This window comes from Burkholderia sp. PU8-34 (assembly GCF_053427725.1).
In genome coordinates this window covers 57,356-100,140 of sequence record NZ_JBSAXC010000021.1, presented here as the reverse complement: position 1 = coordinate 100,140, position 42,785 = coordinate 57,356, and the positions used below count along the sequence as shown (strand labels likewise).

The window sequence follows — 42,785 nt, the reverse complement described above, 5'->3', positions numbered from 1 at the left end:
TGACCGGCCAGATGACCGAGTACGCGAAGTTCAACGCCAACGGCTTCAAGACGCTGGACATCTTCTACGGTGCGAACGGCAAGGCCACGCAGCAGTACAACTTCAACCTCGACAAGAGCTACACGAAGTACGACTTCGCCGCCGATGGCTCCCAGACCGCAACGCTGTACGGCACGACCGGTCAGATGACCGAGTACGCGAAGTTCAACGCCAACGGCTTCAAGACGCTGGACATCTTCTACGGTGCGAATGGCAAGGCCACACAGCAATACAACTTCAACCTCGACAAGAGCTACACGAAGTACGACCTCGCCGCCGATGGTTCCCAGACCGCGACGCTGTATGGCACGACTGGTCAGATGACCGAGTACGCGAAGTTCAACGCCAACGGCTTTAAGACGCTGGACATTTTCTACGGCGCGAATGGCAAGGCCACGCAGCAGTACAACTTCAACCTCGACAAGAGTTACACGAAATACGACTTCAACGCAGATGGTTCGCAATCTGCGACACTTTTCGGCGTCAATGGTCAGGTGACCGAGTATGCGAAATTCAATGCGGCCGGTGCCAAGACGCAGGATATCTTTTTTGGTGCGGACGGTAAGGCAACCAAGCAGATTGACTTCAATCTCGACGGCAGCTATGCCTCTCACGTCTTTAATGGCGACGGCTCGCAATTTGCGGCTCTCTTTGGAACAAACGGGTTGATGACCGAATACGCGACCTTCAACGCCAACGGGTTCAAGACCCAGAATATCTTTTATTCGAACGGGAAGGCGACGAAACTGTACGACTTCTCCCTTGACAATAGCTTTATCGCTCACACGTTCACCGGGTCACAGGAAATGGTCGCGCTTTTTGGTGTCAACCATATCATCTACGACTACTACCAGTACTCGTCAGGCAAGCTCTTTGAGCGTGATCTCTTTGATGGCTTTGGGCGTCAGATCGAGGCTGATCGCTTTAGCACTAAAACGGGCAACCTTACCGGGTTCTCAAAATTCTCATATAACAGTGATGGTACGTACAATGCCAGCAACTATGATGCGTCGGGGCACTTGACAGCGAGTTCCAAATACACCGGCGACGGACACTTGATTCAAAACAATACCATCTATATTCCCGGCGGTAGCGGCTTCCCCTACGCCCAATGGTCCTTTGGTTTCCAGGTCTGATTGATTCAATGCGCCCGCAATAGGCATGTCTCGTGCAGGACATGCCTATTGCGTCCACCGACTTGGGGAGGGCCAGGAGCTTGTACCCCTCAAAAGATAGGCTGCCCGGCCGCTTACGCCCACATATGGCGTAAGCGGCCTTATCGCGACAGCTGCGCAGGTGGCGACCGCCAGATTTCGCACGAATTCCCCCATCGGGGCTTGGCGAAAAGGTGTTGGGAGAGAATGAAAAGACCAGTCAGAAAGTGTTTGATTCAATTAATAATTATTTTGGGGCAGAGCGCTAATCCTTGTCGCGGTTAGACCTATCTCCCCCCTGTAAAGGGCACTAAAATCAAGGCCCCCTGTCTGGGACGGACAGGTGCGCCTTTCGATCGCGGGGTACCAGGACAAGCTGCAAGTGCTGGTGGAGGGGGAGCGCATCTCGCTGGTCGACGGCGCCCTCAGTTCCACGCACATCCTGAAGCCCGAAGCGCACAATTCGCGCACGCCGTTCATGGTCGCGAACGAGCATTTCTGCATGCGGCTCGCGACCAAGATGGGTTTGTCCGTGGCGCCGGTGACGATACGCCGTATCCCCGAGCCGATTCTGCTCATCGAGCGCTTCGACCGCGCGGTCACGCCGGACGCCGGCAATCCGGAGTGCATCCGGTCGGTGCGTCGCCGGCATGTCATCGACGGGTGCCAGGCGCTTGACCTGCCAGCGCCGTTCAAGTACGAACGCAACCTTGGCAACAATCAGGACGTGCGCAATATCCGTGAAGGGGCAAGCTTCGAAAAGCTCTTCGCGCTGACGCCGCACCTTGAAAACCCTGCGGCCGCGCGAACCTTCATGATCCGATGGGCGTTGCTCCAGTTGCTGATCGGCAATAGCGATGCGCACGCTAAGAACATTTCCTTCTTCGTGAGAAGCGATGGCCTCACGCTCGCGCCAATTAATGACCTGGCTTGCGTCCAGGCGTACGGAGACGCGTACGTTCAGGATATTGCGATGGCCTACGGCGACGTTTTCCGGCTCGAGGAAATCACTACATTCGCGCTGGCCGACTTCGCGCACCGGACCGGCACCCGGCGTGCGTTTCTCGTCCGCGAACTGACACGCATGGCAGCGGCTGCTGCGCTGGCCGCGCCCCAACTGGCCGAATCCGCCGAATACACGGATGACGAGCGGGGCATGGTGCGCCAGATAGCCGGGTTCGTGCATGCGCAATCGGCACGTCTTCTGAAGCTTGCGCCGATGGTGTCCGAGGTCGACGCAAAGCTTCTTTGAAGCGTTCCGTCCGCCACGACGACAGTGCCGGGCGCTGACGACGGCACGCGCTGCAGTATCCCCTTCGCCGCGACCATCGGCCACGCACACCACCGCCATCACCGCCCGATCTGCACCGCCTGCATGTCGTCGAACGCGGTCGCTTCGCCGCGCGCCCGCCATGCATCGATGTCGTCGATGCGCTCGTCGATCGTCTTGTCCCACAGCGCATACGCATCGGCGCCGAGCATCAGCCGCAGCGGCGGCGTGTCGCTGTCGATCGCGTCGAGCATCACCGCGACGGCCTTGACCGGATCGCCCATCTGCTTGCCCGCGTTGCTGACGAGGTAGTCCTCGAACGGCCCGACCACAGTCCGATAGACATCGAGTCGATGCGCGGCCCGCTGCAGCGCGTCGCCCGCGAACTCGGTGCGGAACGCGCCGGGCTCGACCAGCGTCACGCGGATGCCGAGCGACGCGACTTCCTTCGCGAGCGTCTCGGTCCAGCACTCGAGTGCGAACTTCGCCGCGCAGTACGCGCCCGCGCCGGCCACCGTCACGAGCCCGCCGACGCTCGTCAGCGTCAGCACGCGTCCCGCACCCTGCGCGCGCATCTGCGGCAGGATCGCGCGCGTCATCTCGACCGCCGAGAAGAAGTTGATCTCGAACTGGTCGCGCAACTCGTCGGGCGAGAATTCCTCGACCGCGCCGATCGAGCCGCGCCCCGCGATGTTCGCGAGCACGTCGATCCGTCCGAACCGTGCAATCGCCTGCTCGACCGCGTGCTGGCGCGCGGCCGCATCGGTGACGTCCATCTGGATTGCCAGCGCCTGGTCCTCATGACCCTGGACGACAGCCTGCAGCCGCTCGAGCCGCCGTGCGGTGAGCACCGCATGATCGCCGCGCGCGAGCACGGCCTGGGCAAGCGCGCGGCCGAAACCGGACGACGCGCCGGTGATGAACCAGACTTTCTTCACGTGTGACATCGAACATTCTCCCGGGACGAGGTGGACGCATCGACAGACCACGAACATTCAGGCGCAGGCAATGCGCATTGTTCGATCGGACCACGCCAATCGAACGGGATGGAACGCTGCGACAGCGGTGATGCCGGATGCGGCTTCGAGACTGCTCCGGCGACGCGAGCAGGTGTGGCGAGCGGTTCATCGTCTGCCACGCGGCGGGTTTCGTCAAGGCTCGGGCGAGCAGCGCGCGTTCGAATCCCGATGGTGCGGCAGCCATCACGCGACGGCCTGCCTGTCGCGCACATCGCGCGACCTTTACGCAGACACCCGGCCGGACATACACTCGTCGGCAATCCGCGGCCGGCACGCCTTACAACGCTTTCAAGCGCCGGCCATGCAGCCCGGCGAGCCGGCTGTCCATCGAATGACGGAAGGAGGCGCCATGAGTGCAGACGCAGCGGCCGCATCAACGTCAGTCCCGTCGCCCATTCAGCATGTCTTCGTGCTGATGCTCGAAAACCGGTCGTTCGACCATCTGTTCGGGCTGTCGGGCATTCCCGGCATCGTTGCCGCGACGCCGTCGAACGGCAACGCATACGGCGGCAGCGTCTATCGGTTCGGCGGCGGCGCGCCCGCGCAGATGCCGACCGATCCCGGCCACGAGTTCACCGACGTTGTCGAACAGCTGTGCGGCGCGGGCGTCCGCTTCCGGAAGGGGGAACCGTATCCGACGATCGACAATTCCGGCTTCGTGTCGAACTACGCGACGACCCACACCGAAGGCACACCGCCGCAGCCCGCCGACGTCGGCAAGATCATGCAGGCCGTCGATACGCGAACCCAGTCACCATCGCTGTACCAGCTCGCGACCAGCTTCGTGCTGTGCGACGGCTGGCATGCGTCGCTACCGGGCCCGACCTGGCCGAACCGCTTTTTTGTGCACGGCGCGTCGTCGGCCGGCCTCGATCATTCGCCGACCAGGGAGGAAATGGCGGGATGGGAGGAGGTCAAGGGCTTCACATACCCGCACGGCTCGATCTTCGACTCGCTCGGCGACGACAGCTACCGGCTCTACCAGGACCAGTCAGGCACGCCGCTCGGACACGTGCCGCTGGTCGCGTCGCTGAAGGGCATCAGCTTCTTCGACGTTCACGACCTCGCGCATTTCGAAGCCGATCTCGCGTCCAGCTACACGGCCCGCTACACGTTCATCGAGCCCGCCTACGGCGACATCGTGCACGACACGTACAAGAACGGCACGTCTCAGCATCCGATGGACGGCCTCGCCGGCGGCGACCAGCTCGCGGCGCGCGTCTACAACGCGATCCGCAACTCGCCGCTGTGGGAGCGCAGCCTGCTCGTGATCCTGTACGACGAACACGGCGGCTTCTACGATTCGGTGAAGCCCGGCGCCGCGCCGCCGCCGAATGATGGCGCAGCCCCTACGCTGAATACGAACGGTTTCGGCTTCGACGTGTACGGCGTGCGCGTGCCCGCGATCGTCGTGTCGCCGTGGGTCGCGCGCGGCCAGGTCGACCACACGACGTACGACCACAGTTCGGTGCCCGCGACCCTCGAACGCCTGTTCGGCCTGCCGCCGCTCACCGACCGCGACCGCCACGCGAACGACCTGCTGTCGCTGATCACCGCGACGTGCCGTACCGACTGCCCGCAGAGGATCGGACCATGACCCAGCCCGCCACCCGAGACCCGCGCGACGACGAACCGCTGCGCGACGGCACGAGCCTGATGGCTTTCCTGCACATCCTGAAGAAGGCGCACGCCGAGCTTGCCGGGCACGACACCGCGCATCAGCTGTACAGCCAGTTGCATACCCATGGCCAGGCGAGACAGTACATCGAGACATTGATGCCGCAGTTGCTGGCGGAGCGGACGAAACGCCGCGACAAGCGGCACGGCGGCCGGCACAAGCGCTGACCGGCCCGGCCGCCTTGCTCGCTCAGACCCTCAGACCCTCAGACCGTTACGCCCCGCATCCGCGCCATCGTCAGCGCCGCATCCTCGATCATGTCCTCCTGCCCGCCGACGAGCCGCTGCCGGCCCAGCTCGACGAGGATGTCGCGCGCGGGGATTTTGTACTTCGCCTCCGCGCGCTTCGCGAACAGCAGGAACGACGAATAGACGCCCGCATAGCCGAGCGTCAGCGCATCGCGGTCGATGCGGATCGGCGCGTCCATGATCGGCACGACCAGATCCTCGGCGACGTCGGAAATCGCGAATACGTCGACGCCGGTTTCGATGCCCATCCGGTCGCAGACGGCGACGAACACCTCCATCGGCGTGTTGCCCGCGCCCGCCCCGAGGCCGGCCGCCGCCGCGTCGATCCGGTTCGCGCCGGCCGCGATTGCCGCGATCGAGTTCGCGACGCCCATCGCCAGGTTGTGGTGGCCGTGGAACCCGAGCTCCGTCTCCGGCTTCAGCGCGTCGCGCACCTGGGCGATCCGCGCGGTCACGTCGTCGGGCAGCATGTGGCCGGCCGAATCGGTGATGTAGATGCAGTTCGCGCCATACGACTCCATCAGCGTCGCCTGCCTGACGAGCTGCTCGGGCGCCGACATGTGCGCCATCATCAGGAAGCCGACCGTGTCGAGCCCGAGCGTGCGCGCGAGGCCGATGTGCTGCTCCGACACGTCGGCCTCGGTGCAGTGGGTCGCGACGCGGATCGTGCTCACGCCCAGTTCGTGCGCCATCCGCAGATGCTCGACGGTGCCGATGCCGGGCAGCAGCAGCGCGGAGACCTTCGCCTGCTTCAGCTCGGGAATCACGGCGCTCAGGTACGCCTCGTCGGTATGCGCGGGAAAGCCGTAGTTGACGGACGCGCCGCCGAGCCCGTCGCCGTGCGTGACCTCGATCAGCGGCACGCCGGCCGCGTCGAGCCCGCGCGCGATGCCGCGCATCTGGTCGAGCGAGATCTGGTGGCGCTTCGGGTGCATCCCGTCGCGCAGCGACATGTCGTGGACGGTAACTTTCTTGCCTGCAAGTGACATCGCGTGACTCCTCATGCGGTGGCGGCCGTGTCGGCCAGCATCTGTTCGGCGAAGCGCTCGGCTGTCGCGGCCGCGGCCGCGGTCATGATGTCGAGGTTGCCCGCATATTTCGGCAGGTAGTCGCCGAGCCCCTCGACCTCCATGAACACCGACACGCGGTTGCCGTCGAACACCGGCCCGTTCTTCAGCGTGTAGCCCGGCACGTAGCGCTGCACCTCCTTGACCATCGCATGCACGGACGCAGTGATCGCTTCGACGTCGGGCGGGCCGTCGGTCAGGCAGTGGATCGTGTCGCGCATGATCAGCGGCGGTTCGGCCGGGTTGATCACGATGATCGCCTTGCCCTTGCGGGCGCCGCCGACCTGTTCGATCGCGCCGGCCGTCGTGCGCGTGAACTCGTCGATGTTGCGGCGCGTGCCGGGGCCGACGGAGCGCGACGACACGGTCGCGACGATCTCGCCGTACGTGACCGGCTGCACGCGCGATACCGCATAGACCATCGGGATCGTCGCCTGGCCGCCGCACGTCACCATGTTGACGTTCATCTGCGCGGTGCCGAGATGCGTGTCGAGGTTCACGGGCGGCACGCAGTACGGGCCGATCGCGGCGGGCGTCAGGTCGATCATCCGCACGCCGAGCGCGGTGAGCTTGTCCGAGTTGTCGCGGTGCACGTAGGCCGACGTCGCGTCGAACGCGATCCGGATGCCGTCGGCGGCGACGTGCGGCAGCAGCCCGTCGACGCCCTGGTCGGTGGTTTTCAGGCCGAACTCGCGCGCACGCGCGAGGCCTTCGGACGCCGGATCGACGCCGACCATCCACACCGGCTCGAGCACCGGCGAGCGGCGCAGCTTGTACAGCAGGTCGGTGCCGATGTTGCCGGGCCCGATCAATGCGCATTTGATTTTCTTCATTCAGGGTTCCTTTGGATAACGCGGGTCCTTCAGGTTCGGATTCGATTCAGACTCAGACGAAGCGGACGTCGCAACTGCCGATGCCGGAGATATGCATCGACAGTGCATCGCCGGCCGTGACCGGAATCAGCTTCGCGAGCGAGCCGGACAGCACGATCTCGCCGGCGAGCAGCGGCACGTCGAATTCGGCGAGCGTGTTCGCGAGCCACGCGACCGCGTCGGCCGGGTGGCCGAGCGCCGCGTCGCCGCGGCCGTGCGCGACCGGCTCGCCGTTCTTCTCGATCGTCATCTCGCACGCGGCGAGGTCGAGCGTGCGCGGGTCGACGCGCGCGTCGCCGAGCACATAGACGCCGCAGGACGCGTTGTCGGCAACCGTGTCCTCGATCCGGATCGCCCAGTCGCGGATCCGCGAATCGACGATCTCGAAGCACGGCGCGACGGCGGCGGTCGCGGCGATCACGTCGGTGCGGTCGATGCCGGGGCCGCGCAGGTCGCGCGCGAGCAGGAACGCGATCTCGCCTTCGGCGCGCGGCGCGATCAGCGAGTCGGCGGGAATCGCTTCACCCGCCGCGTAATGCATGCCGGACAGCAGGATGCCGAAGTCGGGCTGGCGCACGTTCAGCATGTCCTGCACGGCCTGGCTCGTCACGCCGATCTTCTTGCCGACGACGGATTCGCCTTGCGTGACGCGCCGTTCGATGAAGCGCTGCTGGATCCGGTATGCGTCGTCGAGCGACAGCCGGCGCGGGCGGCCCGACAGCGGCGTGACGGGCGCGCGGGTGCGCCACGCGGCGTACAGCTCGTCGCCGAGCGCCGTATGCAAGCGGGAAGACATGAAAGGGCCCTCGAATGGAAAAGGCCGCCGTCGCGGGCGGCGTGGTGCGCCGGAGCGGAGCCCCGGCGCTTCGGTACGGATCGTTCGATCGTCAGTTGCCCGAACTGCGGATCGCGTCCGGCGAGAAGTACGCCTCGGTGAACTGCGGGCTGTTGTCGAGCTTCGGCATCGGGCCTTCGTTGGTCAGGCGGTCGGCCATGTACGCGCCCGATACGAGGTCGTGGTAGAACACGACGCCCGGATAGAACGTCTTCGCGTCATAGGCGTAGAGCGTCGTCGCGACGTTGGTGCGCCAGAGCTGGCCGCGTGCGTCGTAATTGTCGGCGAGAGGCGTCATCCACGAATCCTCGTCGAGATACAGCACGCGTTTCGCGTACTGGTGGCGGTAGCCGTTCTTCAGCGTCGCCTGGAGCACCCATACGCGATGCAGTTCATAGCGGATGTACGACGGGTTCTCGTGGCCCTTGCCCAGCAGGTCGCCGTACTTGACCGAGCTGTCCATCGCCTTGTAGTTGTCGTACGGCACGTAGATTTCGCGCTTGCCGAGGATCTTCCAGTCGTAGCGCTCGCCTGAGCCATTGAAGAGACGGTCGTCGTCGACGGTTCGGAAGCCGCCCGGGCCCATCGGCTGGTCGTAGCCGTATTCGGGCGCCTGCCGCACGCGCCGCGTGCCGGGGTTGTACATCCACGTGCGCGACGCGTTGTCCGCGCCAGCCTTGTCCCAGTTCGTGAACGAGAGGATCAGCGAGCCGCGGTCGGCCAATGGCAACTCCGTGGCGACGCGCGCGTAGGTCCGGTTGTTCAGGTCGCTCTTCACGTCGTACTTGCCGACGTTGCGCGGCGAGTAGATGTCGTAGCGCACCTTGCCCCACGCAATGTTGCCGTCGGAATAGACGACCGCCTGGTCATAGGTCGCCTGTTCGGTTCCGATTGCCGACGACATGCGCTGATTCCACAGCAGTTCGGCGGCGGTCTTCGGAATCGGATAGGGGACCTGCGGCGGCGCATTCGTGAGCCCGTTCGCGTCCGACGTCATCGTCGAATCGGGCGCGTACGTGCGGATGTCCTTGTAGACCGAATCGGTATAGCGGAAATCGCGATGGCTCGGATAGACGACGATCTTGAAGGTCGCCGGATAGCGCTTGAACATCGCCTTCTGGCCGTCGGTCAGGTGCTCCGCGTACTGCGCCATGTTCTCCGCGGTGATCGTGAACAGCGGCTTCTCGTTCGCGAACGGATCGGGGTAGCGCCCGCCGCGCTTGTACTGGACGTCCGGCGGCATGCCGAGCCATTTGCCGGTCCACTCGGGAATGCCGCTGTCCTTGCTCGCGGCGCGCACCGCGCCCATCGGCGTCAGCGTGCTGTCGAGCGACTTCAGGTCGTCCGGCGTGATCTTCGAGAACGATGTCGTCGTGACGGTCGCGCACGCGGCGAGCACCGACGCGCGCAGGAGGGGGAGAGCAATTCGCTTCATGACAAATCCTCTTGCTGGAAAACGAGCGGCCGGGCCGCTCAGAAGTGATAGGTCGCCGTCGCCAGCACGTAGTCGCGATCGGCGAGCGGACGCGTGACGGGGTTCGGCGAGCCGAGGAACTTCGCGTAGACGAGCGACAGCGACAGGTTGCTGAGCCGCGTGAAGGTGACGCCCGCGGTCACGCGGTGGTCCCCCTGGCCGGTCAGCGAACCGAGGCCGCCGGCGAGCGGCGACGTGCCCGTCAGGTCGTGGGTGTAGGTGAGCGGCACGTCGAGATCCCAGCCGTTGAACACATTCTTGTAGCTGAGCGTCCAGGCCACTTCGAGCGCGAGCGCGTTGCGCGAGTTCGTGAGCGTGTTCGAGCCGTCGACGGCCGAGATGCCGCCCGCGTGCACGTACGTGATTTCACCGATCAGCGACTGCGAATTCGCGAGGAAGCTCGGCCCGATCGAGTAGATGCCGGACAGGTTCACCTGCGTGACGTTCGCGCGCGTCGCCTGCGCGCCGGTCGGCGTGTTGACGAGCACGGCCGCGCCTTGTCGGTACGACGCTTCGCCCGCGACGTTGACGGGGCCGACCTGCGTCGAGAAGCTCGCGCCGGTCAGCTTGATGTTGTTGAAATAGGTCTGCTGGTACTGGAGCACCGGATAGAACGACGTGACGACACTTGGGTTCATGTCGTTGTAGTGCAGGTGATACAGGCCGAGCTCGGTGTCGCCGAACACGCGGAAGCGTGCGCCGATACCCCACTGGTTGCGCGCACTCGGCTTCTCGTCGGCGCCGCGCGGGATCAGCATCCCGCCCGGGCCGATGATGAACTGCGCGCCGGGGCCCACGACGTCCGAATAGCTCCAGTAGGTGCCGGGCGCGGTCAGGCGGTTCTCCTTGAACGCGAACTGGTAGTACGCGAGCAGGCTGAAGTTCGGCGTGATCTGCCACTGCGTCGAGATCTGCGGCACCGGCAGCAGGATGTCCTTCACCTCGGCGCCTGCCACATACGACTTCGTCGCGTCGGCAGGGCCCTGCGCGCCCGCGATGTTCGGGAAGAACAGGCTTTCGCCCCACGCGACCACCTGGTCGCCGACCTTCACGTTCAGGCTCGTCGCGCCGATCTTGAACGTGTTGTACGCATACGCGGCGAGCAGCGTCGTGTGGCCGCCCGACCAGTAGCGCGCGTCGCTCGTGAAGTTGTTGAACTGGCCCGTGTGGTTGACCGTGTCGGGCGCGTCGTTGTAGTTCGGGCGGTGGTACGCCTGGTCGTAGAACGTATCCGCGCGCACGAACACGCCCCAGTCGTCATGCTTCAGGTTCACTTCGCCGAGCAGGCTGACCTGGTTCTCGATCAGCTTGTTCTTCGCGAAGTTGCGGTCGCCGTCGTCGCCGTTGATGTTCGCGGGCGTCAGCAGATTGCCGCTCGGCGCGCGCGTGCGCATGCCGAGCCCGTAGCTGAGCTGGAACATGTAGTCCAGCGTCGTGTCGGCGCCAAGCTCGATCGTGGTGCCCGCGTGCGCCGTGGGGGCGCATGCGAGCAGCGCGGCGGCCAGCGTCGACAGCGTGGCGGTTGCCCGCTTGTCGGTACGGCGCGATTTCCGTTGATGCATGGTGTCTCCTCTGGGGGTATCGACGACGGTCGACTCGTTGTGTTGTCGTGAGTGGCAGAGTAGGGAGATCGCGGTAGCAGGGAATCGTCAAAATGAACTAGATGACTTCCCTAAGGGCTGCTGACGGTGGCCGCGGGACGACGCGCGAGCGCCACGCCGGCCGCGCGTCGCACGACCGTTCACCGCGATTTGGCCTGTACTGCGACCTGTGCCGCGGCGAGGAATGCGGGCCGTTCGCCGCCACCGTCGAGCCGAAGGTTCGTGCCGGACGCGTAGGAAGCATCGGGCGACGCGAGAAACAGGCACGCTGACGCGACGTCATCCGGCGTCGCGAGGCGGCCGGCCGGAATCGTCGCGCAGATCGCGGCGAGCGCGTCGGTGTCGCCGTAGTGGCCGTCGGTGGCCGCGTCGGTCTGCACGAGGCTCGGGCTGATCGCGCACACGCGCACGCGCGGCGCCCATTCGACCGCGAGCGAGCTCACCGCGTTGACAAGGCCCGCTTTCGCGGCGCCGTAGGCCGCCGTGCCCGGCGACGGCCGCGATGCGCTGACGCTCGCGATGAACAACATCACGCCGCCGTCCGGCTGCGGCTGCATGATCGCGTTCACGCGCTGCGCGAGCTGCAGCGGCGCGATCAGGTTCAGGCGCACGATCGATTCGGTGAAGCGCGGCGACGCGTCGGCCGCGAGTGCGAACGGCGAGCCGCCCGCGTTGTTGACGAGCACGTCGAGGCCGCCGGCCGCCGCGCGGATCGTGTCGAGCATCGCGTCGACCTGCTCGATGTCGCGCAGGTCGGCCGCGATGAAGGCGGCTTCGCGGCCGCCGGCCGCCGGTGGCGCGTCAGGCGCGCTACGTCCGCAGACGAATACCCGCGCACCCGCCGCGAGGAAGCGTTCGGCGATGCGCCGCCCAATGCCCTTGGTGCCGCCCGTCACGAGCACCGTCTTGCCGCTGTAGTCGAATCCGTTCATCGGTGGGTCTCCATCTCAAGTGGAGCCGATGATAGGAAGATCCGCGCGCGGCTTCGTAGTCTGAAAGGATGATGCCGGCCGTGGCGCACGGCGCAATCATCCGGAAACGCATCCTGCGACCGACGAAGGAGACAACCAGCCATGACCACCCCAACGACCGTGCCGGGCGGCACCTTCACCGACGCGCCCGGCGGTTTGCGGCTCCACCATTTCGAGGCGGGCGCGGGCCGGCCCGTGGTGTTCATCCACGGCAGCGGCCCCGGCGCGAGCGGCTTCAGCAACTTCAAGCACAATTACCCGGCGTTCGCGGCGGCCGGCCACCGCGCGATCGTCGTCGACCTGCCGGGCTACGGCCAGTCGTCGAAGCCGTCAGACGTCGCGTATACGCTCGATTTCTTCGTCGGCGCGCTGCGCGCGCAGCTCGATGCGCTCGGCATCGGGCCGGCCGTGCTGCTCGGCAACTCGCTCGGGGGCGCGATCGCGCTGAAATACTCGCTCGACTATCCGGACAGCGTCGCCGGGCTGATCATGATGGCGCCCGGCGGCGTCGAGGACCGCGACACCTATTTCCGGATGGAAGGGATCCAGCGGATGGTGCAGCTGTTCACCAATCGGCAGATGAATCGCGACACGATGCGCGAGCTGCTGACGCTGCTCGTCCACGATCCGGCACTCGTCACCGATGCGCTCGTCGACGAGCGGATGAAGGTGTGCGTCGAGCAGCCGACCGAGGTGCTGTCGACGATGAGCGTGCCGAACCTGACCGGCGCGCTGGCCGACGTGCGCTGCCCCGTGCTCGGTTTCTGGGGCACGGACGACCGGTTCAATCCCGTCACCGGTGCGCTCAAGTTCCTCGAGCGCTGCCGCGACGCGCGCTTCACGCTGATGAACCGGTGCGGTCACTGGGTGATGGTCGAGCACGCCGAATACTTCAATCGGGAATGCCTCGATTTTCTTGCGACCCTCGATGCGCGGTAATGCGGGTTGCGCAACGGATAACTGATGCAAACGGAGACGTGATGAAACTCATCGAAGAACTGTTCGACCTGCGCGGCAAGGTTGCGGCCATCACCGGCGGGGCACGGGGGATCGGCGCGGAAACGGCGCGCACGCTGGCCGCCGCGGGCGCGGCGGTCGCGATCCTCGACGTGCTGTCGCAGGAAGCCGAGGCGCTGGTCGAAGAGATCCGCGCACGAGGCGGGCAAGCCGTGTACTGGTGGCTCGACGTGACCCGCGAGGCGGACGTCGCGCGCGTGTTCGGCGAGATCGCGACGCGCTTCGGCCGGCTCGACGTGCTCGTCAACAACGCCGGCATCGACGGCCCGAACGTGCCGACGCACGAACTCACGCTCGAGCAGTGGCAGCGCGTGCAGGACGTGAACGTGAACGGCGTGTTCCTGTGCACGCGCGCCGCGATTCCGCATCTCGAGGCGGCGGGCGGCGGGTCGGTCGTCAACCTGTCGTCGATGTACGGGATCGTCGGCGGCCCCGACGTGCCCGCGTACCACGCGTCGAAGGCCGCGGTGCGGATGATGGCGAAGGTCGACGCGATGCTGTATGCCGCGAAGAACATCCGCGCGAACTCGGTGCACCCCGGCTACATCCGCACACCGATGCTCGAGGAAGCGTTCCGCCACATGGGGCAGGACCCGGACGCCGCGTTCGGCTACATGCAGTCGAACGTGCCGCTCGGCAAGATCGGCAGCCCCCGCGACATCGCGGCCGGCATCCTGTACCTCGTGTCGCCGGCAGGCCGTTACGTGACGGGCGCGGAGCTCGTGATCGACGGCGGGTACACGGCGCGCTGATGCGGCGCGGCCACGCAACGGAACAGGAGACACGCAGTTGAAAGTGCTGGTGGCGGTGAAGCGCGTCGTCGACGCGAACGTGAAGGTCGGCGTGAAATCCGATCAGTCGGGTGTCGAGATCGCGAACGTGAAGATGTCGATGAATCCGTTCGATGAAATCGCGGTGGAAGAGGCGGTGCGGTTGAAGGAGGCGGGCGTCGCGACCGAGGTGGTCGCGGTGTCGGTTGGCGTCGCGCAGGCGCAGGAAACGCTGCGCACGGCGCTGGCGATCGGCGCGGATCGCGCGATTCTTGTCGAGGCGAATGCGAGCGTCGAACCGCTCGCCGTCGCCAAGGTGTTGAAAGCGCTGGTCGACAAGGAACAGCCGCAGCTCGTGATCCTCGGCAAGCAGGCGATCGACGACGATTCGAACCAGACGGGGCAGATGCTGGCTGCGATGGCGCGGCTGCCGCAGGCGACGTTCGCGTCGAAGGTTGCGCTGGCCAATGGGAAGGCAACGGTCGCGCGTGAAGTCGACGGTGGCGCGGAAACGCTGTCGCTGACGCTGCCGGCGGTCGTGACGACCGATCTGCGCCTGAACGAGCCGCGCTACGTGACGCTGCCGAACATCATGAAGGCGAAGAAGAAGCCGCTTGAGACCGTGAAGCCGGAAGAGCTTGGCGTGAACGTCACGCCGCGTCTGAAGACACTGAAAGTGGCGGAGCCCCCGAAGCGCGCGGCCGGCGTGAAGGTGCCGGACGTGAAGACGCTGGTCGAGAAGCTGAAGACCGAAGCCAAGGTGCTGTAAGAGGGAGCGGAAAGAAAATGACGATACTTGTAATTGCCGAACACGCCCCCTCGAAGGAAGCCCTCGCCGAGGGCGGCACGTCGATCAAGGCCGCGACGTTGAATACCGTGGCGGCAGCGCGCGCCATTGCTGCGTTCGGCGGCGGCGACATTCACGTGCTGGTCGCGGGTCACAATGCGCAAGCGGCTGCGGATGCGGCGGCGAAGATTGCTGGCGTCAGCAAGGTCCTGCTGGCCGACGCGCCGCAACTGGCCGCGGGCCTCGCGGAAAACGTCGAGGCAACCGCGCTGAACATCGCAAAGGACTATTCGCACATCCTGGCGCCGGCGACGGCCTACGGCAAGAACATCGCGCCGCGCATCGCTGCGAAGCTGGACGTTGCGCAGATCTCGGACATCACGGCGGTCGATTCGGCCGACACGTTCGAGCGCCCGATCTACGCGGGCAATGCGATTGCGACGGTGCAGTCGAGCGACGCGATCAAGGTGATCACGGTGCGTTCGACGGGCTTCGATCCGGTTGCAGCGGAAGGCGGCAGCGCAGCGGTCGAGAAGATCGAAGCGGCGGCAGATGCCGGCATTTCGCAGTTCGTGAGCCGCGAAGTGACGAAGCTGGACCGTCCGGAACTCACCAGCGCGAGCATCATCGTGTCGGGTGGTCGTGGCCTGGGCAGCGGCGAGAACTACACGAAGGTGCTGGAGCCGCTGGCAGACAAGCTGCAAGCCGCACTCGGCGCATCGCGCGCGGCCGTCGACGCCGGTTACGTGCCGAACGACTATCAAGTGGGCCAGACCGGCAAGATCGTCGCGCCGCAGCTGTACATCGCGGTCGGCATCTCGGGTGCGATCCAGCACCTGGCCGGCATGAAGGATTCGAAAGTGATCGTCGCGATCAACAAGGATCCCGAAGCACCGATCTTCGGCGTCGCCGACTACGGTCTCGTCGGCGATCTGTTCACGCTCGTGCCCGAAGCCGCGGCCGCGCTCTGATCCGCATCGATCAGACGCTCTACCAACCTCGCATACGGGCCGACACGATGGCGCTCTTCGAATTCAACGGGATGCAACCGCGCGTGCACGCATCCGCCTACGTGCACCCGAGCGCCGTCGTGATCGGCGACGTGACGATCGGCGCGCGCTGCTACATCGGCCCGCACGCGAGCCTGCGCGGCGATTTCGGTGCGATCGTCGTCGAGGACGGCAGCAACGTGCAGGACGGCTGCACGTTGCACGTCGGCATCGGCGAAACCTGCCGGCTTGGCGTGAACAGTCACGTCGGCCACGGCGCGATCGTGCACGGCGCGACGCTGCTGCCGGACACGATGATCGGGATGAACGCCGTCGTGATGGACGGCGCGACGATCGGCGAAAGGACCATCGTCGCCGCGTGTGCGTTCGTGAAGGCCGGTCTCGACGTGCCGCCCGGTGTGCTGCTCGCCGGCGTGCCGGGGCGGGTGGTGCGCCGGCTGAGCGACGCCGAGGTCGAAGCTAAGGCGCACGGCACGAGGATCTATCAGCAGCTCGCGGCCGACTGCCTGCGTACGCTCAGGCCGATCGACGGTTGAGCAGGGTGTCGTACCCGTCGAATGCTGCAACGGGACGCCAAGCGGTTTCGCATCACGAGTGCGGGAACGCCCTATGATGTCTGGTCCACGCCCATCACGGTTGATGATGACGGCTTGCCACAGGGCCACGGCTTGCCTGCCATCGCGGCGCAGCAAGATGGCACCGTCTGGAATCCCTGGCGGTGGGACGCCGTAGCAAGTCGCGACCCTCTCTCGACCGCTCTGAGCGCACGGCCGTAAGCGACCCGGGAAGGCGGTTCTCGACGGCTCCTCGATATGGTTGGTCGTTTCTTGGCGGTAGACACCTAGTGGCCGCCGGCGATCAGTGCCCCGCGTGCCGCGTGTGTCGCAGGCCTGCCCGACGCCTTCGCGTCGTCCTGGTTGGACAGCGCCGTCGACGATGCCGCCGGCTGCCATTGCGTGTTTCTTCTCCGAAACAAAGCGGGGCGTCTTCGCCGACGCGATGCGGTTTTCCCCCGTCAAGCATCCCGAGGATGCCGCCGCGGTCGGGGCCTGGCATGTTGGTTGCTTGAGTCGTGGGATTCGCGCCTTGGCGCGCATGTGATGTCGCGCTGGGTGCACCGCGCGTCGGCGCTCGGCTGAGAGCGGAGGAGCCATGGTCTACCGGTCCCGTGACAGAGCGCCTGCTTCGACCATGCCTTCGTCGGGGCGCGGGCGTTCGGAACCGGCGGTGCGCGGGGAGGGCTTCGCCCTTGCCAAACTCGCCCCGCCTCGACTCGCCACGGTCCATCCGCGCGAGCGCTTGTTCGGGCTGCTGGACGGCGCTCGCAGTCATCCGGTCGTATGGATCTGCGGCTCGCCCGGCATTGGCAAGACGACGCTCGCCGCCAGCTACCTCGAGGCGCGCACGCTGCCCGGCCCTTGGTACCAAGTGGACGCCGGCGACGGCGATCCGGCGGCTTTTTTCTATTACCTTCGTGAGGCCGTCCCGTCCCGGCAGCGGGCGGCACTGCCGCTGCTCACCCCGGAATACCTGCCCGATCTGGCCGGCTTTACGCGACGATTCTTTCGCGCCTTTTTCGCGCGCCTGCCAGCGCCTGCGGCAGTCGTGTTCGACAACTTTCAGGAAGCACCGGCCGCGAGCCCGCTCGGAGCAATCATCCGCGACGCAGTGGCGGAACTTCCCCGAGACACTAATCTCATCGTCATCAGCCGCGTCGAGCCACCGGCCGAATGCGCTCGCCTCCAGGCCAACCGGCACCTGGCCCTGCTGGGCTGGGACGAATTACGGCTGACCCTGGCGGAATCCGAAGCCATCGTTGCCCTTCATCACAAGGGCCGCGTCGAGGAAGCCGCGACCCTGCACGAATGCGCCGGTGGCTGGGCAGCCGGGCTCACCTTGCTCCTCGAAAGCGAGGCGCTACCCGCCGCGGTGCACGAGCGTAGCAGCGCCGATGGAACGCGGGTGGTGTTCGATTACTTCGCCACCGAGGTTTTCGACCGGGCTCCCGAGGAGTTGCGCGCGCTGTGGTCGAGCACGGCCTGGCTGCCTCGCTTCACCGCAAGCATGGCGACGGAGTTGAGCGGCATCGACGGCGCGGCGCGCTTGCTCGAGCAGCTGTGCCGTGAGCGTTACTTCACCTATCAGCAAGCTGGCACGCCACCCAGCTACCAGTATCACGCGCTTTTCCAGGAGTTCCTCTGCAAGCGAGTGGGTTCCTGTCAGGGAGCGGCCGGACAGCGCGACCTCGCTCGCCGCTCAGCAGCCCTCCTCGAGCGCCATGGCGACTTCGATGCGGCTCTCGCCGCCTACCGCCAAGCGGGGGACTGGGAACACGCGCAACGCGTCATCCTCACGCAGGCACCGCGCTTGTTCGCCGTGGGCCGGGTCGCCACCATCAAAGAGTGGATCGGGACCATGCCGGCAACGATGGCGGAAGCCTCCCCCTGGCTCAAGTTCTGGATGGGCTCCTGCCTGGCCCAATCCGGCGCCAGCGCTGCCGGCCGCCAGGCGCTGGAGCAGGCCTACGACTGCTTCAGTCTGAGCGGCGATCTTGTGGGCCAGGCTCAAGCCGCGGCTGCGGTCATCGACACCTACTTCATGGAACTTAACGAACACGTCCCGTTGGATCGTTGGATCGATGTCCTCGAGGCGCTGTTCGCCCAAGATCCGGTCTTTCCGTCGCCGGGGATGGAGCTACGGGTTCGTGCCAGCCTGCTTGTCGCGTTGGCTTACCGCCGCCCGCAAAACTGTCAGGCGGCGCGTACGGTCGAGCGGGTCTGGCAACTTTGTCGCTCCGAGGTGAGCGCTGCAGAGAAGCTGCAAGCAGCGACCCAGCTGGTCAACTACCTGGCCGTAGCCGACAGCGCCGAGCGCACACGGGAGGCCGTGATTGAATTCAGCCCCCTGGGCCGCTCCCCGGAAACGACCCCGATGCAACGGATAACATGGGCCTACGCCGTCGCTTTGTCCCACCTGAACATCGCCGACTTCGCTGCCGTGCGGCAGGTGATCAGCGAAGCCCATGAGCTAGCCAATCAGAATGGTCTCGTCTTTATCCTGGATTTCCTGCGTATGTTCAGGCTCTGGGGGGAACTGCCCGCCGGTGACGTCGACTCGGCATCACAAGCACTCGATGACATCGGCGGACGCATCGACCACGCGAGGCACAGCGATGTCGGCCTCTATCATTTCATGCGCTCGTGGGTGGCCTTCCTGCAGCGGCGTCACGACGCGGCGCTCGACCACGCGCAGATAGCCGCCACAAAGGGGCGGCATCTGGGCATGGTCGGCCCCGTCATCTGCTGTCTCGGCGGCTATGCCCAAGCCCTGGCCGAGACGGGAGCTGTTGATCGTGCGCTGGAAATCGCACGTGAGGCCACCAGCTGGGTGAATACGCCAGGCACCGGGATTTACCGGTTCAATGCGCTGCTGGTCGAAGGCGAGATGTTGCGCCGCCTGGGCAGGCAGGGGGAGTATCTCGCCACTCTGCGGGAGGCCTTGACCGTCGGCCGCGTCGGCGGTTATTTCAATTGCCCACAGTGGCGCCCGGAAATGATGTCTCCGCTTTGCGTCACCGCGCTGGAAGCCGGCATCGAAATCGACTATGTCCGGCAGCTGATCCGCCGCCGCGGCCTGGCACCGCCTAGCGTCGACATCGAGCACTGGCCCTGGCCGGTGTCCGTTCATACCCTCGGGCGCTTCGTCATCTTTATCAATGACGAGCGCCTCAAGTTCCCGGCCAAAGCACCGAAGAAGCCACTCGAGCTGCTCAAGGCGGTCATTGTTTCGCGCGGTCGCGGCGCGTCCATCGAAACGCTCTGCGCCGAACTCTGGCCGGACCTGTGCGGCGATGCCGCCGCCAACGCCTTTCACTTGGCACTGCACCGGTTGCGCAAGCTCCTCAGGGCCGAGGACGCGCTATCCGTGGAGGACGGCAAGCTCTCCTTCGATGCGCAGCTCATCTGGGTGGACGCCTGGGCCTTTGAGCGCCTGGTGGGTCAGGCGGAGACCCTCGCCCGGTCAGTCATCGGGCAGGATCCGGGCCCCGCGCAGGCGCTCGCCTCGCGCATGCTCGAGCTCTACGGCGGACATTTCTTGAGCGAGGAGCAAGCGCCCTGGGCCATCGCCCACCGCGAACGCCTGCGCAGCAAATTCCTGCGCGCCGGCTCTCACCTCGCCCTCGCCCTGGAAGAGGCTCAGCGCTTCAGCGAGGCGGCCGATCTCTACCGCCGGGGGCTCGAGCTGGACGCCTTGGCCGAGGAGTTCCACCGTGGCCTGATGCGCTGCCTGGCCGCGCTCGGGCGCGTGGCCGAGGCGGTGGACGCCTATCGCCGCTGCCGCGACATCCTCTCCGTGACGCTCGGCGTCGAACCGTCTGCCGAAACGAAGGCTGTCTATCGCGCCCTGAAGGGCTGAAGTTCAAGCCGCGCGCACCGCTTCCTTCCCACCTGACTTCCACCGCACCGCCCGGCGCGAATTTTTTTGCAATCGGAAAGTGATCCGACAGTCGCGTCTTGCCATCCTGCATTCCACGCAAGCAGTGCGTTCGACTCAACCAGCACGGGGCGACATGCAACCGGAAAGCTACGTGGTGCGGCTCTATCGGCGGACGAAAGCCGACCCGGCGGAAATCGTGGGCGTTGTGGAATGGCCGGCAACTGGCCGCCAAGCAGCCTTCCGCGGCCTCGCGGAACTCTGCGCCATTCTCGCCGCACCCCACCGGCATCTTCGCCGCTACGGTGCGAGCCCCAAGCCGATCGTCGGCCCGCGCGGCCCGCGCGAGCCATGACCAACAGAGGAGGTGGGCATGCCGGTAGCAAACGCGATCTCGAGCGCTCGCCCCCTCACGGGCCTCGGCGATTTGTTGGGCATACAGGCTGCGCCAACTGTAGTCGTCGCCCCGAAGGAAGCTCACCTCGTTGTCGCGCTTCACGCTCAGGCGATGAACAACTCGTCACGTTTCTCCTTTCATGGAGCTCGCTATGAACGATTTCGTCACGCTCGTCAGAACAGCATTGCAGTCTTCGGCAATCGCCATCTTGCTTGTAACGGCATTAAGCGGATGCGGCGGAGGTGGCGACAGTGGCGGTGCGGCCGGTTCTCCAGCCAACCATGATTCTGGTTGGCCGGCACCGGCAACCGCGGGATAGTGACCGCCGACTCCCATCCCTGCCAAGCAGTCCATGTGGCCACCTCAGCAGGCACCCTATCGAATGGAGGCATCAAATGATTGCAAGTAATCTTGTCTCTTCGCGCTGCGGATCTTTGCGTACACAACGTCGGTCGAGTTATCGGAACGTTTTGCGTTCTCTCCTGCTTTTCGCGGCGTTGGCGATCAGTGTGTGGTCACTCGGCCAGACCGCACGGGCGCAGGAGCTCTTCATTGGCGACGCCATAGACAATTCAGTCAAGCATTTCGATGTCTCGAGCGGGACATTTCTTGGTGATTTTGTGCCTAGGAGCGCCGGGCTGCTCGGGCCCATGGGGATGATTTTTGCAGGTAACGAACTCGTAGTCGTCAATCAAAATGCGGGCACTAACGTAAACGGCGAGATTTGGCGCTTCGAAGCCAAGACCGGAACTTTTGTCGCGAAACTCGTCGCCGCGAGCAACCTGAACGCGCCTTTCGTTCCGCAGGGCATGGTGCGCGGGGGACCGCTCAATCACTTTTATGTGGCCGATGAGGGTACACAGGGGAATACTTGTGACAATCAAGGCAACGTTAAGGAATATGATGCTGCGGGTGCCGTCTCCAGTAATCTCGACCGCCACAATTTCAGTGCGGCGTTCTATCCACGCGGAGTAGTTTTCGGGCCCGACGGTCTGCTATACGTCTCTGCGAGAGGCTGCCCCCTCTCGACAGACCCGAGCGCTCCCCTTATCGGTTACGTCTTGCGTTTCAACCCGCACACCAAGGCGTTTGTCGACGTGTTCGTATCCAACGCCACTGTTGCAGACTTGCACCGCCCCGAGGGCCTGGTCTTCGACAAAGATGGCAATCTGTGGGTCACGAGCTTCCGTGCAAGTTCCAGCGACACCGATAAAATCCTGAAACTCGATGGAAAGACCGGCAATCTGCTCGACAAGCTCGAGCTGGATACAGCCGGCGCGCCCAGGTCATTTGCGCAGGCAATCATCTTCGGGCCGAATGGCAAACTGTTCATTCCCATCACGGGCAACGACCCCAACACAACAGGTGAAGTACGGCGTTGCGACACTCAGACAAAGGAATGCCTCGTCGTTGTCCGGGCTGGCATACTTCAGCAACCGTGGTTCTTGATCTTTAGGGACAGTGACCCGGCAACGCTCAGCTACCACGACTAAAACTGTGCGAGAGCCCAACGACCCTGGCGTTCATTTCATGCGTTTCCTGGCGTGCCGCCGCGTCGATGCCGTACGCCATAAGAAATGACGCCGCTGACGGTGGCGGTCACAAAAAGCAGGCCACCGCCGGAGGACGTGTGGGGCGCGGCGAGGGCACTGGCCCAGACTGAACACGTTCTGTGGCGGTGTTTCCGGACCGACTTGCCTGCTTGGCGCTCGCTATCCTTCAGTCCTTTGCGTGCGGGTGGAAGTACTCGATGTCTTCCACCCGGGCAGGGCCCTTCGCCAAGCCTAAACGCTCAGGGGGAGCTTCGCGTCCTTACTGTCCTTAGGCGGAAGCAGTCGTTCCAATAGTGGCCTTCAAGAAACTAAGGACTACGCTACACAAGTGTGTCCCATAGTGATTTGCTGCGAGTCCACGCCGATCCGACGGGGCACCATTTCGGCCATCGAACGGAAAATCGGCGTGCGTTCCGCGATGCAACCGCAGTCCAGAGAGATGCGAGGAATACCATGTTGAAGGCTTTCTTCATACTGCTTGGATTCCTGTGTGCCGGAGAATTGTTCGCGTCGGGATCGGCAGCAGCTGAGCCGGAACGCGTACGTGCGGCATACGCGCCGATGTTGATTGCGCAGCTCGACGGGCACGATGGCCCGGTCAATTCCGCCGCCTTCAGCCCGGACGGCCGGCGAGTGGTCACCGCGTCCGATGACAGGACTGCGCGGGTCTGGGACGCGTCGACCGGCAAGGAAATTGCGAAGCTCACCGGTCATCGGCGCAATGTCGTGTCTGCCGCCTTCAGCCCGGACGGTCAGCGGGTTGTGACTGCGTCCAGTGACCAAACCGCGCGGGTGTGGGAAGCGGCGACCGGCAAGCAGATCGCACAGCTCATCGGGCATCGTGGCGAGGTTTTCTCCGCCGCTTTCAGCCCGGACGGCCAGCGCGTGGTGACTGCGTCCGAGGACAAGACCGCGCGGATCTGGGACGCGGCGACCGGCCAGCCAATCGCTCAGCTCACCGGACACAATTGGGCAGTCTTCTCCGCCGCCTTCAGCCCGGACGGCCGGCGGGTGGTGACTGCATCGGCGGACCAGACCGCGCGGGTGTGGGACGCGGCGACCGGCCAGCCGATCGCGCAGCTCAACGGACACGGGCAAGCGGTTATCTGCGCCGCCTTCAGCCCGGACGGTCAACGGGTGGTGACTGCATCCTTCGACCGGACCGCGCGGGTCTGGGACGCGACGACCGGCCAGCCAATCGCTCAGTTCACCGGACATAAGTGGGCAGTCTTCTCCGCCGCCTTCAGCCCGGACGGTCAGCGGGTGGTGAGCGCGTCCGTTGACCCGACGGTGCGGGTGTGGGACGCGGCGACGGGCAACGAGGTCGCGCAGCTCAACGGGCATCAGAGCAGCGTTCGCTCCGCCGCCTTCAGCCCGGACGGCCGGCGGGTCGTGACCGCATCCTATGACCGGACCGTGCGGGTGTGGGACGCGACGACCGGCAAGGAGGTCGTGCAGTTCGACGGGCATCGGGACACGGTTTTCTCCGCCGCCTTCAGCCCGGACGGTCAGCGGGTCGTGACCGCGTCCTATGACCGCACCGCGCGGGTGTGGGACGCGATGTTCGGCAAGTGATCGCGCTGCTCACCGGCGCCCTTATCGGAGCGCTGTCGGGCCTTTCAGCGGACGCTTGCCGTCGATGATGGCCTTTGCTTCATCAATGGCAGCATCCAGCGCCCAGCTTTCGCGACGGTAGCCTTCTTCCGCAAGGCATTGAACCGGAATTTGCATGGCGGGTTGAGCAGCGGTGTCGTTCGGGACAAGCACGAAGCCATGAAACCCGAATATCTGCAAATCCGCACCGCCGATACCTTGTTTCGGGAGCGTTTGAACTGAATATTCAAAGCCGTTGTGCGTGTTCTCAGCGCGGGCCATGTTCGTCTCCAGTGTGGTCGTTCCTGGATCCTAGCACCATCGAACAGGGCACGATTGCAGCGTCGGACGAACGCGGGTCTGGCGCCATCTGCGTACCGGCCGTTCTCGCCCGAACCCGGTCCAATATGGCACCGACAAGGCGATCCGCTGCCGGTGGAGATCGCGTCCGGCACAAGTCGTCCCACGCCGGTCTTGCGACCTGTCGTTCCGGTATCGGCGGTTGCCCCCAACAACCGGCCATTCGAAATGGCCGGGTTCGCGACGATCGCTACGCCGCCCGATCGAACTTGTGTGCAAACCGCTGCATCGCCCATTCGATGAAGACGCGCAAGCGCTGGCTCATGTGCCTGTCTGGCGGATACACGAGGAAGTAAGGGTAGGGATCCGGCTGCCACGCCGACAAGAGTCCCTTCCTGCGCAGCGCTGCGGTCGCATCGGCAGACATCGGAAACACGCGCGCGGACATGATCGAGCAGCGTGTTTCAATTCCGAAACGAGGCCGATGTGTGAAAAGGCCGCATGCGCGATCGACTCGTGACTGTGAAGCCGCCTCGCTCGCCAGGCGCGCTTGGTCGCGGCAATCAACGTGGGCACGTGTATCAATGCTGAAACCCTTTCACTCGCCCAACGTGCCCATCGCCGCATTGCGCGCGTCAAGTCGGTATGTACGCCCAGAACGCATGAGTGGCACGCCATTTGCGAGGGGGGATTGCGTCCACGGGCGAGTGAACCGCATTGAGGGAAACGTTGCAAGGGCAACCGGTCGGCATCGAGGCCCCGGAATCATGACATTCACGTTCACGCTGATCGATCTCGCTGGCTCGATTGCACTGGTGCTGCTCGGCACGCAGATGCTTCAGACCGGCATGCAGCGCGCATTGGGCGCTGGCCTTCGGTCGCTGCTGGAAAGGGCACTTTCCGGACGATTTCCGGCATTCTTCGGCGGCTTGGGCGTCACGGCGGTGCTGCAGGGCAGTGCGACGACTGCAGTCATGACGGGAGAATTCACCGCGCAGGGGCGCGTCGGCCTTGTCCCGGCGCTGGCAGTCATGCTCGGCGCGAACGTGGGGACGACAGTGATCGTGCAGGCGCTTTCGTTTGAGGTCGAGAGCGTGTCGCCGGCCCTGGTCCTCGTTGGCATGCTGATGTTCCGCAAGGTATCGAGCACGCGCGCACATGAGTTGGGGCGCATGTTCATCGGGCTGGGCCTGCTGCTGCTCGCCCTGCACCATCTGCAGGAGTTGATGACAGACTACGAGGATGCGCCGAGCCTTCGGATGTTGCTGGGCGACGTATCCACGTGGCCTCTGATCAACGTCTTGCTCGCGGCTGGACTGACCTGGGCCGCCGATTCGAACGTGGCAATCGTTCTCCTGATCATGTCGCTCTGCGCACAGAACGTCGTGCCACCCGATACCGCTTTCGCACTGGTGCTCGGTGCCAACCTGGGCGCGGCAATCCACCCGATGCTGGAGGGGACGGCAACGCATGATCCAGCCGCGAGGCGCGTGCCGGTCGGCAATCTGCTCATTCTGTCGGTCGGCGTGGTGATTGCACTTGCAGCACTGACGCCGATCGGCTGCATCATGGTCAGGATCGAACCGGACAACGGGCGGGTGGTGGCCGATTTTCATACGCTGTTCAACCTGTCACTGGCCTGCCTGTTCCTGCCGCTGCTTACGCCATACGCAGATCTGTTGACCCGGCTGCTTCCTTCGCTCGTGACGGTCTCCGGCGCGCCACAGTCGCCGTACGTTGATCCGCTCGCGGGGCAGGTGCCTGAGGTAACACCCGGCCTGGCGGCCCACGATGTGCTTTCCGTCGCCGATGCGCAATACGGGATGCGCTCATGGGCCCGTGCCGTATCGATCGGTCGTGCTGGAATGCTCGTCATGGAAGACCCTCGCCACGACGACGTTCTGGATGACGTCATCCTTGCGCCCAGGACATCCGTGACATGTCCCGATACCGGGCAACTTGCCGGCTACGATGGACGGGGCCGGCATGAAGGCAATGACCGCCTGCACGAGGACACGCGAAATCGTATCGAAATCAGGGAATGCGTCGGCCATACGCTCGAGCACATCGGTGCCGACGGCAACGTGCAGACGTACTACCCGGCGAAGTCGCTGTGGCTCACGCTGCAAGACATCCAGGTCGTCAGGCGGCTGGAACCGGCGGGAGGGACAAGCTATTCGACGCTGTCGACCTATGTCCAGGGGACGGCGAGCCTGGACGATTGCTGTTTGTCGATCATGGGCGAAGCGCAGAACAACACGCGCACGGTACACATCACCTTCGCGGCGCGCGAGATCGGCGTGACTGAACGGCGAGGCCTTCGCGACTTGCAGGACGAACTGGGTATCGCGTTGTCGGACGATCCGTTGGGCACGGCAAGGCTCGGCTACAACCCAGCCGATGACGAGATGCGGGAGTCGGCACGGTGGTGGGCGTTGTGCGACGTGCCGGCAAGCAGCATGCAGGCGCTTGCCGACGGCATCGAGGCAGGACAGGTGACCGCTGTCCAGGCTGGGTTGTGCCTGCGGGGCGTCTACACTTCGATCCCGCCTGGCGCTGCGCCGACGGGTGGATTCCGCGCGTTCCTGAGGCCCGGCACTGATGGCAGTGCATTGGACGCTGCGGCAACGGCCAGCGGATATGTCGTGTATCTCGCCATCGATCTCCCGAAAGTCCGTTTGCCTGGCGATGGCCGGCTGGCGCAGGTGCCGGTACGCACGGGCGACGGGAACCCGATCGGGGCGCTGACTGAAAGGCTCGACAAAGTATTCACCGGCTTGAAGTGGCTCGTTGCACTGGTCGCGATCCTTGTTGTGGTTCTTCTGATCAAGGGTCGCTGACAACCAGCGCGCCAAGGTCTGCGGATCGGGTTACGGCGAATACTTGCGCATGAATCCCCGGTATGGGTCAGCGATCGCATCATCGTCGCGCAAGATCCGGGTGGCGGGCCAACCACGCCCGCCGCGTCACCCGCCAGCCGTTCCCGACCGCCTGAACCGGCTCGGCGCCATCCCCGTCCATCGCACGAACGCGCGCCGGAACGCTTCCTCGCCGCCAAACCCCAGATGCGCGGCGATCCGTGCGACCGGCCAGTCCGTGTCGAGCAGGCAGCGTCGCGCGGCGTCGGTCAGACAGCGCTCCCGCAACACGTGATACCCCGTGCCTTCCGCGATCAACCGTCGCCGCAGTGTCGCGTCGCTGACGCCGAGCCAGCCGGCCAGTTCCGGCAGCGCGGGCAGCGCCTGCTCGCGCGCGAGCGCCGCGTCGAGAAAACCGCGCACCCGTTGCCCCCACGACATCGCGGCAGGCGCCGCATCGATCAGACGAAACGGAAAGTCGACGAGGAAGGCGTCCAGCTCCGCCGGCTGCCGGACTACACGGCACGCGAGCTGCGCGGCATCGAATGCGAATCCGTAGGTCTTCCCGCCAACCGCGACCGGCGCGTTGAACAGCCCGAGCAACGGCACCGCATCGTCGCGGCGCGGATGGCCAAGCCAGACTTCGGTCAGGCGCACGGGCTGCCCGATCAGCCAGCCGAACAGCTGCAGGTAGCAGAACAACCCCGTCAGATCGACGAGACAGGCGGCCGTGCTGCGCGTGCGGCGCAGCGAATCCATGTCGAACGACGCGATCTCGCCGCGCATGGTCAGCGTCAGCGCACCCGCGCGCGGCAGCAGCATCTCGCAGAACTCGGCCGCGCAGCGGATCGCGTCCGCGAGCGTGCGGCAGCTCAGCAGGCAGCGGCACATCAGGTCGACCTCGCGCTTGCGCATCGGCGGGTGGCCGTCGCCGTGCGCGACTTGCGCCTCGAGCCGCTCGATCGCGTCGCGGTACAGCGCGACGAAACCGCCGGGTGTCATCCCGCGCGCATCCGGCAACGCACCAGGTACGTCAGGTGCGCCAGGTGCGCGCGGCGCGGCGCCGCTGCGCGTCAGTTCATCCAGCAGCCGCGCGCCGAGGCCGGGCAGGAGCCGGCTTCTCGCCGGCAATGTCTGTTCTCTCATGCGATTCCCGATGCGCACGCCGCGGCAGATCTCGGAGCGGCGCTGTTTTGACTGCCGCGATAGCGGTCGTTGAGCGAATGGGTAGGGGTCGACCCGCCGGCATCACGCAAGAATCGTAGCCATATCTGCCGCACGCGGCCTCGCTCGAACGGCGTAGTCGCGGCTGCACGCCTGCGCCGCTTGCCGCGATTCGGGCCACGATAGCAGAGATACCGCAACGAACGCCCTCGGGAAAACACACGAATGATCCAGATCCTCGACGAAATCACGCTCGCGCCCGAGCGCATACCTGACGTGCTCGCGCTGCTGCGCGAGCGCTACCTGCCGAGCCACGCGGCACGCGGGCTGACGGCGCTCGGCCGCTGGGTGTCGCCGCCGGTGGCGATTGCCGGACAGCCCAGCACGCTGTGGCTGTCGTGGCAGGTCGCGGACGCGCCGGCCTACTACCGGATGCGTGCGCTGACGAACGCCGACGTGGTCGCGTTCTGGGCCGGCGTCGACGCGCTCTGCGACGCACGGCGCCGGCACGTGATGACCGACGCCGATGCACCGCTGCCGTTCGTTCCGGAGGTCGGCCATGCGGCATGACACGGCTCAGGTATTTGTCGCCGCGGACACCGATGCCCGCGCGCTCGACCGCACGCTGCACGATCACGTGAACGCGCTGCCCGGCGTGCGCCGCGCGCATCTGTCGCGCAACCTCGAAGGCAGTTGGGGCGCCGGCGCCTACACGCTCGATCTGCTTCGCGAAGACGACGCGCCGGACCTCGAATCCGTATCCGCCGATCTCGCGGCGCTACCGGGCATCGCGCGCATCGATGCCGCCACGTGCCGCGCACTCGGCGGCGGCGTGCGCGAGCCGGCCCTGCGCGACGGTGTCTGGCGCACGCTGATGCTGCGCACTCGCGCACAGGCCACCGGCGCACAGGTTGCGGCGCTCGAACGCGACCTGCTGCGGATGCCGGCCTGCATGCCGGGCATCCGCAACTGGCGCCTGAGCCGGGTCGCCGCGCCCGGCGGATGGACGCACGTATGGCACCAGGAGTTCGCGCGCGTCGACGACCTGCTCGGCGAATACCTGCTGCATCCGTTCCACTGGGGCTGGGTCGACCGCTGGTTCGACGCCGAGCATCCCGACTGGACAGTCGACGCGATTTCGCATGCGTTCTGCCCGCTGGCGTCGAGCCTCCTGGCCGACGCCGGGCCGATTGCGCAGCGGAAATTATCGGACGATTAGACATACCCCGAAACAGACAACAGAAGGAGACACCACAATGCGAGCCATGCTGATCGACCGCGTCGGTCATTCGGATGCGTTGCGACTGGCCGATGTGCCGACACCCGAACCGGGCCCCGGCGACGTGCTGATCCGCGTCGCGTACGCGGGCGTCAACCCGGCCGACTGGAAATGCCGGGAAGGCTACCTCGGCGCGTTCATGCAGTACACGTTCCCGTTCGTGATCGGCTTCGACGTCGCGGGCGTCGTCGAAGCGGTCGGCGCGGGCGTCGACGGGTTCACACCCGGCATGCGCGTGTTCGCGCAGACGGACGTCGGCGCGGGGAAGTGGGGCGCGTATGCGGAATACGCGTCCGTGCGTCACGACTCGGTCGTGCGCCTGCCCGACACGCTCGGCTTCGCGGAAGCGGCGACGGTGCCGACCCCGGCGCTCGCCGCGTGGGCCGGCCTGTTCGACGACGGCGGACTGCAGCCCGGCCAGAAGGTACTGGTCCACGGCGGCGCAGGCGCGGTGGGCACGTTCGCGATCCAGCTCGCGGCCCGCGCGGGCGCCGAGGTGGCCGCGACCTGCAGCGCGGCAAACCGTCCGACGGTCGAATCGCTCGGCTGCGCATGCAGCATCGACTACCGCGCGCAGGACGTGCACGACGCGGTACGCGCGTGGGCGCCCGGCGGCGTCGATCTCGTGCTCGACGCGGTCGGCAACGGCACGCTGCCGCGCGCGCTAGACCTGCTGGCGCCGGGCGGCACGCTCGCCAGCATCATGACGCTCGCCGCCGACGACGCCGCGCGGCTCGCCGCGATTGCGGCGGAAGCGGACCGGCGCGGCCTGCGCACCGCGATGACCTTCAGCCGCATGCCGAGCGGCGAGCGGCTCGGCAAGATTGCCGCGCAGCTCGCCGATGGACGGCTGCGCGTGCCGCACTTCGAACGCCTGCCGCTCGAACAGGCCGCACGGGCGCTGGATCTCGTTCAATCGGGTGACGCGAAAAGCAAGCTGGTGCTGCACGTTGCGGATATCGCTGGCTGATCGGATCGAACCGGACCAATCGAACCCAACCCATCGACGTACACAAGGAGACAAGATGACCGACACCCGAACCCAGGCACTCGCGGGCAAAGCCGCGCTCGTCACCGGCGCGAGCCGCGGCATCGGCCGCGCGATCGCGCAGCGCCTCGCGTCCGAAGGCGCGACCGTCGTGGTGACGGCGCGCAGCCTCTCGCAATCGGCGAGCGTCGCGGGCACGCTCGCCGAAACCGTCGCGCTGATCGAACAGGCGGGCGGCCGCGCGATTCCGCTTGCGGCCGACCTGTCGAACGCTGCCGAGCGCGACACGCTCGTCGCGCGCGCGGCCGACGCCGCCGGCGGGCTCGACATCCTCGTCAACAACGCGGGCGTGGCCGACTACGAACGTGTCGAGACGATGCCGATGGCGATGTTCGACACGACGATCGAGCACTATCTGCGCATCCCGTTCGCGCTCGCGCAGGCGGCGATCCCGCTGATGCGCGCGCGCGGCGCGGGCTGGATCGTGAACGTCGGGTCGGTCACGGCGCTGCCGCCGCTGCGGCCGTTCGACGACTTCTCGCGCGCGGGCGGCGCGACCGTCTATGCGGCAGTCAAGGCCGCGCTGTCGCGCTTCACGCAGGGGCTCGCGGCCGAGCTCGAACCGGACGGGATCGCGGTGAACCTCGTCGCGCCGAGTACCGCGATCCGCACGCCGGGGGCGGCCCGCTACATCCCGGAAGGCTATCCGACCGAAGACGTCGCGTACCTGGCCGAAACCGCGCTTGCGCTGTGCCGGCTGCCCGCGCGCGAGCGCACCGGCGTGATTGCGCACAGCCTGCACTTTCCGCTCGCGCACGAACTCGCGGTGCGTTCGCTCGACGGCCGCACGCCGTTGCCGCCGCCCGCGATTCCCGCGTACGCGCATCCGCACATCAACCCCGAAGGAAACTGACCGTGACGGCATCGCTTCGCTTCGACGGCGGCACCGCCGTGATCACCGGCGCGGCCAGCGGCATCGGCAGCGGCCTCGCGCGCCATGCCGCGAAACTAGGCATGCGCGTCGTGCTGGCCGACCTCGATCCGGCCAGGCTCGACGCGTTTGCCGCGACGCTCGACACTGACGTGTTGTGCGTGCCGACCGACGTCAGCCGGCCGGACGCGGTCGACGCGCTCGCGGACGCCGCGTGGCAACGCTTCGGCGGCGTCGACCTGCTGTTCAACAACGCGGGCGTGATGGCCACCGGCTTCAGCTGGGAAATCACGCCGGAACGGTTCGAACAGTGCTTCGCGCTCAACGTGCACGGCGTGCTGAACGGCATCCGCAGCTTCGTGCCGCGCATGCTCGCGCGCAACGTGCCGGCGCGCATCGTGAACACCGCATCGGTCGGCGGGTTCCTGCCGAGCCCGCTGATGTCGCCTTACTCGGCGACCAAGTTCGCGGTGGTCGCGCTGACCGAATCGCTGTACGGGGAACTGAAGATGCTCGGGGCGCCAGTGGGCGTGTCGTTGCTCGCGCCCGGGCCGGTGCAGACCGGGATTTTCAACGATCCGTTCGGCGACGCGCACGATCGCCCGGCGGTACGCGGGTTCGTCGACACGATGCGCGGGATGCTGAACGCGCACGGGCTCACGCCCGACCAGTTCGCCGAGCGTGTGTTCGACGGGGTTCGCGAAGGGCGTTTCTGGCTGATTCCGCAACCGGAGACGATCGACGGTGCGCTCCAGCGGCGCACGGACGACATACTGGCCGCGCGCGATCCATCGCTGCCGTCGTTCTGACGGGAGGCATGCGCGAACACGCGCAGCCACACGCCCGCGGGGTGCGCTGCTGCGCCCCGCGGGCGTGTCCTTTCATACGTGCATCGTCCCGCGCGCCGGCCGTTCAACGGATGCGGCCGGCGAGATCGCCACTTACATCTTCGTGCCCGAAGAATGCTGTCTTCCGCTCGGGTCGCCGCCGCGATCGGGCGGCGTATTGTTCTGATCAATCTTTGCGAGGATGAAACCGCCAGCCGAAGGCAGCGTGCCTGGCATGCGCTGCGCCGTTTGTGCGCCGGCGGCGTGCGGGGACGCTGGGACCGGGGAACCGGAGAACGGCGCGCCCGATTGAGCGAACGCCGAAAGGGAAACGGCCGCAAGGACGGCGGCGATCGCGTGCTTGTTCATGGCGACTCCTTTCGCGACAACACTGCGTGAGACAACTCATTCAGTCTAGTTCGCAAAACTTAACGCCGCGTGAAGGTATGACGTTGCGCGCCTGACGGCATATTAGCTGCGAGCCGGGCACGGGTGATGCTTCTGGCATCGAAACGGCGGCGTGCAGCTATCTGCGATGCCGCGCCCGACTCGCCGCATCGCGTCAGCCGATGACAACGCCAGTGATCTGCAGCGAACGCCTGCCTGCGATCTGCCTGTCGGCCGAAGGACACCGGACAGCACCCCCGTCCGGCGTACGTTGCCTTCACGCTGCACCGGCCCGTCGGCACCATGCCGAGCGTGTTCCGCCCGTCGTACGAAACCTGTGGACGCCGAACCGCACACCGCCCGGCGCCCGCATCAGCCACGCACCGCTTTCACGACGTACTGACTCGTCGGCACCACGTCGATCTTGTCGAAGTCGATGAAGCGCGCGCAGCTGTCCATCATCTCGGCAACATTGCGCTGGAACTTCTCTTCGTCGCCGACCGCATCGAAGAACGCGTATGGATCCGTCATCGCCGCGGCCGGAAAGCATTCCTCGACGATCGCGTCGTAACCGGGCGCCGCATGCGTGAGCGCACGCACGACGACGTTCTGCACGTACTGGAAGTTGTCCTGCGTGTCGATCGCGACGCGCGTGTGATGACCGTGCCACACGTCGAGCCACGCTTCGTGCGTGAGGCGCGGCGGCCGCTTCAGGAACGCGAGCTGCGCAAACCCGCTGGTGCGCTCGCCGGGCCGTGCCGGAAAGCGCGTGTTCGGAATCGGCTGAGATTCGGTGACGAGATACGCGGCCATGTGCGGCGCGACCGCGCGCACCGCGTCGTCGAACGGCTGGCGGAACATCGGGTTCGCGCTGTCGATCCAGACGGCCGCGATTCCGTCGATGCCCGGATGCGTATTGACCTGCTTCAGCGCGGCGGCAGGCGCGACGTCCGCGTCGGCGACGTTGACCTGCACGCCGTGCGCACCGAGCGACAGCAGCTTGTCCGCGAGCTGCGCGCGCACCATGCGGCTCCATTGATCGGGCGCGGCTTGCGCGTCGCGCCACAACACGTAAATGACTTTCTCCATTGCTCGGGCTCCAGGTTGGGGATGACAGGAATGACGGGAATCACAGGATCGGCAGCTGCGCTGCCGGTACAGTGCCGGATGTCCGGCTGCGCCGCCGGGTTCAGTGCGCGGCGTCCGGCTGCGCGGCGGGCGCGAAGCGGTTCGCGGTCAGCGTGAACGATGGCGGAATCGGCGACGTCACGCTCTCGAACAGCCGCTCGTGATGCGTCGCATGGATGCGCCACACGCCATCCCGCTTCACGTAGTCGTCGTTGTAGAACGCGGTGCCGTGCAGCAGCCAGTCGTCGTCGAGATTGATCGCGTGATCCTCGAGAAACCACACGCCGTGTGCGCGATCGGGCGCGACGAGCATCAGCTCCGGGTGATGGCCGTGATGCATCGTCAGGAACGTCGGCTTGCCGATCAGCGCCCGCAGGTTCGACACGAACGCGTCGCGACCGTCATAGGCGTACTTGCCGCCGTACAGGCGCGCGCTGCAGTCCGCCGTCAGGCATTGCGCGAGCAACGCCCAGTCGTGTGTGTCGACCGCGCGGAAGTACCGGTATTTCAGCTGACGGATCTGCTCGAATTCGTGGAGCATCCGGGTCGTGTCGTCCATCGCCGCGCCTCGTGGTGGTATCGACGGATGGTAGGAACGAACGCCGCCGCATTACATCGTCTGATTGGATGATCGTGGCCGGCGAGGTGGGGCTGCCTGGGCGGGGGCCGGCGAAGTGGGGTCGCCCTGGTGCGGCCGGCGAAGTGGGGTCGCCCTGGTGCGGCCGGCAAGGTGGGGCCACCCAGGTGAGGTCGGGGCAAGGTCGGACCGCCCAGGTGCGACCGTCGAGGTAAGGCCACCAACGCGTGGCCGGCGAGACGAGGCCGCCCGGGCTCGCCAGCCGGGAAACGGTCGTTTCATCCGAACGGGTGATGGCCGCCCGGCATGGCGCCTGTACCTTGGCATCGACGCACCGCACCGGCCTGCGTCCACACCAAGGAGACAGCATGACGTCCATCGAACAACTGGAGGCACGGCTGCGCAGGCTCGAGGACGCCGACGCGATCCGCCGCCTGAAAGCGCGCTATTTCACGAGCTGCGACCGTAAAGATCCGCAGGGAATGCGCGACTGCTTCGCGCCCGGCACCGTGCACATCGACTACGGCCGGATCGGCGTGTTCGCGCATCGCGACGCGCTCGTCGACGTGTTCGAGCGGCTCGGCTGCCATCCGCACATCGTCGAGATGCATCACGGCGTCAACCCGGACATCACAGTGCTCGACGACACACGTGCGCGCGGCACGTGGGGCCTGCATTACCAGATGATCGACACGAACGCGCGCACGCTCACGCAGCTCGGCGCGTACTACGACGACGAATACCGAAAGGTCGACGGCGAATGGAAGATCGCCGCGACACGTTGCGTCGTGACGTCGACACTGTCCGCGCGCTACGAAGGCGATGCGGCGGGCGTGCTGTTCGCCGGCGCGCAGCCGCCGGCCGCTTGATGCGCCGCAATTTGCCGGGCATCGCGCATTCCTCATCGACGTTCCGTCGCACAGCATCGAACAGGAGACACCGAACATGACACAGAACAACGACACGCTGGTCGCCGTCGTGACAGGCGCATCGCGTGGCGCGGGCAAGGGCATCGCGCGCGCGCTCGGCGCGGCAGGCGCGACCGTCTACGTGACGGGCCGCTCGCAGCGCGAAGGCGACGCACCGCTGCCCGGCACGATCCATGAAACCGCGCGCGAGATCGATGCGCTCGGCGGCCGCGGTATCGCGGTGCCGTGCGATCACACGGACGACGCGCAGGTCAAGGCGCTGTTCGAGCGCGTCGAGCGCGAAAGCGGGCGGCTCGACATCCTCGTCAACAACGCGACCTGCCTGCACGACCAGCTGATCCTGCCGGGCCCGTTCTGGGAAAAGTCACTCGATCTCGTGAACATCCTCGACGTCGGCCTGCGCTCCGCGTACGTCGCGAGCTGGCACGCAGCGCCGCTGATGGCGAAGCGCCGCAGCGGGCTGATCGCGTTCACGTCGTCATTTGGCGCGAGCTGCTACATGCATGGCGCCGCCTATGGCGCGCAGAAGGTCGGTGTCGACAAGTTCGCGAAGGACATGGCCGTCGACCTGAAGCCGTTCGACGTCGCGGCCGTGTCGATCTGGATGGGGCCGCTGCGCACCGAGCGCACGACGCGCGTGTGGGAAGAACACCCGGACCTGTACAAGGAGTTCTCGCTCGTCGCCGAGAGCCCGGAATTCACGGGCCGCGTGATTCATGCGATTCATGAAGACCCCGAGCGCATGTCGCTGTCGGGACAGGTGCTGGTCGGCGCGGAAGCAGCGCTGAAGTACGGGATCGCCGATCTCGACGGCAAGCAGCCGCCTTCGTATCGGGACCTGCTCGGCGGGCCCGTGCAGGCGCATCCGGCGATCGTCGCGTAATGGCCACGGAAGGCACGCACATGGGCATCCTGAAAGACAAGGTCGCGCTCGTCACGGGCGCGGGGCAGGGTGTCGGTCAAGGCGTCGCACATTCGCTCGCGGCCGAAGGCGCACGGATTGCGGTGGTTGGCCGCACGCGCGACAAGCTGCTCGCAACGTGCGACGCGATCCGCGCGCGCGGCGGGGTCGCCGAGCCGTTCGTCTGCGACGTGATGGACGGCGGCCAGATCGCGAACTGCGTCGAAGACGTCGTCGCCTGCTACGGCGGCGTGCAGATCCTGATCAACAACGCGCAGGTCGTGCCGCTCGGCCGCTTGCTCGACGTGACCGACGACGCGTTTGTCGCGGGGCTCGAATCGGGCCCGATCGCGACGCTGCGGATGATGCGCGCGTGCCACCCGCACCTGAAGGGCGACGGCGTGATCGTCAATTTCGCGTCGTCGGCCGCGGTGCGCTGGGATGCGTCCGGCTACGGCGCGTATGCGGCGACCAAGGAAGCGATCCGTGCGCTGACGCGCGCGGCTGCGTGCGAGTGGGGCGCCGACGGCATTCGCGTGAACGCCGTCGCGCCGCATGCGCTGTCGCCCGGGCTGAAGGGTTGGGTCGACGCGAATCCGCAGGAAGCAGCCGCGTTCTTCCGGACGATACCGCTCGGCCGCGTCGGCGACTGCGAACAGGACATCGGCCGCGCGATCGTGTTTCTCGCGAGCCGCGACGCCGCGTACCTGACCGGCGCGACGCTGCCGCTCGACGGCGGGCAGGCGTATTGGGGTTGACTATCAGGAATGACTATCCGGGATGACTTCGCGTGGCGCGGGCTGCGCGGCGATCAGCAGGTCCGGCTGCGCGCGTCCGAGCGCGATACGCCGGCGTATCGACGAAAGGAAAAGAGGACAACATGGCTCGACTGGAAGGAAAGGTAGCAATCGTCACCGGCGGCGCACGCGGGATGGGCGCGGCGACATGCAGGCTGTTCGTCGCGGAAGGCGCGCGCGTCGTGATTGCCGACGTGCTCGAAGCGGAGGGCGTGGCGCTCGCGCGCGAACTCGGCGACGCCGCACGCTTCATGCGGCTCGACGTCGCCGACGAAGCGAACTGGGAACGCGTCGCCGATGCGACCGCCGAGCAGTTCGGCCGCATCGACGTGCTCGTCAACAACGCGGCCGTACTGATGTTCGGCGGCATCACCGAGCTGTCGAAGCGCGATTTCGAACGCGCGGTGTCGATCAACCTGGTCGGCACGTTCGTCGGCATCCGCACGGTTGCGCCACGGATGATCGCGCAGAAAAGCGGCTCGATCGTCAACATCTCGTCGGTGGACGGGCTGCGCGGCGTCAATGCGCTCGCCGCGTACGTGTCGAGCAAGTGGGGCGTACGCGGGCTCACGAAGGTCGCGGCACTCGAACTGGGCCACCAGGGCGTGCGCGTAAACTCGATCCATCCGGGCGGCGTGAACACCGCGATGTCGAACCCGACTGGCGCACCGCTCGACGAAGTCAACAAGAACTACACGCACGTGCCGCTGCAGCGCGTCGGGCTGCCCGACGAAATCGCGCGCGCGACGCTGTTCCTCGCGAGCGATGAAGCGTCGTACTGCAACGGTGCGGAACTGGCGGTCGACGGCGGGATGGCCGCGGGCGCGTATTACCCCGGATTGCCGGGCGCGCCGTTCTGAGCGGTGACGCTTTTCACGCGCTCACATCAGATGTTTGTGTACGCAACCTAATTCAGGGTTTGCCGCAGTAGCGAAAACGTGAATATGCGCGAAAAGCGGGCACGTTCGTTGCGCGTCGTGTCGCGCCGCCGAATCTGCCGCTTCCGCGAAACCCTTGCCGGACGGCGTGCTGCGCCGCTCCGGCGCGCGTGGCGCCCGCCGCGCGCGGGTAAAAATTACGCGCAAGCATCACGCGTGCCGGTCCGCCGGCACGCGTGATGCTTGCTGCAACGCAACGCCAGCGCGGCATTGGCGATGGTATGCTGGCCGTCATGTAGTTGGTACGTCAGGTTGCATGCATGGCGAAACACGCGTTCGCACACTCTAACGAGACACACCATCCTCTCGCCCGCATCACGGCTCCGACACGCGCGCCGCTCGCGCGTTACGTCCTGCGCGCGCTCGCCGCTGCGACCTGTCTCCCGATCAGCTTATCCATCTCGCGGGCCCGTCCCGCTTCCCCCATCCCCGCCCAATAAATCTGGAGACATCCTCATGCAGCCAAATACCACGGCCGAAGCGACACACGGCCCGCAGATCGCTCCGCCGGCTTTCGTCAAGCACCGCGGGCTGATCGACTGGGTGACGCGCATCGCCGCACTGACCGAACCCGACCGCGTCGTGTGGTGCGACGGTTCGCAAGCCGAATACGACGCGCTGTGCCAGGCGATGGTCGAGCAAGGGACGCTGAAGCGCCTCAATCCGGCGAAGCGCCCCAATTCGTATCTCGCGCAGTCCGATCCGTCGGACGTCGCGCGCGTCGAGGACCGCACGTTCATCTGCACCGCGTCGCGCGACGACGTCGGACCGACCAACAACTGGATCGCGCCGGACGAGATGCGCTCGACGCTCGACGGGCTGTTCCGCGGCGCGATGCGCGGCCGCACGCTGTATGTCGTGCCGTTCTCGATGGGTCCGATCGGCTCGCCGATCGCGCATGTCGGCGTCGAGCTGTCCGACAGCCCGTACGTCGCGGTGAACATGCGGATCATGACGCGCATGGGCCGCGACGTGTATGAGGTGCTCGGCGAAGACGGCCCGTTCGTGCCGTGCGTGCACAGCGTCGGCCATCCGCTCGAAGCCGGACAGCAGGACGTGCCGTGGCCGTGCAACCCGGTCAAGTACATCGTGCATTTCCCGGAAACGCGCGAGATCTGGAGCTTCGGCTCGGGTTACGGCGGCAATGCGCTGCTCGGCAAGAAGTGCTTCGCGCTGCGCATCGCGTCGACGATGGGCCGCGACCAGGGCTGGCTCGCCGAGCACATGCTGATCCTCGGCGTGACGTCGCCGGCCGGCAAGAAGTATCACGTCGCGGCGGCATTCCCGTCCGCGTGCGGCAAGACCAACTTCGCGATGCTGATTCCGCCGAAGGGCTTCGACGGATGGAAGGTCACGACGATCGGCGACGACATCGCGTGGATCAAGCCCGGCCGCGACGGCCGCCTTTACGCGATCAATCCGGAAGCGGGCTTCTTCGGCGTCGCGCCCGGCACCGGCGTGAAGACCAACCCGAACGCGATCTCGACGCTGAAGGAAAACGTGATCTTCACGAACGTCGCGCTCACCGAGGACGGCGACGTCTGGTGGGAAGGGCTGACCGACACGCCGCCGGCGAAGCTGACCGACTGGCAGGGCAACCCGTGGACGCCGGAAACGGCCAAGGAAACCGGCCGCAAGGCCGCGCATCCGAACTCGCGCTTCACCGCGCCGGCTGCGCAATGCCCGTCGATCGACGGCGACTGGGAAAACCCGGCCGGCGTGGCGATCGATGCGTTCATCTTCGGCGGCCGCCGCTCGACGACCGTGCCGCTCGTGACCGAAGCGCGCGACTGGGTCGAAGGCGTGTACATGGCCGCGACGATGGGCTCGGAAACGACCGCCGCCGCGGTCGGCCAGCAGGGCATCGTGCGCCGCGACCCGTTCGCGATGCTGCCGTTCTGCGGCTACAACATGAGCGACTATTTCGGCCACTGGCTGAAGATGGGCGAGCAACTCGCGGCAAGCGGCGCCGCGCTGCCGAAGATCTACTGCGTGAACTGGTTCCGCAAGGACGCGAACGGCAAGTTCGTGTGGCCGGGTTTCGGCGAGAACATGCGCGTGATGAAGTGGATGCTCGATCGTCTCGAAGGCAACGGCGGCGGCACCGAGCACGCGTTCGGCGTGTCGCCCGCGTACGACGACCTGCATTGGGACGGGCTCGATTTCACGCGCGCGCAGTTCGATGCCGTCACGTCGATGGATCCTGCCGAATGGCGCGACGAACTGAAGCTGCATGCGGAGCTGTTCGACACGCTGAAGCTGCGCCTGCCGGCCGAGCTGCTCGACACGATGAAGAAGATCGAGCAGCGCGTCAGCGAATGACCCGTGCCTGACCTGACGTTAGGCTGAGCGCCGGTTTTCCCGGCGCGCTGTCATCGACGTCCCGCGTCGGCCGCCATGCCGGCGCGGGACGTTTTTTTGTGCGCGCGGTTCACCGCAGGCATTCACGGCAAGCGCCACGCGCGCAGCCGCTCACTGCGCGCGGCAATGTGCGACGACCTCGTCGACCGCGCGCTGCACGTCGCCGCGCCGGTAGCGCAGCACCGCGAGATCGGCGGGATCCGGGTCGTACGACACCACGTTGCCGCGCCCCGTGTAGATCGCGATGTCAGGCAGCAGCGGATGCGCCTGATCGAGCGACGGCACAGGCTGCGGATGGCCGGCCGCGCGGAAGAACGCCGCGAAGTAATCGGCGAAGCTCAGGTTCTCGTCGCCGACGAGGTATGCCTTGCCCGATTCGCCGCGCTGCAGCGCGCCCCAGATCGCTTCGGATAGCGATTGCGTCGAGATGAAATTGCTGCCGCCCGCCGGCCCGTAGACGGGCAATCCTGCGAGCTTGCCTTCCGCATAGCCCGTGTACGCGGCGAACATCTCGTTGCGCAGCCCCGGCACCGACCCGACGACGAACGGCGCATTGGCGCTGCACACCGAAAAATCCGGTGTCGCCAGCGCGCGCACGCGTTCGTCCGCGAGATGGCGCGAGCGCACGTACGGCACCGTGTCGACGAGTTCCGGCGCGACCTGCGGATAGAAGCTGCCGACGAGCACCGCTTTCTTCACGCCCGCGTCGCGCGCGAGCGCGAAGAAGCGCGGCACGGCCTCGACGTTCGCGCGCTCCCAGTGCGCGGCTTCGTCGGTGCCGGGCGGCAGGTGGCGGATGTCGTTGCCGGCCGCGAACACGATTGCGTCGAAGCGCGCGAGATCGTCGCGCGTGAAATTGCCCGCGACATAGTCACGCTGCAGCACGTCGAACGACGCGAGCGCGCTGCCGGCCGCGGCCGGCTTGCGCGCGGCGAGCGTGACGGTGTTGCCCTGCTCGCGCAGGTAGAGCGCGGCGTGGCCGCCGATGAGGCCGGTGCCGCCGATGACGAGAATGTTCATGATGTCTCCGATGACGATTCGCTCGCGAAACGCCTTTTTCAGTACATGAGCGTGGAAGCGGGCACGTGCCCGCTCAGAAGTTGAAGCCGTTGCCGGTGACGACCGGGACGTTGGTCCAGAAGCCGTTCGGGTCGCGGTACCAGCCGGCCGCCGCGAGCGCGCCGCCGTCGACGTGCAGCGTCGTGCCCGTGATCCACGATGCGAGCGGGCTCGCGAGGAACAGTGCCGAGCCCGCGACGTCGCCCGCTTCGCCAAAGCGGCCGAGCGGAATCCAGCGCGGAATGTGCGCGTGATGTTCGGCCGCGATCATCAGCTTGACCGGCACTTGAGGGGTCTCGGTCGTTTCGGGCGCGATCTCGTTCACGCGGATTCCCGCCGGCCCGAGTTCGAGCGCGAGGCTTTTCGTGAAGCCGGTCAGCGCGGCCTTGAACGACGCGTACACCGCACAGTTCGGAATCGCACGGAACCCTTCGATCGACGACACGCTGACGATGCTGCCGCCGGCGCCCCGCCGCCGCAGCAGCGGCAGCATCGCGCGCGTGACGACGAACACCTGCCGCAGGTTCACGTCGAACAGCCGCGCGATATCGTCGTCCGTGTAGTCGTCGAACGGTTTCGCGATCTGCAGGAAATCGCCAACGTTGTTCACGAGCACGTCGAGACCGCCGAAGCGCGCGTCGATCGTTTTCGCGAACGCGTCGACCTGGTCGCCACGCGTGACGTCGACGACTTCGACGAGCGCTTCGACGCCCGCCGCCTCCAGCATGTGCCGCACGTCCTGCGCGCGGGCGGCATCGATTTCCGCGATCGCGACCCGCGCGCCCGCCGCGCCGAACGCTTGCGCGCACGCGCGGCCGATGCCCGCGCCGCCGCCGGTGATCAGCACGGTCTTGCCGGTCATATCAATCATCTGAATATCCCTCCGAAAACAAGTCGCACGCGCCGCGTCACAGCGACGAGATCAGTTGAGCGTTGTCGATCCGCAGTTCCGCGCCGTTCACGAAACGCGATTCGTCCGACGCGAGGAACAGCACGAGATTCGCGACGTCCTGCGGATCGCACATCCGCGCCATCGGGTCATGGCCGATGCCGAGCGTCGCCGGGTCGAGATCGGGCACGAGCGCCTGCGTCATCGGCGTCCAGATCCCGTCCGGGTGGATCGAGTTGCAGCGGATGCGGTAGCCGCTGCGCTTGCAGTGCGCGGCGACGCTGCGCGTGAGCGCCGTCACCGCGCCTTTCGAACCCGTGTATGCGCACATCATCGGCAGGCCGCCGAGCGCGGCGACCGACGACATCATCACGATCGAGCCCTGCGTCGTGTTGTGCTTCATTGCGTCGATCGCGTACTTGCAGCCGAGGAAATAGCCGTCCGCGTTGGTGCGCATTACGCGCCGCCACGTATCGAGGCTCGTCTCCTCGATCGTGCCGACCGGACAGATCGCCGCGTTGTTGACCAGCACGTCGAGCCGGCCGAAGCGCGCGAGCGTTGCCGCGATCGCCTGTTGCCAGCCGTCTTCGTCGGCGATGTCGTGGCGCACGAACAGCGCCGCGTCGCCGATCTCGCGTGCGAGCGCGTGGCCCGCGTCCTCGTTGATGTCGGTGAGCACGACG

The 42,785-nt window shown here is 66.2% G+C and carries 39 protein-coding genes (1 of these 39 cut by a window edge); 24 read left to right on the top strand and 15 right to left on the bottom strand.

Annotated elements, in window-relative coordinates:
* Together ACV22Z_RS31830 and ACV22Z_RS31825 are read left to right on the top strand one after the other, a co-directional pair.
* Nucleotides 1-1,175, top strand: a 1,175-nt coding sequence (locus tag ACV22Z_RS31830) for a hypothetical protein (protein ID WP_448080213.1), incomplete at its 5' end; no start/stop codon positions are given.
* 361 nt (nt 1,176-1,536) lie between these two features.
* Nucleotides 1,537-2,445, top strand: coding sequence for a HipA domain-containing protein (locus ACV22Z_RS31825; protein WP_448080212.1), 909 nt, complete (start codon nt 1,537-1,539; stop codon nt 2,443-2,445).
* A gap of 98 nt (nt 2,446-2,543) precedes the next feature.
* Here ACV22Z_RS31825 and ACV22Z_RS31820 read toward each other — a convergent pair whose 3' ends face one another.
* On the bottom strand, nt 2,544-3,410 hold the full coding sequence (locus ACV22Z_RS31820) for an oxidoreductase (protein WP_448080211.1): 867 nt from the start codon (nt 3,408-3,410) through the stop codon (nt 2,544-2,546).
* A gap of 421 nt (nt 3,411-3,831) precedes the next feature.
* Between ACV22Z_RS31820 and ACV22Z_RS31815 the strand changes: the two genes are divergently transcribed.
* The gene (locus ACV22Z_RS31815; protein ID WP_448080210.1) at nt 3,832-5,079 is read left to right on the top strand and encodes an alkaline phosphatase family protein; all 1,248 of its coding nucleotides are present in this window, start codon (nt 3,832-3,834) and stop codon (nt 5,077-5,079) included.
* Nucleotides 5,076-5,327, top strand: a complete 252-nt coding sequence (locus ACV22Z_RS31810) for a hypothetical protein (protein ID WP_448080209.1) — start codon at nt 5,076-5,078, stop codon at nt 5,325-5,327. The genes ACV22Z_RS31815 and ACV22Z_RS31810 overlap by 4 nt, the downstream gene beginning before the upstream one ends.
* A gap of 38 nt (nt 5,328-5,365) precedes the next feature.
* Here ACV22Z_RS31810 and dmpG read toward each other — a convergent pair whose 3' ends face one another.
* From dmpG to ACV22Z_RS31780, 6 genes are all read right to left on the bottom strand, one after another.
* The gene (gene dmpG, locus ACV22Z_RS31805; RefSeq protein WP_448080208.1) at nt 5,366-6,397 is read right to left on the bottom strand and encodes a 4-hydroxy-2-oxovalerate aldolase; all 1,032 of its coding nucleotides are present in this window, start codon (nt 6,395-6,397) and stop codon (nt 5,366-5,368) included.
* Between the two features lie 11 nt (nt 6,398-6,408).
* Nucleotides 6,409-7,308 (bottom strand): acetaldehyde dehydrogenase (acetylating), encoded by a 900-nt coding sequence (locus ACV22Z_RS31800; RefSeq protein ID WP_448080207.1) that lies wholly within the window; start codon nt 7,306-7,308, stop codon nt 6,409-6,411.
* A 52-nt stretch (nt 7,309-7,360) separates the two neighbouring features.
* Nucleotides 7,361-8,143, bottom strand: a complete 783-nt coding sequence (gene dmpE / locus ACV22Z_RS31795) for a 2-oxopent-4-enoate hydratase (protein WP_448080206.1) — start codon at nt 8,141-8,143, stop codon at nt 7,361-7,363.
* A 91-nt stretch (nt 8,144-8,234) separates the two neighbouring features.
* Entirely contained in the window at nt 8,235-9,617 is a 1,383-nt protein-coding gene (locus tag ACV22Z_RS31790) for a DUF1329 domain-containing protein (protein WP_448080205.1), read from the bottom strand.
* A gap of 38 nt (nt 9,618-9,655) precedes the next feature.
* The gene (locus ACV22Z_RS31785; protein ID WP_448080204.1) at nt 9,656-11,218 is read right to left on the bottom strand and encodes a DUF1302 domain-containing protein; all 1,563 of its coding nucleotides are present in this window, start codon (nt 11,216-11,218) and stop codon (nt 9,656-9,658) included.
* Nucleotides 11,219-11,397: 179 nt separating this feature from the next.
* A complete protein-coding gene (locus ACV22Z_RS31780; RefSeq protein WP_448080203.1) occupies nt 11,398-12,189 on the bottom strand; it encodes an SDR family oxidoreductase in 792 nt (263 codons plus the stop codon).
* A gap of 141 nt (nt 12,190-12,330) precedes the next feature.
* Between ACV22Z_RS31780 and ACV22Z_RS31775 the strand changes: the two genes are divergently transcribed.
* The 9 genes from ACV22Z_RS31775 to ACV22Z_RS31735 all read left to right on the top strand — a co-directional run bounded on the left by ACV22Z_RS31775 (nt 12,331) and on the right by ACV22Z_RS31735 (nt 23,771).
* Nucleotides 12,331-13,167: an alpha/beta fold hydrolase gene (locus ACV22Z_RS31775; RefSeq protein WP_448080202.1), complete on the top strand. Its 837-nt coding sequence runs from the start codon at nt 12,331-12,333 to the stop codon at nt 13,165-13,167.
* Nucleotides 13,168-13,208: 41 nt separating this feature from the next.
* Nucleotides 13,209-13,997: an SDR family NAD(P)-dependent oxidoreductase gene (locus tag ACV22Z_RS31770; RefSeq protein WP_448080201.1), complete on the top strand. Its 789-nt coding sequence runs from the start codon at nt 13,209-13,211 to the stop codon at nt 13,995-13,997.
* Between the two features lie 37 nt (nt 13,998-14,034).
* The gene (locus ACV22Z_RS31765) at nt 14,035-14,784 is read left to right on the top strand and encodes an electron transfer flavoprotein subunit beta/FixA family protein (RefSeq protein WP_448080200.1); all 750 of its coding nucleotides are present in this window, start codon (nt 14,035-14,037) and stop codon (nt 14,782-14,784) included.
* Nucleotides 14,785-14,801: 17 nt separating this feature from the next.
* On the top strand, nt 14,802-15,773 hold the full coding sequence (locus tag ACV22Z_RS31760; protein WP_448080199.1) for an electron transfer flavoprotein subunit alpha/FixB family protein: 972 nt from the start codon (nt 14,802-14,804) through the stop codon (nt 15,771-15,773).
* A gap of 47 nt (nt 15,774-15,820) precedes the next feature.
* Nucleotides 15,821-16,348 (top strand): acyltransferase, encoded by a 528-nt coding sequence (locus ACV22Z_RS31755; RefSeq protein WP_448080198.1) that lies wholly within the window; start codon nt 15,821-15,823, stop codon nt 16,346-16,348.
* 616 nt (nt 16,349-16,964) lie between these two features.
* Nucleotides 16,965-20,228: a BTAD domain-containing putative transcriptional regulator gene (locus tag ACV22Z_RS31750; protein ID WP_448080197.1), complete on the top strand. Its 3,264-nt coding sequence runs from the start codon at nt 16,965-16,967 to the stop codon at nt 20,226-20,228.
* 154 nt (nt 20,229-20,382) lie between these two features.
* Nucleotides 20,383-20,601, top strand: coding sequence for a hypothetical protein (locus tag ACV22Z_RS31745; protein WP_448080196.1), 219 nt, complete (start codon nt 20,383-20,385; stop codon nt 20,599-20,601).
* 437 nt (nt 20,602-21,038) lie between these two features.
* Nucleotides 21,039-22,136 carry a hypothetical protein gene (locus ACV22Z_RS31740; RefSeq protein WP_448080195.1) on the top strand — a complete coding sequence of 366 codons (1,098 nt, stop codon included), beginning with the start codon at nt 21,039-21,041 and terminating at the stop codon, nt 22,134-22,136.
* 513 nt (nt 22,137-22,649) lie between these two features.
* The gene (locus ACV22Z_RS31735) at nt 22,650-23,771 is read left to right on the top strand and encodes a WD40 repeat domain-containing protein (protein WP_448080194.1); all 1,122 of its coding nucleotides are present in this window, start codon (nt 22,650-22,652) and stop codon (nt 23,769-23,771) included.
* 21 nt (nt 23,772-23,792) lie between these two features.
* Here the strand turns inward: ACV22Z_RS31735 and ACV22Z_RS31730 are convergent, their stop codons facing one another.
* Complete coding sequence (locus ACV22Z_RS31730; RefSeq protein WP_448080193.1) at nt 23,793-24,071, bottom strand: hypothetical protein; 279 nt, start codon at nt 24,069-24,071, stop codon at nt 23,793-23,795.
* A 785-nt stretch (nt 24,072-24,856) separates the two neighbouring features.
* On the opposite strand from ACV22Z_RS31730, the gene ACV22Z_RS31725 reads away from it, so the two are divergent.
* Nucleotides 24,857-26,929 (top strand): Na/Pi cotransporter family protein, encoded by a 2,073-nt coding sequence (locus tag ACV22Z_RS31725; protein WP_448080192.1) that lies wholly within the window; start codon nt 24,857-24,859, stop codon nt 26,927-26,929.
* A gap of 126 nt (nt 26,930-27,055) precedes the next feature.
* Here ACV22Z_RS31725 and ACV22Z_RS31720 read toward each other — a convergent pair whose 3' ends face one another.
* A complete protein-coding gene (locus ACV22Z_RS31720) occupies nt 27,056-28,093 on the bottom strand; it encodes a helix-turn-helix domain-containing protein (protein WP_448080191.1) in 1,038 nt (345 codons plus the stop codon).
* 243 nt (nt 28,094-28,336) lie between these two features.
* Between ACV22Z_RS31720 and ACV22Z_RS31715 the strand changes: the two genes are divergently transcribed.
* Genes ACV22Z_RS31715 through ACV22Z_RS31695 form a run of 5 tightly spaced genes read left to right on the top strand, consistent with a single transcriptional unit; the run spans nt 28,337 to nt 32,118 of the window.
* Nucleotides 28,337-28,681, top strand: a complete 345-nt coding sequence (locus ACV22Z_RS31715; protein ID WP_448080190.1) for a hypothetical protein — start codon at nt 28,337-28,339, stop codon at nt 28,679-28,681.
* Entirely contained in the window at nt 28,671-29,330 is a 660-nt protein-coding gene (locus tag ACV22Z_RS31710; protein ID WP_448080189.1) for a Dabb family protein, read from the top strand. Before ACV22Z_RS31715 ends, ACV22Z_RS31710 begins: the two co-directional genes overlap by 11 nt.
* Before the next feature lie 37 nt (nt 29,331-29,367).
* The gene (locus tag ACV22Z_RS31705) at nt 29,368-30,360 is read left to right on the top strand and encodes an NADP-dependent oxidoreductase (RefSeq protein WP_448080188.1); all 993 of its coding nucleotides are present in this window, start codon (nt 29,368-29,370) and stop codon (nt 30,358-30,360) included.
* Between the two features lie 55 nt (nt 30,361-30,415).
* Nucleotides 30,416-31,291 carry an SDR family NAD(P)-dependent oxidoreductase gene (locus ACV22Z_RS31700; RefSeq protein ID WP_448080187.1) on the top strand — a complete coding sequence of 292 codons (876 nt, stop codon included), beginning with the start codon at nt 30,416-30,418 and terminating at the stop codon, nt 31,289-31,291.
* Nucleotides 31,292-31,293: 2 nt separating this feature from the next.
* Nucleotides 31,294-32,118 (top strand): SDR family NAD(P)-dependent oxidoreductase, encoded by an 825-nt coding sequence (locus tag ACV22Z_RS31695; RefSeq protein WP_448080186.1) that lies wholly within the window; start codon nt 31,294-31,296, stop codon nt 32,116-32,118.
* Between the two features lie 132 nt (nt 32,119-32,250).
* Here ACV22Z_RS31695 and ACV22Z_RS31690 read toward each other — a convergent pair whose 3' ends face one another.
* The 3 genes from ACV22Z_RS31690 to ACV22Z_RS31680 form a co-directional block, all read right to left on the bottom strand.
* Nucleotides 32,251-32,505 (bottom strand): hypothetical protein, encoded by a 255-nt coding sequence (locus ACV22Z_RS31690; RefSeq protein WP_448080185.1) that lies wholly within the window; start codon nt 32,503-32,505, stop codon nt 32,251-32,253.
* A gap of 390 nt (nt 32,506-32,895) precedes the next feature.
* Nucleotides 32,896-33,612: an EthD domain-containing protein gene (locus ACV22Z_RS31685; RefSeq protein ID WP_448080184.1), complete on the bottom strand. Its 717-nt coding sequence runs from the start codon at nt 33,610-33,612 to the stop codon at nt 32,896-32,898.
* Between the two features lie 100 nt (nt 33,613-33,712).
* A complete protein-coding gene (locus tag ACV22Z_RS31680; protein WP_448080183.1) occupies nt 33,713-34,210 on the bottom strand; it encodes a nuclear transport factor 2 family protein in 498 nt (165 codons plus the stop codon).
* 386 nt (nt 34,211-34,596) lie between these two features.
* Between ACV22Z_RS31680 and ACV22Z_RS31675 the strand changes: the two genes are divergently transcribed.
* The 5 genes from ACV22Z_RS31675 to ACV22Z_RS31655 all read left to right on the top strand — a co-directional run bounded on the left by ACV22Z_RS31675 (nt 34,597) and on the right by ACV22Z_RS31655 (nt 40,115).
* On the top strand, nt 34,597-35,097 hold the full coding sequence (locus ACV22Z_RS31675; protein WP_448080182.1) for a nuclear transport factor 2 family protein: 501 nt from the start codon (nt 34,597-34,599) through the stop codon (nt 35,095-35,097).
* A 76-nt stretch (nt 35,098-35,173) separates the two neighbouring features.
* The gene (locus ACV22Z_RS31670) at nt 35,174-36,040 is read left to right on the top strand and encodes an SDR family NAD(P)-dependent oxidoreductase (protein ID WP_448080181.1); all 867 of its coding nucleotides are present in this window, start codon (nt 35,174-35,176) and stop codon (nt 36,038-36,040) included.
* 20 nt (nt 36,041-36,060) lie between these two features.
* A complete protein-coding gene (locus ACV22Z_RS31665; protein ID WP_448080180.1) occupies nt 36,061-36,816 on the top strand; it encodes an SDR family NAD(P)-dependent oxidoreductase in 756 nt (251 codons plus the stop codon).
* Nucleotides 36,817-36,938: 122 nt separating this feature from the next.
* Nucleotides 36,939-37,715 carry a glucose 1-dehydrogenase gene (locus ACV22Z_RS31660; protein ID WP_448080179.1) on the top strand — a complete coding sequence of 259 codons (777 nt, stop codon included), beginning with the start codon at nt 36,939-36,941 and terminating at the stop codon, nt 37,713-37,715.
* 534 nt (nt 37,716-38,249) lie between these two features.
* Complete coding sequence (locus tag ACV22Z_RS31655) at nt 38,250-40,115, top strand: phosphoenolpyruvate carboxykinase (GTP) (RefSeq protein WP_448080178.1); 1,866 nt, start codon at nt 38,250-38,252, stop codon at nt 40,113-40,115.
* A gap of 150 nt (nt 40,116-40,265) precedes the next feature.
* On the opposite strand, the gene ACV22Z_RS31650 is transcribed toward ACV22Z_RS31655, so the two are convergent.
* The 3 genes from ACV22Z_RS31650 to ACV22Z_RS31640 all read right to left on the bottom strand — a co-directional run.
* Nucleotides 40,266-41,174 carry an NAD-dependent epimerase/dehydratase family protein gene (locus ACV22Z_RS31650; RefSeq protein ID WP_448080177.1) on the bottom strand — a complete coding sequence of 303 codons (909 nt, stop codon included), beginning with the start codon at nt 41,172-41,174 and terminating at the stop codon, nt 40,266-40,268.
* A 73-nt stretch (nt 41,175-41,247) separates the two neighbouring features.
* The gene (locus ACV22Z_RS31645) at nt 41,248-42,081 is read right to left on the bottom strand and encodes an SDR family NAD(P)-dependent oxidoreductase (protein ID WP_448080214.1); all 834 of its coding nucleotides are present in this window, start codon (nt 42,079-42,081) and stop codon (nt 41,248-41,250) included.
* A 40-nt stretch (nt 42,082-42,121) separates the two neighbouring features.
* A protein-coding gene (locus ACV22Z_RS31640) for an SDR family oxidoreductase (protein WP_448080176.1) crosses the window boundary here: on the bottom strand, nt 42,122-42,785 show its 3' portion. The gene runs 95 nt beyond the window's last position; the window shows 664 of its 759 coding nt (coding positions 96-759); the start codon falls outside the window, past its right edge; its stop codon occupies nt 42,122-42,124.

What these genes read in the sequence shown, in the direction of transcription:
- ACV22Z_RS31685 (WP_448080184.1), bottom strand. Translation starts at nt 33,612, where the DNA reads ATGGAGAAAGTCATTTACGTGTTGTGGCGCGACGCGCAAGCCGCGCCC.
- ACV22Z_RS31775 (WP_448080202.1), top strand. Translation starts at nt 12,331, where the DNA reads ATGACCACCCCAACGACCGTGCCGGGCGGCACCTTCACCGACGCGCCC.
- ACV22Z_RS31785 (WP_448080204.1), bottom strand. Translation starts at nt 11,218, where the DNA reads ATGCATCAACGGAAATCGCGCCGTACCGACAAGCGGGCAACCGCCACG.
- ACV22Z_RS31770 (WP_448080201.1), top strand. Translation starts at nt 13,209, where the DNA reads ATGAAACTCATCGAAGAACTGTTCGACCTGCGCGGCAAGGTTGCGGCC.
- ACV22Z_RS31750 (WP_448080197.1), top strand. Translation starts at nt 16,965, where the DNA reads ATGGTCTACCGGTCCCGTGACAGAGCGCCTGCTTCGACCATGCCTTCG.
- ACV22Z_RS31705 (WP_448080188.1), top strand. Translation starts at nt 29,368, where the DNA reads ATGCGAGCCATGCTGATCGACCGCGTCGGTCATTCGGATGCGTTGCGA.
- ACV22Z_RS31670 (WP_448080181.1), top strand. Translation starts at nt 35,174, where the DNA reads ATGACACAGAACAACGACACGCTGGTCGCCGTCGTGACAGGCGCATCG.
- ACV22Z_RS31760 (WP_448080199.1), top strand. Translation starts at nt 14,802, where the DNA reads ATGACGATACTTGTAATTGCCGAACACGCCCCCTCGAAGGAAGCCCTC.
- ACV22Z_RS31815 (WP_448080210.1), top strand. Translation starts at nt 3,832, where the DNA reads ATGAGTGCAGACGCAGCGGCCGCATCAACGTCAGTCCCGTCGCCCATT.
- ACV22Z_RS31755 (WP_448080198.1), top strand. Translation starts at nt 15,821, where the DNA reads ATGGCGCTCTTCGAATTCAACGGGATGCAACCGCGCGTGCACGCATCC.
- dmpE (WP_448080206.1), bottom strand. Translation starts at nt 8,143, where the DNA reads ATGTCTTCCCGCTTGCATACGGCGCTCGGCGACGAGCTGTACGCCGCG.
- ACV22Z_RS31740 (WP_448080195.1), top strand. Translation starts at nt 21,039, where the DNA reads ATGATTGCAAGTAATCTTGTCTCTTCGCGCTGCGGATCTTTGCGTACA.
- ACV22Z_RS31735 (WP_448080194.1), top strand. Translation starts at nt 22,650, where the DNA reads ATGTTGAAGGCTTTCTTCATACTGCTTGGATTCCTGTGTGCCGGAGAA.
- ACV22Z_RS31725 (WP_448080192.1), top strand. Translation starts at nt 24,857, where the DNA reads ATGACATTCACGTTCACGCTGATCGATCTCGCTGGCTCGATTGCACTG.
- ACV22Z_RS31790 (WP_448080205.1), bottom strand. Translation starts at nt 9,617, where the DNA reads ATGAAGCGAATTGCTCTCCCCCTCCTGCGCGCGTCGGTGCTCGCCGCG.
- ACV22Z_RS31715 (WP_448080190.1), top strand. Translation starts at nt 28,337, where the DNA reads ATGATCCAGATCCTCGACGAAATCACGCTCGCGCCCGAGCGCATACCT.
- ACV22Z_RS31820 (WP_448080211.1), bottom strand. Translation starts at nt 3,410, where the DNA reads ATGTCACACGTGAAGAAAGTCTGGTTCATCACCGGCGCGTCGTCCGGT.
- ACV22Z_RS31665 (WP_448080180.1), top strand. Translation starts at nt 36,061, where the DNA reads ATGGGCATCCTGAAAGACAAGGTCGCGCTCGTCACGGGCGCGGGGCAG.
- dmpG (WP_448080208.1), bottom strand. Translation starts at nt 6,397, where the DNA reads ATGTCACTTGCAGGCAAGAAAGTTACCGTCCACGACATGTCGCTGCGC.
- ACV22Z_RS31655 (WP_448080178.1), top strand. Translation starts at nt 38,250, where the DNA reads ATGCAGCCAAATACCACGGCCGAAGCGACACACGGCCCGCAGATCGCT.
- ACV22Z_RS31690 (WP_448080185.1), bottom strand. Translation starts at nt 32,505, where the DNA reads ATGAACAAGCACGCGATCGCCGCCGTCCTTGCGGCCGTTTCCCTTTCG.
- ACV22Z_RS31710 (WP_448080189.1), top strand. Translation starts at nt 28,671, where the DNA reads ATGCGGCATGACACGGCTCAGGTATTTGTCGCCGCGGACACCGATGCC.
- ACV22Z_RS31810 (WP_448080209.1), top strand. Translation starts at nt 5,076, where the DNA reads ATGACCCAGCCCGCCACCCGAGACCCGCGCGACGACGAACCGCTGCGC.
- ACV22Z_RS31730 (WP_448080193.1), bottom strand. Translation starts at nt 24,071, where the DNA reads ATGGCCCGCGCTGAGAACACGCACAACGGCTTTGAATATTCAGTTCAA.
- ACV22Z_RS31650 (WP_448080177.1), bottom strand. Translation starts at nt 41,174, where the DNA reads ATGAACATTCTCGTCATCGGCGGCACCGGCCTCATCGGCGGCCACGCC.
- ACV22Z_RS31660 (WP_448080179.1), top strand. Translation starts at nt 36,939, where the DNA reads ATGGCTCGACTGGAAGGAAAGGTAGCAATCGTCACCGGCGGCGCACGC.
- ACV22Z_RS31800 (WP_448080207.1), bottom strand. Translation starts at nt 7,308, where the DNA reads ATGAAGAAAATCAAATGCGCATTGATCGGGCCCGGCAACATCGGCACC.
- ACV22Z_RS31780 (WP_448080203.1), bottom strand. Translation starts at nt 12,189, where the DNA reads ATGAACGGATTCGACTACAGCGGCAAGACGGTGCTCGTGACGGGCGGC.
- ACV22Z_RS31675 (WP_448080182.1), top strand. Translation starts at nt 34,597, where the DNA reads ATGACGTCCATCGAACAACTGGAGGCACGGCTGCGCAGGCTCGAGGAC.
- ACV22Z_RS31745 (WP_448080196.1), top strand. Translation starts at nt 20,383, where the DNA reads ATGCAACCGGAAAGCTACGTGGTGCGGCTCTATCGGCGGACGAAAGCC.
- ACV22Z_RS31700 (WP_448080187.1), top strand. Translation starts at nt 30,416, where the DNA reads ATGACCGACACCCGAACCCAGGCACTCGCGGGCAAAGCCGCGCTCGTC.
- ACV22Z_RS31680 (WP_448080183.1), bottom strand. Translation starts at nt 34,210, where the DNA reads ATGGACGACACGACCCGGATGCTCCACGAATTCGAGCAGATCCGTCAG.
- ACV22Z_RS31720 (WP_448080191.1), bottom strand. Translation starts at nt 28,093, where the DNA reads ATGAGAGAACAGACATTGCCGGCGAGAAGCCGGCTCCTGCCCGGCCTC.